This is a genomic window from Xanthomonas sp. fls2-241-TYG-148, assembly GCF_030208815.1.
GTDB lineage: Bacteria > Pseudomonadota > Gammaproteobacteria > Xanthomonadales > Xanthomonadaceae > Xanthomonas > Xanthomonas campestris.
The window spans coordinates 1-57486 of record NZ_JARVTE010000021.1 but is presented as its reverse complement, the minus strand read 5'-3'; the positions used below and the strand labels follow the sequence as shown (position 1 = coordinate 57486).

51 protein-coding genes and 1 other RNA gene (1 of these 52 only partly in view) are annotated in these 57486 nt (G+C 65.5%); 22 read left to right on the top strand and 30 right to left on the bottom strand.

The annotated features are described in order from the left end of the window. The 5 genes from QRM60_RS19125 to QRM60_RS19105 all read right to left on the bottom strand — a co-directional run. A protein-coding gene (locus QRM60_RS19125; RefSeq protein WP_285446850.1) for an NADP-dependent isocitrate dehydrogenase crosses the window boundary here: on the bottom strand, positions 1-1464 show its 5' portion. The gene continues 768 nt to the left of window position 1, outside the view; only the first 1464 of its 2232 coding nucleotides appear in the window; its start codon is at positions 1462-1464; its stop codon lies beyond the left edge, outside the window. 376 nt (positions 1465-1840) lie between these two features. Then, the gene (locus QRM60_RS19120) at positions 1841-2401 is read right to left on the bottom strand and encodes a hypothetical protein (RefSeq protein ID WP_042595340.1); all 561 of its coding nucleotides are present in this window, start codon (positions 2399-2401) and stop codon (positions 1841-1843) included. Positions 2402-2472: 71 nt separating this feature from the next. Continuing rightward, positions 2473-2769 (bottom strand): LysM peptidoglycan-binding domain-containing protein, encoded by a 297-nt coding sequence (locus QRM60_RS19115; RefSeq protein WP_040941941.1) that lies wholly within the window; start codon positions 2767-2769, stop codon positions 2473-2475. 104 nt (positions 2770-2873) lie between these two features. Continuing rightward, positions 2874-3689 (bottom strand): NADPH-dependent 7-cyano-7-deazaguanine reductase QueF, encoded by an 816-nt coding sequence (gene queF / locus QRM60_RS19110; protein WP_274514484.1) that lies wholly within the window; start codon positions 3687-3689, stop codon positions 2874-2876. Positions 3690-3870: 181 nt separating this feature from the next. Continuing rightward, positions 3871-5175, bottom strand: a complete 1305-nt coding sequence (locus QRM60_RS19105; protein WP_076036565.1) for a M20 family metallopeptidase — start codon at positions 5173-5175, stop codon at positions 3871-3873. Positions 5176-5434: 259 nt separating this feature from the next. Here QRM60_RS19105 and QRM60_RS19100 point away from each other — a divergent pair, with 259 nt between their 5' ends. From QRM60_RS19100 to QRM60_RS19090, 3 genes are all read left to right on the top strand, one after another. Next, positions 5435-6673, top strand: coding sequence for an efflux RND transporter periplasmic adaptor subunit (locus QRM60_RS19100; protein WP_011038868.1), 1239 nt, complete (start codon positions 5435-5437; stop codon positions 6671-6673). Between the two features lie 93 nt (positions 6674-6766). After that, entirely contained in the window at positions 6767-10015 is a 3249-nt protein-coding gene (locus QRM60_RS19095; RefSeq protein WP_285446849.1) for an efflux RND transporter permease subunit, read from the top strand. A 130-nt stretch (positions 10016-10145) separates the two neighbouring features. After that, a complete protein-coding gene (locus tag QRM60_RS19090; RefSeq protein ID WP_285446848.1) occupies positions 10146-13286 on the top strand; it encodes an efflux RND transporter permease subunit in 3141 nt (1046 codons plus the stop codon). Between the two features lie 4 nt (positions 13287-13290). On the opposite strand, the gene QRM60_RS19085 is transcribed toward QRM60_RS19090, so the two are convergent. After that, positions 13291-13365: non-coding RNA, sX9 sRNA (locus tag QRM60_RS19085), on the bottom strand. A gap of 252 nt (positions 13366-13617) precedes the next feature. Between QRM60_RS19085 and QRM60_RS19080 the strand changes: the two genes are divergently transcribed. The 3 genes from QRM60_RS19080 to QRM60_RS19070 all read left to right on the top strand — a co-directional run bounded on the left by QRM60_RS19080 (position 13618) and on the right by QRM60_RS19070 (position 16222). After that, the gene (locus tag QRM60_RS19080) at positions 13618-14037 is read left to right on the top strand and encodes a YciI family protein (RefSeq protein WP_285446847.1); all 420 of its coding nucleotides are present in this window, start codon (positions 13618-13620) and stop codon (positions 14035-14037) included. A gap of 24 nt (positions 14038-14061) precedes the next feature. After that, the gene (locus QRM60_RS19075) at positions 14062-14496 is read left to right on the top strand and encodes a VOC family protein (protein ID WP_285446846.1); all 435 of its coding nucleotides are present in this window, start codon (positions 14062-14064) and stop codon (positions 14494-14496) included. Positions 14497-14950: 454 nt separating this feature from the next. Continuing rightward, entirely contained in the window at positions 14951-16222 is a 1272-nt protein-coding gene (locus QRM60_RS19070) for a sigma-70 family RNA polymerase sigma factor (protein ID WP_115003750.1), read from the top strand. Positions 16223-16333: 111 nt separating this feature from the next. Here the strand turns inward: QRM60_RS19070 and QRM60_RS19065 are convergent, their stop codons facing one another. The 10 genes from QRM60_RS19065 to QRM60_RS19020 all read right to left on the bottom strand — a co-directional run bounded on the left by QRM60_RS19065 (position 16334) and on the right by QRM60_RS19020 (position 23909). Continuing rightward, positions 16334-17701 carry a VOC family protein gene (locus QRM60_RS19065; RefSeq protein WP_225043378.1) on the bottom strand — a complete coding sequence of 456 codons (1368 nt, stop codon included), beginning with the start codon at positions 17699-17701 and terminating at the stop codon, positions 16334-16336. A 255-nt stretch (positions 17702-17956) separates the two neighbouring features. Next, positions 17957-18622 carry a hypothetical protein gene (locus QRM60_RS19060; protein ID WP_115555195.1) on the bottom strand — a complete coding sequence of 222 codons (666 nt, stop codon included), beginning with the start codon at positions 18620-18622 and terminating at the stop codon, positions 17957-17959. Further along, complete coding sequence (locus QRM60_RS19055; protein WP_115555194.1) at positions 18622-19188, bottom strand: hypothetical protein; 567 nt, start codon at positions 19186-19188, stop codon at positions 18622-18624. Before QRM60_RS19055 ends, QRM60_RS19060 begins: the two co-directional genes overlap by 1 nt. A gap of 110 nt (positions 19189-19298) precedes the next feature. After that, complete coding sequence (locus QRM60_RS19050) at positions 19299-20051, bottom strand: HAD family hydrolase (protein WP_115555193.1); 753 nt, start codon at positions 20049-20051, stop codon at positions 19299-19301. Positions 20052-20217: 166 nt separating this feature from the next. Continuing rightward, positions 20218-20652 carry an EF-hand domain-containing protein gene (locus QRM60_RS19045; RefSeq protein WP_011270048.1) on the bottom strand — a complete coding sequence of 145 codons (435 nt, stop codon included), beginning with the start codon at positions 20650-20652 and terminating at the stop codon, positions 20218-20220. Positions 20653-20891: 239 nt separating this feature from the next. Continuing rightward, positions 20892-21239, bottom strand: coding sequence for an EF-hand domain-containing protein (locus tag QRM60_RS19040; RefSeq protein ID WP_115555192.1), 348 nt, complete (start codon positions 21237-21239; stop codon positions 20892-20894). A 225-nt stretch (positions 21240-21464) separates the two neighbouring features. Beyond that, the gene (locus tag QRM60_RS19035; protein WP_011038880.1) at positions 21465-21842 is read right to left on the bottom strand and encodes a hypothetical protein; all 378 of its coding nucleotides are present in this window, start codon (positions 21840-21842) and stop codon (positions 21465-21467) included. Positions 21843-22078: 236 nt separating this feature from the next. After that, entirely contained in the window at positions 22079-22276 is a 198-nt protein-coding gene (locus tag QRM60_RS19030) for a CPXCG motif-containing cysteine-rich protein (RefSeq protein ID WP_103700432.1), read from the bottom strand. A 10-nt stretch (positions 22277-22286) separates the two neighbouring features. After that, positions 22287-22976: a M15 family metallopeptidase gene (locus tag QRM60_RS19025; RefSeq protein WP_285446869.1), complete on the bottom strand. Its 690-nt coding sequence runs from the start codon at positions 22974-22976 to the stop codon at positions 22287-22289. A gap of 123 nt (positions 22977-23099) precedes the next feature. Then, positions 23100-23909, bottom strand: a complete 810-nt coding sequence (locus QRM60_RS19020; protein WP_285446845.1) for an N-acetylmuramoyl-L-alanine amidase — start codon at positions 23907-23909, stop codon at positions 23100-23102. Between the two features lie 153 nt (positions 23910-24062). On the opposite strand from QRM60_RS19020, the gene QRM60_RS19015 reads away from it, so the two are divergent. The 6 genes from QRM60_RS19015 (at position 24063) to QRM60_RS18990 (ending at position 29908) form a co-directional block, all read left to right on the top strand. Further along, positions 24063-25472: an SH3 domain-containing protein gene (locus tag QRM60_RS19015; protein WP_285446844.1), complete on the top strand. Its 1410-nt coding sequence runs from the start codon at positions 24063-24065 to the stop codon at positions 25470-25472. Beyond that, complete coding sequence (locus QRM60_RS19010) at positions 25469-26563, top strand: dipeptide epimerase (RefSeq protein WP_115555188.1); 1095 nt, start codon at positions 25469-25471, stop codon at positions 26561-26563. Before QRM60_RS19015 ends, QRM60_RS19010 begins: the two co-directional genes overlap by 4 nt. A gap of 163 nt (positions 26564-26726) precedes the next feature. Next, positions 26727-27503: a L,D-transpeptidase family protein gene (locus QRM60_RS19005; protein ID WP_115555187.1), complete on the top strand. Its 777-nt coding sequence runs from the start codon at positions 26727-26729 to the stop codon at positions 27501-27503. Next, positions 27500-28801, top strand: a complete 1302-nt coding sequence (locus QRM60_RS19000) for an APC family permease (protein WP_115003742.1) — start codon at positions 27500-27502, stop codon at positions 28799-28801. Before QRM60_RS19005 ends, QRM60_RS19000 begins: the two co-directional genes overlap by 4 nt. An 87-nt stretch (positions 28802-28888) precedes the next feature. Then, positions 28889-29386, top strand: a complete 498-nt coding sequence (locus tag QRM60_RS18995) for a hypothetical protein (RefSeq protein ID WP_285446843.1) — start codon at positions 28889-28891, stop codon at positions 29384-29386. Positions 29387-29560: 174 nt separating this feature from the next. Next, entirely contained in the window at positions 29561-29908 is a 348-nt protein-coding gene (locus QRM60_RS18990) for a hypothetical protein (protein WP_161962555.1), read from the top strand. Between the two features lie 39 nt (positions 29909-29947). On the opposite strand, the gene yiaA is transcribed toward QRM60_RS18990, so the two are convergent. Further along, the gene (gene yiaA, locus QRM60_RS18985) at positions 29948-30382 is read right to left on the bottom strand and encodes an inner membrane protein YiaA (protein WP_115003739.1); all 435 of its coding nucleotides are present in this window, start codon (positions 30380-30382) and stop codon (positions 29948-29950) included. A 170-nt stretch (positions 30383-30552) separates the two neighbouring features. Here yiaA and QRM60_RS18980 point away from each other — a divergent pair, with 170 nt between their 5' ends. After that, entirely contained in the window at positions 30553-31731 is a 1179-nt protein-coding gene (locus tag QRM60_RS18980) for a PQQ-dependent sugar dehydrogenase (protein ID WP_115555185.1), read from the top strand. A gap of 327 nt (positions 31732-32058) precedes the next feature. On the opposite strand, the gene QRM60_RS18975 is transcribed toward QRM60_RS18980, so the two are convergent. From QRM60_RS18975 to tsaD, 3 genes are all read right to left on the bottom strand, one after another. Further along, entirely contained in the window at positions 32059-34230 is a 2172-nt protein-coding gene (locus QRM60_RS18975; RefSeq protein WP_285446842.1) for a glycoside hydrolase family 3 N-terminal domain-containing protein, read from the bottom strand. A gap of 255 nt (positions 34231-34485) precedes the next feature. Then, entirely contained in the window at positions 34486-34839 is a 354-nt protein-coding gene (gene folB / locus QRM60_RS18970; RefSeq protein WP_040941956.1) for a dihydroneopterin aldolase, read from the bottom strand. An 87-nt stretch (positions 34840-34926) separates the two neighbouring features. After that, positions 34927-35991: a tRNA (adenosine(37)-N6)-threonylcarbamoyltransferase complex transferase subunit TsaD gene (gene tsaD, locus QRM60_RS18965; RefSeq protein WP_285446841.1), complete on the bottom strand. Its 1065-nt coding sequence runs from the start codon at positions 35989-35991 to the stop codon at positions 34927-34929. 280 nt (positions 35992-36271) lie between these two features. Here tsaD and rpsU point away from each other — a divergent pair, with 280 nt between their 5' ends. The 7 genes from rpsU to QRM60_RS18930 all read left to right on the top strand — a co-directional run bounded on the left by rpsU (position 36272) and on the right by QRM60_RS18930 (position 44136). Further along, complete coding sequence (gene rpsU, locus QRM60_RS18960) at positions 36272-36487, top strand: 30S ribosomal protein S21 (RefSeq protein ID WP_002808376.1); 216 nt, start codon at positions 36272-36274, stop codon at positions 36485-36487. Positions 36488-36712: 225 nt separating this feature from the next. Then, a complete protein-coding gene (locus QRM60_RS18955; RefSeq protein ID WP_011038898.1) occupies positions 36713-37159 on the top strand; it encodes a GatB/YqeY domain-containing protein in 447 nt (148 codons plus the stop codon). A gap of 834 nt (positions 37160-37993) precedes the next feature. Then, a complete protein-coding gene (locus QRM60_RS18950; protein WP_161960447.1) occupies positions 37994-38941 on the top strand; it encodes a YihY/virulence factor BrkB family protein in 948 nt (315 codons plus the stop codon). Between the two features lie 80 nt (positions 38942-39021). Next, positions 39022-40770, top strand: coding sequence for a DNA primase (dnaG, locus tag QRM60_RS18945; protein ID WP_115555183.1), 1749 nt, complete (start codon positions 39022-39024; stop codon positions 40768-40770). Then, positions 40767-41267: a sulfur transferase domain-containing protein gene (locus tag QRM60_RS18940; RefSeq protein ID WP_115555182.1), complete on the top strand. Its 501-nt coding sequence runs from the start codon at positions 40767-40769 to the stop codon at positions 41265-41267. The genes dnaG and QRM60_RS18940 overlap by 4 nt, the downstream gene beginning before the upstream one ends. Positions 41268-41313: 46 nt before the next feature. Next, on the top strand, positions 41314-42354 hold the full coding sequence (locus tag QRM60_RS18935; protein WP_193589133.1) for a bile acid:sodium symporter family protein: 1041 nt from the start codon (positions 41314-41316) through the stop codon (positions 42352-42354). A gap of 207 nt (positions 42355-42561) precedes the next feature. Continuing rightward, positions 42562-44136, top strand: coding sequence for a thioredoxin family protein (locus QRM60_RS18930; protein WP_285446840.1), 1575 nt, complete (start codon positions 42562-42564; stop codon positions 44134-44136). A 90-nt stretch (positions 44137-44226) separates the two neighbouring features. On the opposite strand, the gene cyoE is transcribed toward QRM60_RS18930, so the two are convergent. From cyoE to QRM60_RS18910, 4 genes are read right to left on the bottom strand one after another with little or no spacing between them, the layout of a single operon-like run. Beyond that, positions 44227-45123 carry a heme o synthase gene (gene cyoE / locus QRM60_RS18925; protein WP_285446839.1) on the bottom strand — a complete coding sequence of 299 codons (897 nt, stop codon included), beginning with the start codon at positions 45121-45123 and terminating at the stop codon, positions 44227-44229. A gap of 2 nt (positions 45124-45125) precedes the next feature. Further along, the gene (locus tag QRM60_RS18920) at positions 45126-46289 is read right to left on the bottom strand and encodes a COX15/CtaA family protein (protein ID WP_042595320.1); all 1164 of its coding nucleotides are present in this window, start codon (positions 46287-46289) and stop codon (positions 45126-45128) included. Between the two features lie 10 nt (positions 46290-46299). Next, positions 46300-46875, bottom strand: a complete 576-nt coding sequence (locus QRM60_RS18915) for a hypothetical protein (protein ID WP_285446838.1) — start codon at positions 46873-46875, stop codon at positions 46300-46302. Positions 46876-46902: 27 nt separating this feature from the next. Next, entirely contained in the window at positions 46903-47628 is a 726-nt protein-coding gene (locus QRM60_RS18910) for an SURF1 family protein (RefSeq protein ID WP_119958868.1), read from the bottom strand. 60 nt (positions 47629-47688) lie between these two features. On the opposite strand from QRM60_RS18910, the gene QRM60_RS18905 reads away from it, so the two are divergent. Further along, positions 47689-47907, top strand: coding sequence for a twin transmembrane helix small protein (locus QRM60_RS18905; RefSeq protein WP_011038908.1), 219 nt, complete (start codon positions 47689-47691; stop codon positions 47905-47907). Between the two features lie 96 nt (positions 47908-48003). Here QRM60_RS18905 and QRM60_RS18900 read toward each other — a convergent pair whose 3' ends face one another. Genes QRM60_RS18900 through QRM60_RS18875 form a run of 6 tightly spaced genes read right to left on the bottom strand, consistent with a single transcriptional unit; the run spans position 48004 to position 52774 of the window. Further along, the gene (locus QRM60_RS18900) at positions 48004-48879 is read right to left on the bottom strand and encodes a cytochrome c oxidase subunit 3 (RefSeq protein ID WP_042595322.1); all 876 of its coding nucleotides are present in this window, start codon (positions 48877-48879) and stop codon (positions 48004-48006) included. 36 nt (positions 48880-48915) lie between these two features. Beyond that, entirely contained in the window at positions 48916-49512 is a 597-nt protein-coding gene (locus tag QRM60_RS18895; protein ID WP_228417471.1) for a cytochrome c oxidase assembly protein, read from the bottom strand. Beyond that, complete coding sequence (locus QRM60_RS18890) at positions 49509-49634, bottom strand: hypothetical protein (protein ID WP_006449739.1); 126 nt, start codon at positions 49632-49634, stop codon at positions 49509-49511. Before QRM60_RS18890 ends, QRM60_RS18895 begins: the two co-directional genes overlap by 4 nt. 28 nt (positions 49635-49662) lie before the next feature. Continuing rightward, on the bottom strand, positions 49663-51267 hold the full coding sequence (ctaD, locus tag QRM60_RS18885; protein WP_114999697.1) for a cytochrome c oxidase subunit I: 1605 nt from the start codon (positions 51265-51267) through the stop codon (positions 49663-49665). 39 nt (positions 51268-51306) lie between these two features. Next, complete coding sequence (gene coxB, locus QRM60_RS18880; RefSeq protein ID WP_115531174.1) at positions 51307-52281, bottom strand: cytochrome c oxidase subunit II; 975 nt, start codon at positions 52279-52281, stop codon at positions 51307-51309. 16 nt (positions 52282-52297) lie between these two features. Continuing rightward, entirely contained in the window at positions 52298-52774 is a 477-nt protein-coding gene (locus QRM60_RS18875) for a DUF2244 domain-containing protein (RefSeq protein ID WP_285446837.1), read from the bottom strand. A gap of 278 nt (positions 52775-53052) precedes the next feature. Between QRM60_RS18875 and putA the strand changes: the two genes are divergently transcribed. After that, on the top strand, positions 53053-56253 hold the full coding sequence (gene putA / locus QRM60_RS18870; RefSeq protein ID WP_285446836.1) for a bifunctional proline dehydrogenase/L-glutamate gamma-semialdehyde dehydrogenase PutA: 3201 nt from the start codon (positions 53053-53055) through the stop codon (positions 56251-56253). Positions 56254-57486: the final 1233 nt, after the last annotated feature.

The following is a 57486-nucleotide window of genomic DNA, read 5'->3' as shown; positions in this document are numbered from 1 at the left end:
CCAGAACACGGCCGGGGTGTCGCTCAGGCGGGCGCGCTCGACCGCCAGCTTCACCCAATCCTGGATCGGCGCGTCCTTGACCTGGCACATGCGCCACAAATCACCGGCTTCCACAGCGTGCTCGAACACGGTGCTGCCGTTGCCATCGGTGACCTTGACGGTGCCAGCGGCGGCCATCTGGAAGGTCTTGTCGTGCGAGCCGTATTCTTCGGCCTTCTGCGCCATCAGGCCGACGTTGGGCACCGAGCCCATCGTGGCCGGGTCGAAGGCGCCATGCGTGCGGCAGTCGTCGATCACCGCTTGATACACGCCGGCATAGCAACGGTCCGGAATCACTGCCTTGGTATCCTGCAGCTTGCCGTCGGCATTCCACATCTGGCCGGAGTCGCGGATCATCGCCGGCATCGAGGCGTCGACGATCACGTCGCTGGGCACATGCAGGCTGGTGATGCCCTTGTCCGAATTGACCATCGCCAGGCCCGGACGCTGCGCATACTCGGCCTGGATATCGGCCTTGATCTGCGCCTGCTGCGCTTCCGGCAACGTGCCGATGCGGGCGTACAGGTCGCCGATCCCGTTGTTCGGGTCAAAGCCCACCGACTTCAATACCTCGGCGTGCTTGCTCAGCGTGTCCTTGTAGAACTCCCCAACCACCACGCCGAACAGCACCGGGTCGGAGACCTTCATCATGGTGGCTTTCAGATGCACCGAGAACAGCACGTCTTTGGCCTTCGCGTCGGCGATCTGCGCGTCGATGAAGCTGGCCAGTGCGCGCTTGCTCAGCACGGCGGCATCGACGATCTCGCCGGCCTTCACTGCAACGGCGTCCTTGAGCACCTTGCTGCTGCCGTCGGCACCGATGAATTCGATCTTCAGCGTGCCGGCCTGCGCCAGCGTGGTGGACTGTTCACTGCCGAAGAAGTCGCCGTTGTCCATGTGCGCCACATGCGACTTGGACTCGCTGCTCCACTTGCCCATGCGGTGCGGATGCTTGCGTGCATAGTTCTTCACCGACAGCGGTGCGCGGCGATCGGAATTGCCTTCGCGCAGCACCGGATTCACCGCACTGCCCTTGACTTTGTCGTAGCGCGTCTTGATGTCCTGCTCGGCGGCATCCTTGGGTTCATCCGGATACGCCGGCAACGCGTAGCCCTGGCTCTGCAGTTCGGCGATCGCGGCCTTGAGCTGCGGCACCGAGGCGCTGATGTTGGGCAACTTGATGATGTTGGCTTCCGGCGTTGTGGCCAGCGCGCCCAGTTCAGCCAGATCGTCGGCAATTTTCTGCGCGTCGGTCAGCTGCTCCGGGAACAGGGCCAGGATGCGTCCGGCCAGCGAAATGTCGCGGGTCTCGACCACGATCCCTGCGGTATCGGTGTAGGCATCGATGATCGGCAGCAGCGACTGCGTGGCCAGGAAGGGTGCTTCGTCGGTGAGCGTGTAGATGATCTTCGGTGTCTTCGACATGAGGTGCGATAGCTCTTGTGGTCGGGAGGAGCACCGGTCCGCACGGCGGTGGCCGTGGGCGTGCGCGACGGGGGTCGCTGGTGGCACGCCGAGCGGCCGACGCGCGTGGACGCGGCGATGAATCAGCACGGCATTGTCGCGTCTGGGCCTTGCCCGGGTAAAGCGACCACAGGCGGATGCTTCATCCCGCCACGCGTCCAATCGCTATGGATGCAGCTGTAACGAAATGCGAACGCTGCCGCGCAGACGCACACAGCCACAAAAAAAGGCGCGACCTTGCGATCGCGCCTCAGGTCCCAAGCTGCGGGAGAGCGTCGCAGCATGGGTGAGCTTGATTGACACCTGCGCGCGTACTGGCCGCGCAGCGCGCTGCGGCTTACTTCACGGTGAAGGTCTGCGGGCTGCCGGCCGGCTTGCCGTCGACCATGACCTGCGCGGTGTAACTACCCGCCGGCCAGCCATCGGGCTTGCTGAAGCTCAGGTTGGTGGTTTCCGCGCCGGTGGTGGTCAGTGTCGCGTTCTGCTCGCCCGCTACCTGCCCGTCCTGGAAGGTCAGCTTGGCCGAAACCGGCACGTTGCTGGCGCTGCCATCGGTCTTCACCGAAACGATGATGGTGTCCTTGCTGCCCAGTGTGGTGGCCGGCGTCACGCTCTTGTCGGCGCCCGCCTTGCTGCCCACCGCCACGCTGGACACCGTGACCGCCGCGCCACTGGCTGCGGCCGTATCGGTGCTGGCGGCGCCGGTGGCAGTGCCCTGCGCGGCTTGGTCACCGGCCGGCGGCGTGCTCGCGGGGCCTGGAATGTCGGAGGTAGCGGCGCCAGAGGTTGGATCCTGCGACACGCTGGAATCGTCATGGGCTTCCTTGCGACAGCCGGACAGGGCCAGAACGCCGGCAAGTGCGAGGACCAAGGTGCTGGATGCGGATTTGCTACGCATGGGATCGATCTCCAAGAATCACAGTAAGGGGGTGTGCAACAGGCCGCGGCAACGCGCGGGCAGCGTGGTGGTTACGCTTTCGGCGGTAAGCGCAACACCTGGCCCGGAAAAATCGTGTCGGGATCTTTCAGCGTGTCGCGGTTGGCTTCGAAGATGCGTGGCCACAAGTTGCCATCGCCGTAATGGCGCTTGGCAATCACCGACAGGCTGTCGCCTGCCTGCACGGTCACCGACTCGTCACCGATGATTTGCGCGGTGCTTTCCACGCTGGAACGTACGTTGGAAAAATCCGGCGATGGCACGACCTCCGCGGTGCTGTCGACCGTGGACGTGACATTGGAAAAATCTGCTTTCTTGTCGACATTCATTGCCGCGCTCCCTGTCCATCACGATGATGCGCAGGGTGCGCGGCGCGCCGTTAAGTGCTGATCGCGCCGCCGTGAAGCCGGCGCGAGTGCCTGCAATGTGCGCCTTACTGGCGCAGATCGCGAAAGATCGATAGCGGCGTTGGCACCTGCGGCGAGGTGCGCATCGGATTGATGTCGAGCCCGCCACGGCGGGTATAGCGTGCTTCCACCACCAACCACTCCGGCGCGCAACGCACCAGCAGGTCCTGAAAAATGCGCTCCACGCATTGTTCGTGGAAATCGGCGTGGTCGCGGAAGCTGACCAGATAACGTAGCAATCCTTCGCGCTCAATCGGCGCGCCGCGGTAGCGCAGCGTGACGCTGGCCCAATCCGGTTGCCCGGTGACCGGGCAGTTGGACTTGAGTAATGCAGAGGTCAGCACTTCCTCCACCACCTTGCCTGCGTGGGTGGACAGATAGTCGGCCTTGGGCGGGCCGTAATCGTCGATGGCGATATCCAGCGCATCGATCGATTCGCCCTCGCCCACCGCATCGATCGGCGGCAATCCGAATTCCACCGATACATCGGCGCCGGCGCGTGTGGACAGATCAGTGGCGATGCGTGCACGTACGGCTTCGGCGCTGTTGAAGCGCGTGGCGTTGAGCGAGTTGAGATACAGCTTGAGCGACTTGGATTCGATCAACGCCGGCGACTCGCACGGCACGTGCAAGGTGGCGGTGGCCACGCATGGTTTGCCGTGCGCATCCAGCCAGCTCAGTTCGTAGGCATGCCAGCGATCGCGGCCGACAAATGGCAGCGCTCCGCGCAGGCCGATGGCCGCGCGCCCGGCTGCACGCGGGATCGGAAACAGCAGTGACGGGTCGTAGCCGCTCGGGTAGGCGACTTCGCGACCGAGGGAGGAATCTTCTGGGGTATTCATGCCGCCATTTTAGGGCGGCCGGGCTGGCCGTGAGGTGTATGGCGACGCGGGCGCAATCACCTGGATCGACGCTAGGCGACGACCCGCGTCACGCGGCCCGTCGCCCGTCGCCTAGCGGCACGCCCCCTGAAACCGGGAATCGCCCAACCGCAGCCGATTCCCGATTCCCGCTTCTCCAGCCTCAGCCCTGTTGCAGATAATCCAGCGACACCTGCAACAGCGCACGCAGGCCGACATCCAGCGCCGATTCGTCCAGCAGGAACTGCGGCGAGTGGTTGCTGGGCGCGGTGGCCGGGTCGATGCCCTTGGCGGTGGAGCCGACGAAGAAGAACATCGATGGAACCTGCTGGGCGTAGAACGAGAAATCTTCCGCGCCCATCTGCAACGGCGGCTCGTAAACGTTGTCCGCGCCCACCACGGCCTGCAGGCTGGGCAGCATCTTGGCCGTCAGGGCCGGGTCGTTGACGGTGGCCGGGTTGCCGTCCTGGTCGGGCACCTGCGCCTCGACCTTGGCGCCGTGCGCGGCGGCGGTGTGTTCGGCCACGGTCTTGAGGTCGGCAAAGATCTGCTGGCGCATGCCTTCGTCGAAGGTGCGAATGGTGCCCACCATCTCCACGTCGTCGGGGATGATGTTGTAGCGGATACCGCCCTTGATCGCGCCGAAGCTGACCACCGCCGGCTGCTTGGACAAATTGGCGCGGCGGCTGATCACGGTCTGCGCGGTGCCGATCATGTCGGCGCTGGCCACGATCGGGTCAATGCCGTTCCACGGTGCCGAGCCGTGGGTCTGGCGGCCGATCATCTTGATCGCAAACCGGTCCGAGGCCGCCATCAGCGGGCCGCCGCGCACCGCGATCTTGCCGGCCTGCACGCTGGAGAACACGTGCAGGCCAAACACCGCCTGCGGCTTGAAGTCGGCAAACAGGCCTTCTTTGAGCATCAGCGAGGCGCCGCCTTCTTCATTGCCCGGCGCGCCTTCCTCGGAGGGTTGGAAGATCAGCATCACCTCGCCCGGCAACTGTTCGCGCATGCCCACCAGGGCCTCGGCCACGCCGAGCAGGATGGCGGTGTGGGCGTCGTGGCCGCAGGCGTGCATCACCCCCACGGTCTCGCCGCGGTATTGAGAGGTGGCCTTGGAGGCGAACGGCAGGCCGGTCTGTTCGGTCACCGGCAGCGCGTCCATGTCCGCGCGCAGGGCGATCTTCGGGCCGGGCTTGCCGCCCTTGATGATGGCCACCACGCCGTGATGGGCGATGCCGGTGCGCGGCTTCAGGCCCAGCTTGCGCAACTGCGCGGCCACGGTGGCGGCGGTGCGCTCCTCGCGGTTGGACAACTCCGGGTGCTGGTGGAAGTCGCGGCGCCACTGCACCACCTTGGCCTGCAAGGGCGCCGCAGCCGCCTGGACTTCGGGCCGGGGCGCGGCCTGGGCGGCGGCAAGCGTGGGCAGGGCAAGCAGCAGGGCGCTGCTAAGCAGGCGATGGCGCATTGAACATTCTCCAATCGGGATGCCTCACTGTAGTGCACCGGCGCCGCGCCCGCGCCACAGTGGGGTGCGATTCAGCCCCGCGGTCAACCGCAACGACCGTGGCGCGTTGCCGCAGCACCACGCCAATGAATCGGCCTGTCGCGCAGGGGGTGGCCCGTTACTTCAGTAACGTTCCAACCTGCGGGCGCGACGATATGCTTTGCTCAGCCGCCCCCCACGGACGCACCCACGCGCCCGGCCCGCCATCAGGAGTTGTCGAATGTCGCGTTTCTGGAAGATCTCACTGCTGGTCGTGGCGGTGCTCGTCGTTGTGTTCGTTGCAATGCGCATGATGGGCGGGGGCCAGCAGGGCAAGCGGCCAGGGGCGCCGGACGGCAATGGCACCGAAAACAGCGGCCCGGTGCCGGTCACGGTGGTGCCCGCCGCCACCCAGGACGTGCCGGTGTACGCCACCGCGCTGGGCACGGTGACCGCGCTCAACACGGTGACGGTGAACCCGCAGGTGTCAGGCCAGCTGATGAGCCTGAATTTCCAGGAAGGCCAGGAAGTGAAGAAGGGCGCGCTGCTGGCGCAGATCGACCCGCGCACGCTGCAGGCCAGCTACGACCAGGCGCTGGCCGCCAAGCGCCAGAACCAGGCGCTGCTGGCCACCGCCCGGGTGAACTACCAGCGCTCCAATGACCCGGCCTACAAGCAGTACGTGTCGCGCACCGACCTGGACACCCAGCGCAACCAGGTGGCGCAGTACGAGGCCGCCGTGGCCGCCAACGATGCACAGATGCGCTCGGCGCAGGTGCAGTTGCAGTTCACCCGGGTCACCGCGCCGATTGATGGCATTGCCGGTATCCGCGGCGTGGACGTGGGCAATATCGTCAGCACCACCTCCACCATCGTCACCCTGACCCAGATCCGCCCGATCTACGTGTCCTTCAGCCTGCCCGAGCGCGAGCTGCCGGCAGTGCGCAGCGGCCAGGCCGCCACCCCGTTGCCGGTGGCCGCGCTGGACCGTGGCGATGCGCATGTGATCAGTGCCGACGGCAAGCTTGATGTGATCGACAACCGCATCGCCGCCGATAGCGGCACCTTTGGTGCGCGCGCGATCTTCGGCAATGCCGACAACGCGCTGTGGCCGGGCCAGTTCGTCAACGTGCGGCTGCAGCTGCGCACCATCTCCGGCGGCACCGTGGTGCCGACCCAGGCCGTGCAGCGCGGCCCGGATGGCGACTACGTGTATGTGGTCGGCAGCGACAGCACTGCGCAGATGCGCACCGTGGTGCAGGGCGTGGAAGTGGACGACAGCCACGTGCAGATCACCAAGGGCCTCAAGCCCGGCGAACGCGTGGTGACCGAAGGCCAGTTCCGGCTCAAGCCGGGCAGCAAGGTCAGCGCGCTCAAGCCGGGCGAAACCCCGCCCGAGCCCACCGAAGCCGAACTCAAGGCGGCGCAGGACAAGAGCCGCGGCAGTGCCGGCGGCCGGCGTGGCGGCGGCCCGCGCTAACTCGCGACCACAGGCAACGGCAGCCCCGTTGCCTGTGTGCGTCGGCGCCCTCGGCGCCGGCTTCGATTGACGTCTTCAGCAAGGACACCCTCCGTGGGCTTTTCGACCATCTTCATCCGCCGTCCGATCGCCACCTCGCTGCTGATGGCGGGCATCCTGCTGCTGGGCATCCTGGGCTACCGGCAATTGCCGGTGTCCGCGTTGCCGGAAATCGATGCCCCCAGCCTGGTCGTCACCACCCAGTACCCCGGTGCCAACGCGACCACCATGGCCTCGCTGGTGACCACGCCGCTGGAGCGGCAGTTCGGGCAGATTTCCGGGCTGCAGATGATGACCTCCGATTCGTCGGCGGGGCTGTCCACGATCATTCTGCAGTTCTCGATGGACCGGAACATCGATATCGCCGCGCAGGACGTGCAGGCGGCGATCCGCCAGGCCACCCTGCCCTCGTCGTTGCCCTACCAGCCGGTCTACAACCGGGTGAACCCCGCAGACGCGGCGATCCTCACGCTCAAGCTCACCTCCGACACGCTGCCGCTGCGCGAGGTCAACCGCTATGCGGATGCGATCCTGGCCCAGCGCCTGTCGCAGGTGCCGGGCGTGGGGCTGGTGTCGATCGCCGGCAACGTGCGGCCTGCGGTGCGCATCCAGGTCAATCCGGCGCAGTTGTCGAACATGGGCCTGACCATGGAGTCGCTGCGCAGCGCACTGACCCAGACCAATGTCAGCGCGCCGAAGGGCTCGCTCAACGGCAAGACCCAGTCCTACAGCATCGGCACCAACGACCAGCTCACCGACGCGGCGCAGTACCGCGAAACCATCATCAGCTACAACAACGGCGCACCGGTGCGGCTGGCTGATGTGGCCAAGGTCGTCGATGGTGTAGAGAACGACCAGCTGGCCGCCTGGGCCGATGGCAAGCCGGCGGTGCTGCTGGAAATCCGCCGCCAGCCCGGTGCCAACATCGTGCAGACGGTGGAGCAGATCCGCAGCATCCTGCCGCAGCTGCAGGGCGTGCTGCCGGCCGACGTGCACCTGGATGTGTTCTCCGACCGCACCGAAACCATCCGCGCCTCGGTGCATGAAGTGAAGTTCACCCTGGTGCTGACCATCTTCCTGGTGGTGGCGGTGATCTTCGTGTTCCTGCGCCGGCTGTGGGCCACCATCATTCCCTCGGTGGCGGTGCCGTTGTCGCTGGCCGGCACCTTCGGGGTGATGGCGTTCGCGGGCATGTCGCTGGACAACCTGTCGCTGATGGCGCTGGTGGTGGCGACCGGATTCGTGGTCGACGATGCGATCGTGATGATCGAGAACATCGTGCGCTACATCGAACAGGGCAAGAGCGGGCGGGAAGCGGCCGAAATCGGCGCCAAGCAGATCGGCTTCACCGTGCTGTCGCTGACCGTCTCGCTGGTAGCGGTGTTCCTGCCGCTGCTGCTGATGCCGGGCGTGACCGGGCGCCTGTTCCATGAGTTTGCGTGGGTGCTGTCGATTGCGGTGGTGATCTCGATGCTGGTGTCGCTGACGCTGACGCCGATGATGTGCGCCTACCTGCTCAAGCCCGACGCCCTGCCCGAAGGCGAGGACGCGCACGAACGCGCCGCCGCCGCCGGCAGGACCAACCTGTGGACGCGCACCGTGGGCGCCTACGAGCGCAGCCTGGACTGGGTGCTGGCGCACCAGCCGCTGACCCTGGCGGTAGCGATCGGCGCAGTGGCGCTGACCGTGGTGCTGTACGTGGCGATCCCCAAGGGTTTGCTGCCCGAGCAGGACACCGGCCTGATCACCGGCGTGGTGCAGGCCGACCAGAACGTGGCGTTCCCGCAGATGGAGCAGCGCACCCAGGCGGTGGCCGCGGCGCTGCAGAAGGACCCGGCGGTGACCGGCGTGGCCGCCTTCATCGGCGCCGGCACCATGAACCCGACCATCAACCAGGGCCAGCTGGCAATCGTGCTGAAGACGCGCGGCGACCGCGAGGGCCTGGACGAGGTGCTGCCGCGCCTGCAGAAGGCGGTGGCCGGCATTCCGGGCGTGGCGCTGTTCCTCAAGCCGGTGCAGGACGTCACCCTGGACACCCGCGTGGCCGCCACCGAATACCAGTATTCGATATCGGACGTGGACAGCAGCGAGCTGGCCACCTGGGCCGGGCGCATGACCGAGGCGATGCGCAAGCTGCCCGAGCTGGCCGACGTGGACAACAACCTGGCCAACCAGGGCCGTGCGCTGGAACTGAGCATCGATCGCGACAAGGCCAGCATGCTCGGCGTGCCGATGCAGACCATCGACGACACGCTGTACGACGCCTTCGGCCAACGCCAGATCTCCACCATCTTCACCGAACTCAATCAGTACCGGGTGGTGCTGGAAGTGGCGCCAGAATTCCGCAGCAGCACTGCATTGATGAACCAGCTGGCGGTGGCCAGCAACGGCAGCGGCGCGCTGACCGGCACCAATGCCACCAGCTTCGGCCAGGTGACATCCTCCAACTCGTCCACCGCCACCGGCGTGGGCAACCAGAACACCGGCATCGTGGTCGGCGCCGGCAGCATCATTCCGCTGGCCGCGCTGGCCGAGGCCAAGGTCACCAACACGCCGCTGGTGGTCAGCCATCAGCAGCAGCTGCCGGCGGTGACCATCTCCTTCAACCTGGCACCCGGGCATTCGCTCTCGCAGGCCGTGGCGGCGATCGAACAGGCGCGCGCAGACCTCAAGATTCCTACCCAGGTGCATGCGGAATTCGTCGGCAAGGCCGCCGAGTTCACCGGCAGCCAGACCGACATTGTGTGGTTGCTGCTGGCGTCCATCGTGGTGATCTACATCGTGCTGGGCGTGCTCTACGAGAGCTACATCCACCCGCTGACGATCATCTCCACGCTGCCGCCGGCCGGTGTCGGTGCGTTGCTGGCGTTGATGGTGTGTGGGCTGAGCCTGTCGGTGGACGGCATCGTCGGCATCGTGCTGCTGATCGGCATCGTCAAGAAAAACGCGATCATGATGATCGACTTCGCGATCGAAGCCCGCCGTACCGGCGTCAACGCGCACGAAGCGATCCGGCGCGCCTGCCTGCTGCGGTTCCGCCCGATCATGATGACCACCGCCGCCGCGATGCTGGGCGCGCTGCCGCTGGCATTGGGCACCGGCATTGGTTCGGAATTGCGCCGCCCGCTGGGCATCGCCATTGTCGGCGGCCTGCTGCTCTCGCAGCTGGTCACGCTGTACACCACCCCGGTGATCTACCTGTACATGGAGCGCGCCGGCGAGCGCATGCGCGATTGGCGCGCGCGACGTGCCGCACGCCGCGATGGCGTGCCTCCGGCATCCACGACGGAGCGCCCGGCATGACGACTGGCGCAGTGATTGCTGATCGGGTTGCCGGCCGGCGGTTTCGTCTGCGCACGCAGGCACTGGGACGTGGCTTTGACCTTGTTCGCCGACTCCCGATTCCCAATTCCCAATTCCCGGCGCCACAGCCATGAACATCTCCGCGCCCTTCATCAAGCGCCCGATCGGCACCTCGTTGCTGGCGATCGGTTTGTTCGTGATCGGATTGATGTGCTACCTGCGGCTGGGCGTGGCGGCGTTGCCGAACATCCAGATCCCGGTGATCTTCGTGCACGCCACGCAGTCCGGCGCCGACGCCAGCACCATGGCCTCCACGGTCACCGCACCGCTGGAACGCCACCTGGGCCAGCTGCCCGGCATCGACCGCATGCGCTCCTCCAGTTCGGAGAGCAGCAGCATGGTGTTCATGATTTTCCAGAGTAATCGCGACATCGATTCGGCCGCGCAGGATGTGCAGACCGCGATCAACTCGGCGCAGTCCGATCTGCCCTCCGGACTCGGCACGCCGATGTACCAGAAGGCCAACCCGAACGACGACCCGGTCATCGCCATCGCGCTGACCTCCGACACCCAATCGGCCGATGAGCTCTACAACGTGGCCGACTCGCTGCTGGCGCAACGGCTGCGGCAGATCACCGGCATCAGCTCGGTGGATATCGCAGGTGCCTCCACACCAGCGGTGCGCGTGGATGTGGACCTGCGCGCGCTCAACGCATTGGGCTTGACCCCGGACGACCTGCGCAACGCGGTGCGCGCGGCCAACGTCACCTCGCCGACCGGCTTTTTGTCCGACGGCAACACCACCATGGCGATCATCGCCAACGATTCGGTGGCCAAGGCCGCCGACTTCGCGCAGCTGGCGATCTCCACCCAATCCAACGGGCGCATCGTGCGGCTGGGCGATGTGGCCACCGTCTACGACGGCCAGCAGGATGCCTACCAGGCCGCCTGGTTCAACGGCAAACCCGCGGTGGTGATGTATGCCTTCACCCGCGCCGGTGCCAACATCGTCGAAACCGTGGACCAGGTGAAAGCGCAGATTCCCGAGCTGCGCGCCTACCTGCAGCCCGGCACCACCCTCACACCGTATTTCGACCGCACGCCCACCATCCGCGCCTCGCTGCATGAAGTGCAGGCCACGCTGATGATCAGCCTGGCGATGGTGGTGCTGACCATGGCGCTGTTCCTGCGCCGCCTGGCGCCCACGCTGATCGCCGCGGTCACCGTACCGCTGTCGCTGGCCGGCTCGGCGTTGGTGATGTATGTGCTCGGCTTCACCTTGAACAACCTCAGCCTGCTGGCGCTGGTGATCGCGATTGGGTTCGTGGTCGACGATGCGATCGTGGTAATCGAAAACATCATGCGCCACCTCGACGAGGGCATGCCGCGCCTGCAGGCCGCACTCACCGGCGCGCGCGAGATCGGCTTCACCATCGTGTCGATCACCGCCTCGCTGGTGGCGGTGTTCATTCCGATGCTGTTTGCCAGCGGCATGGTCGGCGCGTTCTTCCGCGAGTTCACCGTGACCTTGGTGGCCGCCATCGTGGTCTCGATGTTAGTGTCGCTGACGCTGACGCCGGCGTTGTGCAGCCGCTTCCTCTCCGCCCATACCGCGCCGGAAACACCCAGCCGTTTCGGCGCCTGGCTGGATCGCATGCACGACCGCATGCTCGCGGTGTACACCGTGGCACTGGATTTTTCGTTGCGGCATGCCTTGCTGTTGTCGCTGACGCCGCTGGTGCTGATCGCCGCCACCATCTTCCTGGGTGGCGCGGTCAAGAAGGGCTCGTTCCCGCCACAGGACACCGGCCTGATCTGGGGCCGCGCCAATTCCAGCGCCACGGTGTCGTTTGCCGACATGGTCAGCCGCCAGCGCCGCATCACCGACATGTTGATGTCCGACCCGGCAGTGAGGACCGTGGGCGCGCGCCTGGGCTCCGGCCGCCAGGGGTCCAGCGCCTCGTTCAACATCGAATTGAAAAAACGCGACGAAGGCCGGCGCGAGACCACCGCGCAGGTGGTTGCGCGCCTGAGCGCCAAGGCCGACCGCTACCCGGATCTGGATTTGCGCCTGCGCGCAATCCAGGACCTGCCCAGCGACGGCGGTGGCGGCACCAGTCAGGGGGCGCAATACCGCGTGTCGCTGCAGGGCAACGACCTGGCGCAACTGCAGGAATGGCTGCCCAAGGTGCAGGCCGCACTGAAAAAGAATCCGCGCCTGCGCGATGTCGGTACCGACGTGGATACCTCGGGCCTGCGCCAGAACATCGTGATCGACCGCGCCAAGGCCGCGCGCCTGGGGATTTCAGTGGGTGCCATCGATGGCGCGCTGTATGGCGCGTTCGGCCAGCGCTCCATCTCCACCATCTATTCGGATCTCAACCAGTACAGCGTGGTGGTCAATGCGCTGCCATCGCAGACCGCCACGCCCAAGGCACTGGATGAAGTGTTCGTGCCCAATCGCGCCGGCCAGATGGTGCCGATCACCGCAGTGGCCACGCAGGTGCCGGGCCTGGCACCGCCGCAGATCACCCACGACAACCAGTATTCGACGATGGATCTGAGCTACAACCTCGCACCGGGCGTGAGCACCGGCGAGGCGGATCTGATCATCAAGAACACCGTGGAAGGGCTGCGCATGCCCGGCGACATTCGCATCAGCGATGGTGGCGGCTTCAACGTGCAACTCAACCCCAATTCGATGGGCGTGTTGCTGCTGGCTGCAGTGCTCACCGTGTACATCGTGCTGGGCATGCTCTACGAGAGCCTGATCCACCCGGTGACCATCCTGTCCACGCTGCCGGCCGCCGGCGTGGGCGCGCTGCTGGCGTTGTTCATCACCAACACCGAGCTTTCGGTGATTTCGATGATCGCGCTGGTGCTGCTGATCGGCATCGTCAAGAAGAACGCCATCATGATGATCGACTTCGCACTGGTGGCGCAGCGCGAGCATGGCAAGGATGCACGTGCGGCTGCACGCGAGGCATCGATCGTGCGCTTCCGCCCGATCATGATGACCACGATGGTGGCGATCCTGGCCGCGGTGCCGCTGGCGGTGGGCCTGGGCGAAGGCTCGGAACTGCGCCGGCCGCTGGGTATCGCGATGATTGGCGGGTTGGTGTTCTCGCAGGGCCTGACCCTGCTGAGCACCCCGGCGCTGTATGTGATCTTTTCCTGCCTGAGCGAGCGCTGGAAGGCGCGCCGCGCGCGCAAGCGTGCACAGCGAGCCGAACGCGCCGCCGCACGCCGCCCGGCAGCCTCCGCACACTAAGAGCGGCTAACAAAACGTAGCGAGCAGCCGTCAGGTGGGTGCGGACGGCGCGGAGGAACCGGAATGTACGTGGGTACATGAGGATTCCGAGCACCGGCCGCGCCCGCCCGGCGGCTGCGCAGTAGTTTTGATAGCTGCTCTAAGCTGCGGCGCTGTGACCACGTTAGCCCACGCGGGCCGACGTGGCGGGACGGGCGGGCCGCTCGCGCCCGCTTGAGCGGATGCAACTGAAAAATCTCCGCACGCGTGTCGATCTGCCGCGTGCTGGTTCGTCGTGTCTGCAATGGCCGCAGTGAGCGGTCATCCGCCCAACATTACGAAGGAGATCCGCATGCGCTGCATGGCCATCATCAAGGCAAGCCCCGAATCCGAAGCCGGCATTCTGCCCAGCGAGCGCCAGCTCACTGCGATGGGTGCGTTCAACCAGGAACTGTTCGACGCCGGCATCCTGCTCGGCGGTGAGGGGCTGCATCCCAGCGCGCGCGGGCTGCGCCTGCAGCTGGATGCGCACGGCAGCCGTGTCACCTCCGGCCCGTTTGCAGCCACCGGCGAATTGATCGCCGGCTTCTGGCTGCTGCAGGTGAACTCACTGGACGACGCCGTGGCGTGGTTGAAACGCATGCCCAATCCCGACAACGCGCCGATCGAGATCGAATTGCGCCCGGTCTTCGAGGCCGAGGACTTCGGCACTGCATTTACTGCCGAGGCACGCGCCCTGGAAGACGCGCTGCGCCAACAACTCGCCCACTGATCCCCGCACCAAGGAGACCGCCCCATGCACGTCACGCCCTATCTCAATTTCAACGGCCATTGCCGTGAGGCCTTCGCCCATTACCAACGCGTCCTCGGTGGCGAGTTGATGCTGATGACCTACGCACAGATGCCGGCAGACAGCCGCGATGACGGCTGCGCCGACGTGAGCGCCGCGGCACCGGACCAGGTCATGCACGTCACGCTCGCCGCAGGCGAAGCGCCACTGCTCATGGGCTCGGACATGCCGCCCGGCCAGCACGCGCCGGGCGGCTCCAACATCGCGGTCGCCCTGAACTTCGATGACAACGCCGAGGCAGAGCGCGTGTTCGCGGCGCTGGCCGAGGGCGGCCAGATCGGTATGCCTATGGAGGAAACCTTCTGGGCCGAGCGCTTTGGCATGTGCATTGACCGGTTCGGGATCCAGTGGCTGGTCAACGGGCGCTACCAGCAGAGTTGACCCCAGCCGTTACGCTCGCTCGCAGGAGCTGCCCATGCACCCACAGCGCGCGATGGATGCACATATCGTGTCACTGCCGCTCGCCATCGCGTTCTTCCACGCGATGGGGCTGCGCCTGCTGCCCTGTAACGTGTGCGAGGACTGTTTGATGTTGCGGGGTATGTGCGCAGTCGCCACGGTGCAGTGTCTTGCGCCGATGGCACGGATGACGCAGCAGCCGTGCACCGCGTGCAGCAGGGCGATCTGGAGCGCGCAGTGCACACCGTCACGTGTCGCCGTGCACACCACGCCGCCTGCAGAAACGCTGCTGCAGCATCGCTGGCAGACACAGCGCACGTTCGCACGCTGCGGCGATGCAGATGTCCTGCACAACCTCTGCGAACCGGGCTGAGCCATGCAGGCGCGCTGCGGCGCGTCTTGCTGGCGACACGCGGGAATGCTCTGATCGGTGCCCATGGCCGCGACCGACATTTCCGCACTGCTGGACACCCTGTGGCGCCGCGAGGCCTCACGCATCATCGGTGCGTTGGCACGCCAGCTCCGCGACGTCGGGCTGGCCGAAGAACTGGCGCAGGATGCGCTGGTCGCTGCACTGGAGCATTGGCCGCGCAACGGCATTCCCGACAACCCGGCCGCGTGGCTGATGACCACCGCCAAGCACCGCGCCATCGACCGCCTGCGCCACTATCAGTTGCAGCGGCGCAAGCACGATGCGCTGAGCTTCGAGATCGAACGCGAACAACAAGCCGCCAGTGCCGCGCAGGTCGTCGATCCCGATGATGACCTGGGCGATGACCAACTGCGTTTGATGTTCGTGGCCTGCCACCCGGCGCTGGGAACCGATGCGCGTGTCGCACTGACCTTGCGCCTGCTCGGCGGTTTGAGCACCGACGCGATCGCACGCGCGTTTTTGGTGCCGGAAGCCACCATCGCCCAGCGCATCGTGCGGGCCAAACGCACGCTCAGCGACAAGCAGGTGCCGTTCGAAGTGCCGCGCGGGAGCGAGCGGCATGCGCGGCTGGCCTCGGTGCTGGAGGTGCTGTACCTGATCTTCAACGAAGGCTACGCGGCCAGCGACGGCGACGATGCACAGCGGCCTGCGCTCTGCCACGAAGCGCTGAGCTTGATCGGCGTGCTTGCCGAGCAGATGCCCACTGCCGCCGAGGTGCATGCATTGCGCGCGTTGATGGCATTGCAGGCCTCACGTAGCGCTGCGCGCAGCGATGCCAGCGGCGCACCGGTGTTATTGCTGGAGCAGGACCGCAGCCGCTGGCATCAACCGCTGATCCAGCTCGGCCTGGCCGCGCTGGCCCGCGCGCAGCAGTTGGGAGGTGGCGAAAGCAGTTATGCCTTGCAGGCTGCCATCGCCGCCTGCCACGCCACCGCCGCGCAGGCGCAGGACACCGACTGGTCGCGCATCGCCGCGCTGTACACACGGCTGGCGCAGCGCGTTCCATCACCGGTGATTGCACTCAATCGCGCCGTGGCCATCGCCATGGCCGAGGGCCCGGCGGCAGGGTTGGTGCTGGTAGAGGCATTGCAGCAGGACAACACGCTGCGTCACTATCATCTGCTGCCCAGCGTTCGCGGCGACCTGCTCTACAAGCTCGGCCGGTTTGACGAAGCACGCGCTGACTTCCTGCACGCCGCCACGCTGGCCGGCAACGCACGCGACAAGACATTCCTGCTGGCCCGCGCGGATGCCTGCACCGGATTACCCGCGTAACGCACGCGTTGTCGTTTTACGTGCTTGCTTGCGCCGAACGATTAGATGGGTTCGCCGCACGTACCGCAGCCCCAATGCGGCGCGGCACGCGATACAAACGCCACCGCCTGGCTACACCAGCAACGCCCGCAACGAGTCGCGCTCCAGCTGCGCATACAGCGCAAACTCGTCATGCACCGGCGCGCCCAGTTCGCGTTCGAAGGTGCTCTTGCTGGCGTGCGCGGCATAGGCGCGCTGCTCGGCGCCGCCCAGATTGGATTGAAAGATGCCCGCCGCGCTCACCGGCAGGAAGTCTTCGTAGATGATCGGATCGGCGCGCACCAATCCCAGCGCGATCGCGGTTTCGGCCGGCATCGCGGCAACCTGCGCCGGGTCGGCGCGGCCGGCCTCGGTGAGCGCGTAACGGAAATACCCCAGGCCTTCCTGGCGCAGCACCGCTTCATCATCGGGGAACGCAACGAACGCGGTCTGCAGCACGGTGGCGTAATCGCTGCCGGTACTGCCGGCGCCCTCGGTCTCGCGCGCCTGCGCCAGCAACGCGTCGTACAGCGCGCGGCCCTTGGGTGTGAGTGCAAGCCCGCGCTGCTCGATCTCGCCGAAGCGCGCGGTATGCGTGCCCTGCTCGGCCTGGCCCGTTTCGCCCAGGAAGCGCACCGGCTCTTCCAGCGCCTTGAAGCTGGTCTGCCGCAGCAGGATCGGCACGCGCCGGCGTGGCGGGCCTTCGATGACCGCCTTGGCCTCGATGCCGGCGCGCTGCATCTGCGCCTGCGCCGCATCGATATCCAGCGTGCGCGGCGTGAGGTGATTGATATGCGGGCCGTGGAAACTCACCACGTCGGCAATCAGCTTGTGCGCCTGGCTCAACGCGCGGTAGGTCGGCAGCGCCACCGTTGCATCGCCGTGCCAACGGAAGGTTTCCAACGCCTGTGCCACGAACTGCTGCGCCTGTGTCGCATCCAGGCCTCCAGCACGCTCGTGCTGCTCGATCAGTGCCAGCGCCTCGGCGGTGAAGATCTGGCGTTGCGCCAGTATCTCCGCCGCCTGCGCGCGCAACGCCGGATCTTCGATCAGCTCCAGGCGCAGCAGCGAGGTGAACACGCGGAACGGATTGGCCGACAACGCTGCATCGTCGATCGGGCGGAAGGCGGTGGAGTGCACCGGCACGCCCGCAACAGAGAGGTCGTAATAGCCCACCGGGTGCATGCCCATCACCGCAAACAGCCGCCGCAACGTGGCCAGCTCCTGTGCCGTGCCGACCCGGATCGCACCATGCCGCTCCAGATCCAGCCGCGCGCGCTCGTCGTTGCGTTGCAGCCGCGCCGCCAGTGCCGGATCGGCCTGCAGGGTCTGCGCGTTGACGTCGGCCACCAGGGTCATCAGGTCGCCATACAGCGGCACCTCGGCGCGATACATGTCTGACATGGCCTGCGCAAACAGGCTGCGGATCTGGTCAGGGGAAACAAACACGGTCTCGCGCATGGGACAGTCTTGGCAGTGCCGGCCACTGCCGACGTTGCCCCATTCTCGCCGACCCTGCCAGCTGGCGGCCAGCTGCAAGGCAGCATCGGCATCGCGTGTTGGCGGGCAGACAGCAGCGCTGCCAGGCGCCGTTCGGCTTACTCGCGCGCCATGCTGCGCAGTGTCGCGTCATTGCGCCGTGCCGCGGTCATCGGCAAGTCCATCGCAGCGCCCGTTGCGCCTGCACCATCGCGCTGCCACGCGACAGCTACCGCGCTACAACCCGGCCTGCACTGCTGCTTCGGCCGCCTCGCTGGCCTCGCGCGCCGCTTCCAGGCGCTGGGTATGGTCACCCAGTTGGCGGCGCAGCAGCGCGTCCAGCGTGATCGGCCGCTCCCAGCGGTCGTAGCTGGCCACGATGGCGTGGCGCAACGCACGCAGGTGCGCCGTGTCCGGCGCCACCGACAGCCGCGTGATCACGCCCTGCCAGCCGTCGTGATGGTCGCGGCTGAAGGCGCGCACGGTGTCGCGGCAGGACAGCTGCACCGTCTGCGCCCAGAAACAGGCGAAATAGATGTCCCCCGCATGCCAGCCGTGCACCTGCAGCAGCGCCTGCACATAGCCGCGGCGTACACCGGCGTAGCGCGCCACCTCGTCCATGAAACTGTCCGGATAGCGCTGCGCGTAGCTGCCCATATCGGCCAGATGCTGGTCCACCCAGGCGTCGCCGGTGCCCGGCATCACTGCCGGCGCGGTTTCCTGTCCCGTCGCGGCAGCGGCCGACGCAGGCGCTGCTGGCGCTGGCGCACTCTGCGCCGCGGCCCATGCAGGCAACAGCAGCAGCGCCAGCAGCAGCGGCACGGTTCGAAGCGACAGGGCGTGCAACACAGGCATGCGCAGATGATGCCGCAAGCCTGTGCGGCTGTCAGGCCGGTGGCGCATCAGCGCAGATCGTACACGCCGTAGTAGTGCACTTCACGGCAGCCGCTGAGATCGCAGGATCCGATGTAACCCGGGCCGACATACCGCTGGCGCGCATCGCGGTTGTGCGGACTGCTGTACGGGTCCGGGCCGTACAGCCCGTTGCCGTAGTACACCTGCCCGTAGGGGCGGTTGCGGCTGGCACCGAGCCGGATCGCGCCGTAGCCGTAGCCATCGCCGTAGCCGGCGCGTGCCCAGGGACTCGCGCCGTCATCGCCAGCAGCGTGGCGCGCACCTGACCGTGGCTGTAAACGCGCCACGCTGTCGCCTTGCGCGTCCACATAGCCGTTTTCAGGATCGAACCGCACCTTGCGCACATACACCAGTTCGCCATCGATGCGGCGCGTCTGCAGCTGCACGAAGGTGCCGCCATCGTCGTAGTAAGGCTGGCCTTGCCGGAACACCACCTCGCTGGGGTTGACGCGCTCCTCCTCCAGCTCCGCTGCCAGCAGCGGCGCGGAACAGCACAACACCGCCAACACCAAGGCACGCGCGGTGGACGCTTGCAGCAACGAAAACACCTTCATCAGATTCCCTCCTCGCTCGGCGGCGCACCGCGCCGCTCCAAAAAAACGTCCTGTCCACTGCAGTGCGGTGGAACGCGCCGTGCCGTCCTGCCCGGCAGTGCCGGCTCAGCTTACTGCTGGCGCCCCGCCAGCGCATCCAGCGCACGCACGGCGGCCGGCCAACCGGATGGGTCCGGCACTTCGCGCAGGCGCGGCTCATCCGCTGCTACGCCATGGTCCTGCTCGTGTGCCCAGGTCACCGCATACGGTGTGTAGATGCCCCAGCCACCGATCGCCAGCACCGGCTCGACATCCGAACGCAGCGAATTGCCGATCATCACAAAGCGCTCCGGCGGCAGATCGAATTCGCCCAGCACGCGCGCATAGGTCTGCGGATCCTTCTCGGACACCACCTCGATGCGCGGAAACAGATCGCTCAAGCCCGACTGTTCGATCTTCTGCTCCTGATGGAACAGGTCGCCCTTGGTGATCAACACCACCGCGTAGTCGGCGGCGATTGCAGCCACCGCCTCGCGCACGCCGGCAATGACCTCCACCGGGTGTTGCAGCGTGGCGCGGCCAATCTCGACGATGCGCTGGATGTCGCGTGCCTCGATGCGCGCTTCGGTCAACTCGATGGCGGTTTCGATCATCGACAACGTCATGCCTTTGGCACCGTAGCCGAAGATCTTGAGATTGCGCCGCTCCACTGCCAGCAGATGCTGCTGCATGCGGCTGTCGCCCAGGTCCAGATAGCCGGACAGGATGGCCTCGAAGTCCGCTTCGGCCGTGCGGTAATAATCCTCGCTCTTCCAGAGGGTGTCGTCGCCGTCGAAGCCGACCAGTTGGATCGCCTGGCCGTCGCGCTGTGCAATGGGAGTCATCGGGCAAGTCTAGCAGCGCGCATGGCCGTGTTCAGCGTGGCTGGCGGCGTGTGACGAGCCGTCGCCAACGCAGGCTGCAACGACCGTCGCGCGCGGTTGGCAGATGCGGATTGCTGACCACGGCAGCGCGCCTGTTGGCGGCGGCACCGGCATCTCAATCGCGCCCTCAGTCCCCCGCCGCGTCGCCCGGACCGGGCTGGTAGCTGGCGAATTCGTCCCGCGACAGGCGGCCGTCGCCATTGCTGTCGAACCGGGCGAAATTCTCGCGCAGCACCGGGTCCGCGCCGGCTTCCGCAGCGGTCAGCGAGCCATCGGCATCGCTATCCAGGCTGCGGAAACTGCGCGGGCCCAAGGTCCCGGCCTGACTGGGCAGCGCCGCTTCTGCGCCGCCTTTTGCACCAGATGTGGCCGCGGGCGCCGCGGGCAACAACGGCGTGCTGGCCGGTGCCGGTGGATCAATCGGCAGCGGCGCCATGGTCTGCGTGCTCGATCCAGGCGCGGCCGGGGCCGGCGCAGGCGTGACAGGCGGCAGTTCCGGTGGGGCGGCCCACACCATGCCCGTTGCCGACAAGCCGATCAGTAGTGTGAGACGCACAGACATAGATGACCGCCGGGCACAGGAAAGCAGTGCACGTTAACCCGGTAGACGTAAAAAGAACGGGAGCGACCCTGGCAGACCGCTCCCGTGTGTTCCATCCTAACAATGTTCTCAGCGCACGCGGCGCTCATGCAGTGGTTGGCTGATTTCGCACCTCCATCGTCATGTCAGTGGGTAAACATCGCGTTGAGTTCTCCATGTTTCCGCCGGTTGGAAGAAACGCTCAAGCTGTGGGTTGCAGCTTACTGCCCCTGCGAACCGGTCGCGCCGCCGCTCTGCTTGGCGACGAAGGCCTTGTACTCATCCGGGGTCAGCTTGCCGTCGGTGTTGCCGTCCGCGCTATCAAAAATCTGCGCAAGACCTGCATTGACCTGCGCTTCCTGCTTGCTGATGGCGCCATCACTATCGGTGTCTACACTGGCCCAGGTCTGACCACCGCCAGACTGCGACTGTGCGCTGGTTGCCGAGCTACCGGTCTGCGCCGGCTGCGCAGCATCCTGGGAGGCGCTCTGCGCCATGGCCGGCAGCGCCAGAGCGGCAGCAAGGGCGGCGGTGGCAGCGATCAGCGAAGTGCGGTTACGGGTCTTCATTGGGTGGTCTCCTTTGTCTTGGGAATGCACGGTGTCGCCGCACATGGCACCACCCTACCCATCGCAAATGAACGTTCAACCTGCCCTGATTTGCCGCAAAACGTCCTCTTAACCACCCAACAATTCTTTGCGATTAGGCGGCTGTTAGGCATGCGTGAGCCAAACAGAAGCGCCCCATTCAATCACCGCGAATTTGAGACTTGAGGCTCGTTTTGATGGCCGCTTTTACGCAGCAGGCGCGTCATCGTCCCACGTCGCGGAACTGAACAATCGCCAACCCAGCACCACACCGGCGATCGCACCGGCCACTTCGAGCACCACGCGCGAGCCCAGTTCATTCGGGTCGTGGATCTTGGCCAATGCCACGCGCGCATACAGCGGTGATTCGAGCCGCACCACGCTGGTGTAAACCAGATGCCACATGTCGTAGCCAGCGCCGATGGCCACCGCCAGCAGGCAGGCGATGCCCAGGGTGTGCCCATGGGTGAACTGCAGACGCCGGCCCAGGTGCTCGACCCCGGCAAACAGCAATACCCCGATCACCAGGGCGATCAGGCCGGCTTCCAGCGATCCGAGTAGGCCAAAGTGCAGAGGCAGATTCATTAAAAGGCGTTCCAGCGCGAGAGACGCCCCAGTCTAGCGGCAGTGCGCGGGGCAACCACGCGCGGCACTGCGGTTGGCGCGCCACTGGATCGTGCAGCCAGCGGCCGCTGCCGCAGCCTCGGTGCGGCAAGCGAAGCGACGTGGGTAACGCCTCATTCCACTCATTCGTTCGGCGGCGCAACACCGTTACGCGGTGGGCTGTTCGTTCGCCAAGCCTGCGCAAAGCCGCCTAGCGCTCAGGCGTCGTCCTGCCCACGTGCGCTGACCTGCGCTTCGCCTTCCTCATCCCACTGCACGCTCACCGACATGGGCTTGCAACAGACCTGGCAATCTTCGATGTAATGCTGGTCGCCGCCGGACAGATCCAGCGCCAGGGTGATCCATTCCCCGCAATAGGGGCAGGCGATATCGACAAAGCGTTCCGGATCGGACATGGCAGGTTCCTCAGTTGACCGGCACGTCGTAGGCGGTGTCGGGCGTGGGTTCCGGACGAAAGGTGAAGTGCCACCATTCCATCGGGTAGTTGACGAAGCCCTGAGCCGCCATTGCGCGCAGCAGGCGCTGGCGGTGCGCGCGTTGGGTTGCGCTGATGTCGGGCGCGTCGGTATGTGCCCGGGCGTCGAAGAAGTCGAATGGCGTCCCCATGTCCACCGGCGCGCAGGTTCCGCGCTTGCAGGTCAGCAACCCCAGATCGAGCGTGGCCCCGCGGCTGTGCCCGGAGGTCTCGGCGATGTAATCGCCCAGCAGCGCGCGCTTGTTCACGCGCGGGTAGTACTGCGCCTTGGTCGACTGCGCCTGCAGATCACGCGCCCACGCGACGAACGCCTGCACCGCACGCACCGGGCGATAGCAATCGAAGACCTGCAGGCGATCGCCATCAGCCTTCACCGCACGTGCCACCCTTGCCAACGCCTCGGCGGCCGGTCGCAGCAGGTAGCAGGTCGGCGCCACGTAGCCCGGCACCACGCGGCCAGTGAAGTTGTCGCGCCCGGCGTACCGCATGTCGACATCGATGTTGGGCGCAAGGGTGCGCACATCGATCAGCCCCGCTTCTGCAGCCGTGGTGGCTGGCGAGATGCGTACATCAGCGGCAAGCGCGGTCAAGGGCAGCAGCAGGACCGCGGCCAGCGCCATACGCACCTGACGTACTGCACCGCAAAGGATGTGCCGCATGAAGACCTCTTAATAAAAACCGGTGGCGGATCCACGATGAATCGACACCCACAAACCGCAGCATAGGCCCGCACGCAGCAGTGTCTAGCGGCTGCTGTCAGCGTCGCTGCGGTCATCGGTCAGCGCGGGCTGCGAAGCCGGCAGCAACGGCCGCGTCAACGCAAACAGGATGCGCAGATCTTCCGCATCCAGCACCTTGGCATCATTGCCGCGGAAGTGGTGGTGGAAGGCCTGCAGGGTGGCGGCGGGGTCGTCCAGGCTGTAGCCGAGCAGGGCCAGTGCCTGCCAGGGGTCGAAGCCGGCGGGCGCGGTGGGGCTGTCGGCGGCCGGCCAGCGGCCGAAGCCGGCATCGGCCAGGCGCTTCCACGGGAACAGGGGGCCCGGGTCGTTCTTGCGTGTGGGCGCGACATCTTCATGCCCGACGATCTGGGTGCGCGGGATGCGCAGGCGCGTGCACAGGTCCTCCAGCAACACCAGCAGGCTGTCGATCTGCGCCGGGGCAAAGGACTCGTGGCCATCATTGTCCAACTCGATGCCGATCGAGGCCGAGTTGACATCGGTGATGGTGCCCCAGCGCCCGGCACCGCCATGCCAGGCGCGTGCGCTGTCGGGGACCAGTTGATAGCGCTGGCCATCCTCGCCGATCAGGTAGTGCGCACTGACCCGGCCGCCGCTGTTGCGGCCGCGCAAGGTGGTCAGGCTCTGTTGCACGGAGTGCTGGTCGGTGAAATGCAGCACGATCAGGATCGGGCGCCGCGCATCCTGGTTTGGCGACGGCACCCACTGGGCCAGCGGGTTGCGCTGCGGCGCATGCGCGCACGCGCCCAGCAGCAGCACCGCCGCGCACAGCGCGGCACGTGACCACAGGTGCAACGCGCGAGGACGAGGGGACATCCGGTTCTCCTTCAATGACGGCAAACGCAGGCAGGTGCGACGTGCACCGGCCTGGGCACACGTGCGGGTGAGCGCCGCGCGGGCACAGCGCAACGCGACTAGACTAAACGCTTCGCAGCATGCCGGCCGCGGCCATCGTCGAGAACTCCTGCCATGCCCGTGTCGCGCCCTCTGTGCTTGTGGTTGCTCTGTCTGGTCGTGATGCTCGCCAGCGGTATGGCGTGCGCGGACAGCTCGCCTTCCCTGCAGGCACCGTTCGCCGTGGACGACGCGCAGCTGCAGGCCGATTACTGGATCGCACGCAGCGACACGGCTAACGCGCCGCGCATGCCTGGCACGCAGATCGCCGCGTTCAATGCACGGCTGTTGCGTGACGATGCCTCCATGCACGACCTGGCGCGCCTGCCCGCCACGCTGACGGCCGCGCAGGTGCGCGCATGGATCCAGACGCTGTCGGCAACGCCAAGGCGCACGCTCTACAGTACCGATGGCCAGACGGTGAGTGCAGCGCAGCTGGATGCATTGCGGCAATCGCTGGCGCTGGATGCGTTACCCGCGCGAATCACGCCGGCCTATGCCCTGGTGGTGCAGCGCGCCGCCTTGCGCACCTTCCCGACCACGCAGCGGGTGTTCACCACTCCCGACGACCGCGATATCGACCGGTTTCAGGAGTCGGCGCTCTACCCCGGCACGCCGGTCGCCGTGCTGCACACCAGTGCCGATGGTGCGTGGCGCTTCGTGCTGGCCGAAAACTACGCCGCCTGGGTCGCCAATGATCAGCTGGCGGTGGGCACGCGCGCCCAGGTGCTCGACTACGCACAACGCGGCCCGCGCCTGGTGGTAACCGGCGCGCGCGTGCAGAGCGCCTACACGCCGGAATTGCCGGCGGTCTCCGCACTGACCCTGGATATGGGCACCAACCTGCCGCTGCTGCCGCGCTGGCCGCCACAGACGCCGGTCAACGGGCAATTGCCACTCGCCGCATACGTGGTGGAGCTGCCGCAGCGCGATGCGCGCGGTGCTCTGCAACTGGTGCCGGCGCTGGTGCCGCGTGGTGCGGATGTGCGTGTCGGTGCGTTGCCACTCAGCGAGGCAGCACTGCTGCGCCAGGCGTTCAAGTTCCTAGGTGAGCGCTACGGCTGGGGCAACGATTACGCCGCGCGCGATTGCAGCGGCTTCGTGCTGGATGTCTATCGCAGCCTCGGCATCGCGCTGCCACGTAACACCGGCGACCAGGCTCGCAGCCCGGTGCTGCACAGCGTGCCCTTCGATCAACGCGCTCCCTTGCCGCAACGGCAACAACAGCTGGCGCGGCTGCAGGTGGGCGACCTGATCTACATCCCCGGCCACGTGATGCTGGTGATCGGGCATGTGCAGGGTGCGCCGTGGGTGATCCACGACGTGGCCGGTGCGGGCTACCGCGATGCCGCCGGCGCCCTGCAGCGCGCGCGCTTGAACGGCGTCTCGGTCACGCCGCTGCTGCCGCTGCTCGCCGGCGACGGTACCCCCTTCATCGACCACATCACCCGCATCCAACGCGTCGCCGCCACGGCCTTGCCATGAAGATCACCGGTTTCCGCCTGGGCATGCTGCGCGTGCCGTTGAAAACCCCGTTCAAGACCGCGGTGCGCACCGTGCAGGCCATCGAGGATGTGGTGGTACTGCTCCAGACCGACGGCGGCCACATCGGCTATGGCGCCGCGCCCGCCACCGCGCTGATCACCGGCGAGACGCATGCCAGCATCATCGCTGCCATCACGCACTGCATCGGCCCGCGCCTGGTCGGTCAGGACGTGGCCGATCTCAACCGCTTATGCGGGCTGGTGCAGCAGGCGCTGGAGCGCAACAGCAGTGCCAAGGCCGCGGTGGAAATCGCGCTGTACGATCTGTGGGCGCAGGCGTTCGATGCGCCGCTGTATCAGCTGCTGGGTGGCGGCACTCCGCGCATCACCACCGATATCACCATCAGCGCCAATCCCATCGAGGTGATGGTGGCCGATACGCACGACGCGCTTGCGCGTGGCTACCGCGCGCTGAAGATCAAGGTCGGCAAGGACAGCGACTCGGACCTGGCCCGCGTGCAGGCGATCCACGCTGCCGTGCAGGGCCGCGCATCGCTGCGGCTGGATGCCAATCAGGGGTGGACGCCCAAGCAGGCGGTGCGCACCATGCGCACGCTGGAGCATGCAGGCATCGCTCCGGAGTTGCTGGAGCAGCCGGTCAAGGCTGCCGACCTCGATGGCCTGGCGTTCGTCACCGCACATATCGATACACCCGTGATGGCCGACGAAAGCGTGTTCGCGCCGGCGCAGGTGATCGACCTCATCCAGCGCCGCGCAGCCGACATCGTCAACATCAAGTTGATGAAGACCGGTGGGTTGTCGCAAGCCATCCGGATTGCCGATATCGCCGCGCTGTACGGCATGCCGTGCATGATCGGCTGCATGATCGAATCCAGCATCAGCGTGGCCGCCGCGGTGCATCTGGCGGTGGCCAAGGCCGACAGCATCACCCTGGCCGACCTGGACGCGCCGGCGCTGGGGCAGTTCGACCCCACCGAGGGCGGCGTGCATTTCAATGAAGCGCAGATTCATATCGACGACGCGCCCGGCCTGGGCATCCGGCGCATCCGCGGGCTGGAGCTGTTGCCCTGATCGGCGCACATGCCGCGCAGCGCTGCGTTGCATCCACCGATGCGCAGGCGCGCGCGTTGCTGGGTACAGTAGCGATCAGGCGTGCAGTGCCGAACGGCAATACGGTGCGCGCCGCCCCCTTTGCAGCGGTGTCTGCCGCTGGTCAGTGATCACTGGAGCCTGCATGCGCATCGCTGTGTTGTTTCGATCCTTCGTGGTGCTGGCGGTCCTGCTGAGCAGCAGTGCGCCAGGCAGTGCCGCCCCGGTGCCGGCACTGGAGGCGGCACGCGCCCTGATCGTGGTGACCACTGCGGACTGGGACAGCACCCAGGCACGCCTGCAGGCCTTCCACCGCGTGGATGGCCGCTGGCAACCGGCTGCACCGGCGTTTGCCGTTGCGCTGGGCCAGCATGGCAGCGCCTGGGGCGAGGGCCTGCACCCGGCCCAGACGCAAGGCCCGCAAAAACGGGAAGGCGACGGCCGCAGCCCGGCCGGCATCTTCGCCATCGGCCCCGCGTTCGGCTATGCGCCGCAGATCGATAGCGCCATGCCGTACCAGCCGATGCAGGCCAGCCACTACTGCATGGATGTACCCAGCTCGCCGCTGTACAACCGCATCGTCGATGCCGACCAGGTGGGCAAGGCCGCGGTGGCCGGCTCGACCGAACCGATGCGCCTGGATCTGCGCCAGCCCGGTGATGCGCGCTACCAGGAAGGGTTTGTGATTGCGCACAACCCACAGGCAATTCCCGGCCGCGGCAGCTGCATCTTCGCGCATCTGTGGCGCAGCCCGGGCCATGCCACCGCCGGCTGCACCGCGATGGCGCCGGCAGACATGCAACGCTTGCTCGCCTGGTTGAAGCCCGAGGACGCGCCGCTGTTCGTGCTGTTGCCACGTGCCGAATACGCGCGCCTGCAACGCAGCTGGCAGTTGCCGGCACTGGCGCAGGCCACGCCATGAGCAGCCAGGGCAATGAATCTCCCGCACTGGTGCGCGCGGTCAGCCGCTGGCAGATCGTGGGCTTGTCGATCAACGATGTGATCGGCAGCGGCATTTACCTGCTGCCCGCGGCCACGGCCGCGCTGCTGGGGCCGATGAGCCTGTGGGCGGTGATGCTGGCCGGCCTGGCAGTGGCGCTGCTGGTGCTGTGCTACGCCCAGGCGGCCAGTTATTTTGATACGCCCGGCGGCAGCTATCTGTATACGCGCGAAGCCTTCGGCCCGTTCACCGGCTTCCAGATCGGCTGGATGATCTGGTTGACACGCATCAGTTCGGCTGCTGCATTGAGCAACGGGCTGGCCGATGCAGTGGCGCGCTTCTGGCCGGCCGCCGGCAGCGACGGCTGGGAACGTCTGCTGGTGGTGGTGGGCTCGCTGGGCTTGCTCACCGCCATCAACGTGATCGGGGTGAAGTCAGCCGCACGCACCGGCGTGGCGCTGGTGATCGGCAAGCTGGTGCCGTTGCTGTTGTTCGTGGCCATCGGCCTGTTTTACGTGGATTGGTCGTGGGCCTTTGCCGGCAGCACGCCAGACCTGCGCGACCTCGGCAATCTGGGCGAAGCCGCGTTGCTGTTGCTGTTTGCGTATGCCGGCTTCGAGAACATCCCTGCCGCTGCAGGCGAGTACCGCAACCCGCGCCGCGACGTGCCGTTCGCCTTGATCACCATGATCGTCACCGTGACCCTGATCTATGCCGCCGTGCAGGTGGTGGCGCAGGGCACCCTGCCGAATCTCGCGGCATCGCCGACGCCACTGGCCGATGCCGCCAGCCGCTTCGGTGGCGAAGCCCTGGCGCTGATCCTCACCGTGGGCGCCACCATCTCCATCCTGGGCACCACCAGCAACACGGTGATGCTGGGCCCGCGGTTTTTGTTTGCGCTGGCCCAGGACGGCTACGGCCCGGCCTTTTTGGCGCGCGTCCACCCGCGCTTCCACACCCCAGCGGCAGCCGTGCTCACGCAAGGTGTGCTGTCGCTGGCGCTGGCTTTGTCGGGCTCGTTTACGCAGCTGGCACTGCTGTCGATGGTCACGCGGCTATTTGCCTATATCGGCACGGCGGCGGCGGTGATCGTGCTGGCACGGCGTTATCGCGCGCGCACCGATGCCTTGCGCCTACCCGGCGGCCCGCTCATTCCCATCGCCGCTCTGCTGTTGTCGCTTGGCCTGTTGGCGAGCGCCAGCTGGCAGAACCTGGCCGCCGCCGGGCTGGCCTTGCTGGTGGGCTGCGTGTTCTACCTGTTCCCGCGCAAGCCGGCCTGAGCGCTTCGCGCCGCGCTCGCGCAGCGCTCACGCACGACTAACTGCGTGCGCATGACGCTGCCACGCACAGTCCTGCGGGAGGTTGCGATGAAGCTGCGCCGTGTCTACAGCACACCGAATATCGACAGTGCCCAACGCGTCCTGCAGGCCGCGCGCGGCGCGGGGCTCGACAACGATGCGCTCTCACTGATCGCGCGTTCGGATATCGAAGTGGAAGGCGTTCCCGACGAACGCAAGGACGCCAAGACCGATTTCCTTCCCGCCGCCGCCCGCGGTGCTGTCACCGGCGGTGCCGCGGGCCTGGTCGCAGGATTGGTCGCCATCGCGGTGCCGCCAATTGGGCTCACTGTCGCTGGCGCCGGTGTCATGGCCCTTGCGGGCGCTTTGGTTGGCACGTGGTCGTCCGCGCTGGTGGGTGCCACCGTGCCGGATCCGGTGCGGCGCCAGTTCGAAGACGAGATCGAGGCCGGCCGCGTGCTGGTGGTGATCGATGCCGAAGAACAGGAACTCCGCAATGCGGAATCTGCGCTGGTGAGCGCAGGGGCAACGCCATTGCCGTATGAAGCCGCGTCAGCGGCGACCTGAAGCATCAGCGGAAATATCCGATGTGGGCGCAATTGCATACTCCGAGCAACCAACTTCAGCCTGGACAACGCACCCGACGAGCACCACAGTTTGATCTACCCATCACCCGGCGTGCCATGCAGTTAACAACCGCCGCCCTAGGGTATTTCGCACATTCGAATAATGGAGACGCGCATGAACGTGCCCTACCAGATTCCCGGCCGTGCCCCGGACGAAACCCGCAACCAGAACGTCTCGCAATACTGGCGCGAGCGTTTCACCGAGGAGCCGTATTACGCCGAAGGCGATCGCTACGAAGATTATGAAGCCGCGTATCTTGCCGGCCACGAAGCACGCGTGCGCGATATGGCACGCGCCTACGATCAGGTCGAAGCCGAGCTGCATCGTGACTGGGATGCCAATCGTGGGTCTTCGTCGTTGAGCTGGAGCAAGGCCCGCCATGCCGTGCGGCGCGCGTGGGAAAGCGCTGCAGAGTTTGTCAGTGGCGATGACCACGCCAAGAACGCAGAACGCCACCGTTGAGGTGGCGTTTCGCTTTAACACGTACCAGCTGGTGCAGTGTCAGTCCAAGGCAGGTGGGACGGCGCGGCTCACTGACCCCGCCGGGCCATCCATCGCATCACGCGTGTTTTTCTGCACCGCGACCGCGCCAAACAGGCTCAGTGCGTAGGCCATCGCATAGAAGCCCTTTTCGCTGAGCAACAGTGTTGCGTTGAACAAGCCGATGGTCAGCAACAACAGCGCGGCAATCAGCGAAAACCAGCAGATGGCGTAATACAACCCGGTGACCGGAATGCCATCGACACGGTCGCGCACACTTTTTTGCAGCGACACCGATGCGAACAGGCCGAACAACAGCAGAGTGAAGTAATAGCCCTTTTCGTTGAGCAGCATTTCGGCATTCCACAGGCCGACCAGATAGGCGCCGCCACCGAGCAGCAAGGCGGCCCACGATGCGGCAACAAAGGCAAACGAGGTTTTCTGCGTGACAGCCATGGAAACTCCTTTTCATGGTGAAGCATCGAGAGGGGACCCGGCGGTCTCGCAGATGGTGATCTACGACAAGGGCGGCCTGGACGGCGTCGTGTAAGGTACTTGAAAACCCGACGCGGGACACGTTGTGGGAGGGCTGCGACGTGACCGTGCCTCATCCCCTGGAGGACCTCATGTCAGTTCGACGTCTGCTTGCCCTGGCCTGCACGGCCAGCTTGTTTGCCACCGGCGCCGCACTTGCCGCACCTGCCACCGCGCCGGCAGCGTCCATTCCCAAGGCGCAATGGCCGTTTCAGGCCACCACCGTGGCCGATTTCGATGAGCCGTGGGCCATGACGTTCCTGCCCGACGGCAGCCTGCTGGTCAGCGAAAAGCGTGGCGCGTTGATGCGCCTGGACCTGAAAACCAAGCGCAAACGCGCCATCACCGGTATCCCCACCGTCGCCTACGGCGGCCAGGGTGGTTTCGGCGATGTGCTGGCGCATCCACGGTTCGCCCGCAACGGGCTGGTATACGTGAGTTACGCCGAACCTGGCGAAGGCGATGTGCGCGGCGCGGCGGTGGCGCGTGCCAAGCTGACGCTGGACGCAAACGGCGGTGGCAGCCTGTCGGACCTGAAGGTGATCTGGCGGCAGGACCCGAAGGTGACCGGCAACGGGCACTTCGGTCATCGCCTTGCCTTCGGCCCGGACGGCAAGCTGTGGATCAGCTCCAGCGAACGCCAGAAGTTCACGCCCGCGCAGGACATGCAGGCCAATCTGGGCAAGCTGATTCGTCTCAACGACGACGGCAGCGTGCCTGCCGACAACCCCTTCGCTGCGCAAGGTGGAGTTGCCGCGCAGGTGTGGTCGCTAGGTCACCGCAACATCCTGGGCATCGCGTTCGACAGCAAGGGCAAACTGTGGGAACACGAAATGGGCCCGCTCGGCGGTGATGAGCTCAACCTGATCCAGCGTGGCGCCAATTACGGCTACCCGGTGGTGTCCAACGGCGACAACTACGACGGCACGCCCATCCCGGACCACAACACGCGCCCGGAGTTCGCTGCGCCCAAGATCAGCTGGACGCCGGTGATTTCGCCAGCAGGTTTTGTGATTTACAGCGGCAAGCAATTCCCAGCATGGCGCGGCAATGGCTTCATCGGTGGCCTATCGTCGATGGCGTTGGTGCAGGTGTCGCTGGACGAACAACCGCGCGAACTGGCGCGCTACGACATGGGCGCGCGCATTCGCGAGGTGGAGCAAGGTCCAGATGGCGCGCTGTGGCTGCTGGAAGACGAGGCCAGCGGCAGCACTGGCCGTCTGCTCAAGCTGACACCCAAGCGCACCGGCGCTGTCGAGGAAGACGCGTGAACCAGCGAGTTTGAGTAGGGGAGTCATGCCATCGCCACGCACGCATCGCGTGCTGGCGATGGTCATGATGCGAGGTGAAGCGCCGAGCGATCGGCGCTTTTTTTCTGCGACACGCACTTTCTGCAGCATGCATGCCTTTCGGCAAAAAGTTGCGCGCAGCGGCAACCGCGTTGACCACTAACGCTGATTGGCCGCTACGCACTCGCATGCGAACGACGCGTGTGATGGTCACCTGACCTGAGTCACAGGTCGCCCATCCAGAGACCCGCGTTTCATCCTGATAACAAGGTGACCTGCACTGCGGCAGGCCACGCCCACGGCGATGCCTCAGCTTTCCAGCAACTCGAACGACACCGGCTCGCCACTCTTGGCCGACGCGCACACCCACACATCGAACAGCCCCGGCTCGGCGCCGAACACGCCCTTGTGGTTGGTAAACGCCAGCGCATCGCGCTGCAGGGTGAACACCACCTCCGCACTCTCGCCCGGCTGCAGCAGCACCTTGCGGAACCCCTTGAGCTCGCGCACCGGGCGCACGCGGCTGGCAACCCGGTCGTGCACATACAGCTGCACCACTTCTTCGCCGGCCACCGCGCCAGTGTTGGTGACGCGCGTGGTGATGGTCAGCGTCTGCTCCCACCCCAGCTGCGTGGTGCTCAGTTGCGGCGCCGCATACGCAAAGGTGGTGTAGCTCAAGCCGTGGCCGAACGGGTACAGCGGCTCGTTGGGCATCTCGCGCCAGCGCGCCTTGTACTCGGACAGCGTGGGCAATTCCGGGCGGCCGGTGCGCAGATGGTTGTAGAAATACGGCTGCTGGCCGGTCACCTGCGGGAAGCTGATCGGCAGGCGTGCCGAGGGGTTGTAATCACCAAACAGGACGTCGGCCACGCCGGTGCCGGTCTGGGTGCCCAGGTACCAGGTCACCGCAATCGCATCGGCATCGCGCACCGCACCGCTCAGCGCCAGCGCGCGGCCGTTGCGCAACAGGATCACCATCGGCGTGCCGGTGGCGGCCACCGCTTCGGCCAGTGCCTGCTGTGCCGGCGGCAGCGTGATCTCGGTCCGCGACTGCGCCTCACCGCTAAACCGCTGCGGCTCGCCCAGCGCCAGCACCACCACATCGGCAGCTTGCGCGGCATCGATTGCCGCGGAAATGCCGCCTGGCAACGGCTCTTCCAGCCCGCAGCCTGCGACCACGCTCAGGTTGTCGGCCGCCACCACTGCACGTACGCCCTGCTCGAGCGTGACGTACCGTTCCTTGTCGCCGAACAGGGTCCAGCAGCCTTCGATGTTTTCGCGGTCCTGCACGAACGGGCCGATCAGCGCGATGTTCTGCCCGCTCTTCTTCAGCGGCAGCAGGTCGCCTTCGTTCTTGAGCAGCACGATCGAACGCCGCGCCGCATCGCGCGACAACGCATCGTGCGCGGGCAGATGCGCGGTATCGGCTTCGCGTGCGGGATCCAGCGAGCGGTACGGATTGTCGAACAGGCCGATCGCCTCTTTCAGCTGCAGGATGCGGCGCACGCTGGCGTCCAGCGTAGCCATCGGCACCTCGCCGCTTTCCACCAGCGACGGCAGATGCGCGGCATAGAAACCGCTCTGCATGCTCAGGTCCAGACCCGCCAGGAACGCCTTCTTGGTGGCGTCGCGCTCATCGGCCGCGTAGCCGTGCGCAATCAATTCCATGTCGGCGGTGTAATCGGAAATCACCACGCCCGGGAACTGCCATTCACCGCGCAGGATCTCGGTAAGCAGTTCGTGGTTGGCGCTGGCCGGCACGCCGTTGATGTCGTTGAAGGACGACATCACCGTCAGCGCGCCCGCATCGAACGCCGCCTTGAACGGCGGCAGATGCACATCGCGCAGCGTCTGCGGTGCGATATCCACCGTGTTGTATTCCATGCCGGCCGCCACCGCGCCGTAGGCGGCGAAATGCTTGGGCGTAGCCAGCAGGCAATCGTCGGCTTTGAGATCGCTGCCCTGGAAGCCGCGCACGCGCGCGGCGGCAAACGCCATACCCAGCACCACGTCTTCGCCGGCGCCTTCCGCGCCACGGCCCCAGCGCTGGTCGCGCGCAATGTCCACCGCAGGTGCATAGGTCCAGTGCAGGCCGGCAGCGGTGGCCTCGATCGCGGTGGCCCGCGCGGTGCGCTCAGCCAGTTCTGGCTCGAAGCTTGCCGCTTCGCCCAACGGGATCGGGAACACCGTGCGCATGCCGTGGATGACATCGGCGGCCAGGATCACCGGAATGCCAAGGCGGCTTTCTTCAACCGCCACTTTCTGGATCTGCACGCCCAACGCAGCGCCCACACCATTGAACAGCGAGCCCACCCGGCCCTGGCGGACCTGTTGCAGCACTTCGTCGGCGTTGAGGACATTGGCCTCGGGATTCACGTCCGGCGCGAACGGCCGCACCATGTCGGCGAATACCCCGAGCTGGCCGACCTTCTCTTCGACGGTCATGCGGGCAATCAGGGAGTCGATGCGATCAGCAGCCATGAGATCCTTGAGAAAACGTTTACATGGTCGGCAATTCTAGCCTGATGCGACCATGATGGTGAAAGCCCCCACCCCGGTTCAGCCTCGGATTCAGCTGTTCGGTGCGGCAGTGCGACACAGTTCGCGCAGCCGGCGGCAGACGCTGTCCCCAGCAGCGCCAGTGATCCCGGCAGTTGGATGAGCCCGGTTGCCGGCGGATCGGCCACCTCCCGCACTCCGATACACCAACGTCTATTGCGCCAGTGGGAGCACAGATCAGCTGCGGCTGCGCTCGATGATGACGCCTACCGCCTGCGCGCCGCGCACCGCGCCCGGCTTGCTCAACTTCAGCCGCAGCCACTGCACCTGAAATTCCTCCAGCACGATCGCCGCACACCGCTCGGCCAGGGTCTCCACCAAGCCGAACTCCGACTGCTGCACGAACTCGATCAACCGCTTGCTCACCGCCTTGTAGTTGAGCGTGTCGGCGATGTCGTCGCTGGCGGCCGGAATGCGATTGTCGAACCCCATCTCCAGGTCAAACCGCAACGTCTGCCGGATCCGCCGCTCCCAGTCGTAGATGCCGATCAGCGCATCGATGTCGAGACCTTCGATAAAGACTTTGTCCATTGAATAGGGAATCGAGAGTTGGGAATAGGGAATGGTGAAAAGCAAGACCAGCAACAGCGCGGCACAGAATGGACCGGAGAACGGCGTTTACGATTCCCGATTCCCGATTCTCGATTCCCGCGCCGCCGCTAGCGGCGCAAGCGTCGCCATATCCCAACGCGGCGTCACCTGCACCGCGGCATCGGCGTGCTCGCCGGCTTCCAGGCGCAGCGCGCCGGCGAAGGCAATCATGGCGCCGTTGTCGGTGCACAGGGCCGGGCGCGGGAAGCAGACCCGGCCGCCGCGGCGTTGCGCGGCCTCCTGCAGGCGGGCCCGCAGGCGCTTGTTGGCGCCCACGCCGCCGGCCACCACCAGGGTGTTGCAATCGGCGGCGTCCAGCGCGCGCAGGCACTTGATCGCCAGCGTCTCCACTACCGCGTCCTCGAACCCGCGCGCGATGTCGGCGCGGGTGGTGTCGGACTGGTCGCTGCCGCGCCAGGCCAGCAGCACCTGGGTCTTGAGCCCGCTGAAACTGAAGTCCAGCCCGGGGCGGTCGGTCATCGGCCGCGCGAACTTGTAGCGCCCCGGCGTGCCGGTTTCGGCCAGCGCCGCCAGCTGCGGGCCGCCCGGATACGGCAGCCCCATCATCTTGGCAGTCTTGTCGAAGGCTTCGCCGGCGGCGTCGTCCAGCGTTTCGCCCAACACTTCATACGCGCCCAGCGCCTTCACCGAGACCAGCTGGGTATGGCCGCCAGATACCAGCAGTGCCACGAACGGCGGCTGCGGCGGGTCGTCTTCCATCAACGGGGCCAGCAAATGGCCTTCCATGTGGTGCACGCCGATCGCCGGCACTTCCAGCGCCCAGGCCAGCGCGCGCGCCACCCCCGCACCTACTAGTAAGGCACCGACCAGGCCGGGGCCGGCGGTATAGGCCACCCCGTCCAGCTCATCGATGCGCAACCCGGCCTCGTCCAGGGTCTGGCGGATCAGCGGCAGCAGCTTGCGCACATGGTCGCGGCTGGCCAGCTCCGGCACCACGCCGCCGTATTCGGCATGCAGCGCGATCTGGCTATAGACCGCATGGGCACGCAGCGCCGGCACGCCGGACAACGCGGTGTCGTACACCGCCACTCCGGTCTCATCGCAGGATGATTCGATCCCAAGCACTTTCATGACAGTTCGGCAGGCAGGTTCATGGGCGACATTTTCGCAGCTTTTGCCGCGCGCAAACCGGTCTCCGCAGGTATGCTGCGCAACCGCGGAATGGCCCGCCAACTGCGGCAGCACGCACGTTCCGGCGCCCTCGATCCATTCGATTGCGCCAGGGGCTTGCAGGCCGTTCCCAAGTCGTTATAATGCGCGGCTCGCCGGGGCAACCCGGAAATTCCGTCACGCGAGTCCGCTCGCACCCGCCCGGGGCTCCCGGACGGAAATCCCATTATCTGGAGAACCCATGCCCAGCGTTAAAGTCCGCGAGAACGAGCCCTTCGAATTTGCGCTCCGCCGTTTCAAGCGCACCTGCGAAAAGGCCGGCGTGCTGGCCGAGACCCGCAAGCGCGAGTTCTATGAAAAGCCGACCCAGGAGCGTAAGCGTAAGGCTGCCGCTGCTGTGAAGCGTCAGCTGCGTCGCTCGTCGCGCGACGTCACCAAGCGCCAGCGCTTGTACTGATCGATCGCGGTTCTTCGCCGGTGGGCAGGCGCTGTAGGCGCGGCCCCTCGGAGTAGAACCCAAGAGCCGGCACGCGTAAGCGTCGCCGGCTTTTTGTATTGGCCTGACGCGGCCGTGCGTGCCGAGGCAGTTGGCCCGGCCACCGCGTCGCTGCATTCACGCCGGTTACCCGCCATCTCGGCGGCGCCTGTCGGCGATCCCCCTTACGTCACCCAGGAGTACAGCATGTCCCTCAAGCAACAGCTCACCGAAGACATGAAGGCTGCGATGAAGTCCGGCGACAAGCACAGCCTGGGCGTGATCCGGCTGATCAATGCCGCGATCAAGCAGAAGGAAGTGGACGAGCGCGTCGAAATGGACGATGCCGCCGTCATTGCCGTGCTCGACAAGATGGTCAAGCAGCGCAAGGACTCGGTGACCCAGTACGAAGGCGCCGCCCGCGAGGATCTGGCACAGATCGAGCGCGAGGAAATCGTGGTGATCGAGCGCTACCTGCCGGCCAAGATGGGCGAAGCCGAGATCGTGGCCGCGATCCAGGCGGCCGTCGCCGAGACGGGCGCCAGCAGCCCTGCCGATATCGGCAAGCTGATGGGCGCACTCAAGCCCAAGCTGGCCGGTCAGGCCGACATGGGCCTGGTGTCCACGCTGGTGAAGAAGCAGCTGGCCGGCTGAGGCCGATCAACCGGCATGCCCTGCGCCGATGGCCGGGGCATGCAGGCGGCGGGCGCGCTGCTGCTGCCGCGCGCGTCGAGCCCGCGTGGTGCGATGACGACGCGCGCCGGTGATGGGCCTTCGCCTTCCGAGTGGATCGCAGCTAGGCGGTATGCGAGGCCCCGGTGCGTCGCACGGTTACATCAGTCGCAGCGGTTGAACCATCGCCTCGTTGCTACGAACGCGCACTGCGCGCTGCCGAGTCCGCGCATATCGGTACGCCGCCGCACGTCTTCTAAGCCGCACGACGTCATCGACGCCGCAGTGCTGCTGGTACATCGCTGATCACTGATCCGTACTGCTGTTGCCACTGCCTTTTCTGTTCCGAGAACAACGGCGCGCAAGCGACGATGTGGCTCCGGCTCCAGCAAATGGCCAATGCACATTGCATCTGCGCGCCTCATACCGTTGGTTCGCCGTAAGTCCGACACTGCGCTGCAGTGTGGCAAGGCTCGCACCGATTTTTCTGCACGCGTCTGCGACCTATCGCAGACAGGAATCAACGCTGCGCGCTGAGGTCAACCACGCATCGCACGGCAGGCGCCGCAAGTGATGTGCAGCACTCAACGATGCGCTGATATTGGCCCAGCCGGCAGCGCGCCACCGGCACATGCCCTTACCTGATCTCGCAGCCAACGCTGCACGACATCCTCCAGCATCGATTTTTTCACCATGCCTTCGATCCCGCCCTGCTAGAACGGTGATGCCAGCGCAGGCGCAGGCCAGGCACTCCGCATACCGGCCTGGCCCTTGAATCCTGCACACGCCACGGTATGCGCCAAGGATTCTCCGCCGGTGACGACATTCTCCACCGAACACCTGCAAAAGCACCTGACCCGCGTGCAGCGCAGCCTGCCCATGGCGCTGTTCAATCGCTTTCTCGAAATCGACGTGATGACCCAGGCCGCGTCGTTGTCGTTCTATGCGCTGCTGTCGCTGGCGCCCTTGCTGGTCTTGCTGCTGTGGCTGACGGCCTCGCTGTATCCACCCGCGCAGGAAGCGCTGGTGCAGCAGATCGCGCAACTGGCCGGCGGCAGCGCGGCAGAAGTCGCCGATACGGTGATCCGCAATGCCACCGACCAGCCCGGTGTGGGCTCGCTGGCCGGGCTGTGGAGCACGCTGCTGCTGTTCATCGGTGCCACTGCGGTCTTTGCGCAGCTGCAGAACGCACTCAACCTGATCTTCCGTACCGACAAGCAGCGCCTGGACGGCATCATGGCGTGGCTGAAGAAGCGTGTATTTTCCTTCGGCGTGATCCTGGCGCTGGGCTTCCTGCTGATCGTCTCGATGATCGCCACTACCGCCTTGCAGGTGGTCTTCGCGCGACTGCCCTCGGTGCTACCGGCCGTGGGCTATGTCACCACGCTGGCACTGTATTCGCTGGCGTTCGCGTTCCTGTACCGCTACCTGCCCGATCGCACCGTCAATTGGCGCCAGGCCTTCGTGGGCGGCGTCATTACCTCGCTGCTGTTTGCGCTGGGCCGCTACGCGATCGGCGTGTACATCGCCAAGGCTGCGCCCGGCAGTGCGTACGGCTCGATGGGCACGCTGGTGATCCTGCTGGTGTGGATGTACTACGCCTCAGTGGTGTTCTTCATCGGCGCGCTGCTCACCGCAGTGATCGATGAGCGCGTGCGCTCGCACCGCAAACTGCGCGATGCCGGCGTGGACCCGGAGCATCCGCCCGAGATCGCTGCTGTGCCGGCCACACCGGCTTCCACCGAGACGCCGTTGCGCAGCTGAGCCCAACCGTGGGCGCTCGGCTGCGGATGAAGACGCGCTGAGACAGGCCCGAGCCGGGCGCGAGGGATTATCCTAGCGGGATGGCCCGCATCCCAGACGCGTTCATCGACGAACTGCTCGCACGCACCGACATCGTCGAGGTGGTGGGCGGTCGCGTGCCGCTCAAGCGCCAGGGCAAGGAGTATTCGGCGCGCTGCCCGTTCCATGACGAGCGCTCGGCCTCGTTCACCGTGTCGCCGACCAAGCAGTTCTATCACTGCTTTGGCTGCGGCGCGCATGGCACCGCGATCAGCTTCCTGATGAATTACGACCGCCTGGAATTTCTCGACGCGGTGGATGAGCTGGCCAAGCGCGCCGGCATGGAGATTCCGCGCGAGACCCAGCAGCGCACCCCGCAACAGCAGGATGACAGCCGCGAGTTGTACTCGGCACTGGAGGCGGCGACCAAGTTCTTCCAGCGTCAGCTCGAAGGCAGCGACCGTGCCCGCGACTATCTGGATGGGCGCGGCGTGGATGCCGAAAACCGCGCGCGTTTCCAGATCGGCTACGCACCGGATGGCTACAGCGCCCTGAAGGACACGCTGGGCACCGATGCGCGCCGCATGAGCGTGCTCGAACGTGCCGGGCTGTTTTCCAAGAACGACCGCGGGCATGTCTACGACAAGTTCCGCGACCGGGTGATGTTCCCCATCTTCGACCGCCGCGGCCGCGTCATTGCCTTCGGCGGGCGCATCATGGGCGCGCCGGCCGATGGCCGCGACCCGGGGCCCAAATACCTCAATTCGCCGGAAACCGCGCTGTTCCACAAGGGCCGCGAGTTGTACGGCCTGTGGCAGGTGCGCCAGGCCAACCAGAAGATCGAACGGCTGATCGTGGTGGAGGGCTACATGGACGTGGTCTCGCTGTTTCAGTTCGGCGTGACCCAGGCGGTGGCCACGCTGGGCACGGCGACCACGCCGGAACACGCCGAGCTGTTGTTCCGCAATGCGCCGGACGTGTACTTCTGTTTCGATGGCGACAACGCCGGGCGCAAGGCCGGCTGGCGTGCGCTCGAGTCGGTGCTGCCGCGGATGAAGGACGGCCGGCAGGCGTTCTTCCTGTTCCTGCCCGACGGCGAGGACCCGGACACCATCGTGCGCAAGGAAGGCGCGCAGGCCTTCGATGCGCGCCTGAAACAGGCCACGCCGCTGTCGCAGTTCTTCTTCGACGAAATGTCGCGCGAGATCAACCTGCATACGCTGGATGGCAAGGCACGCCTGGCCGAGCGTGCCAAGCCGATGCTGGCGCAGATTCCCGAAGGCGCGTTCGGCGACCTGATGAAGCAGGAACTGGCGCGCATGACGGGCGTTGGGGCGAGCATGTCCGCGCAACACTCCCCGCCAAAAGCGCGGCCGCCCGCGCGCATGGGTGCGCCCACGCAGAAACGCAGCCTGGTGCGTGCGTCGATCGCCATCCTGCTGCAACAGCCGTCATTGGCGATGAGCCTGGAAGGCGACCACGATTTTTCCGGTCTGCGCCTGCCCGGCATCGAGTTGTTGATGGAGCTGCTGGCGCTGGTACGGCAACGGCCGGAAATCAGCACCGGCGCGCTGCTGGAACACTTCGCCGAGCGCGAGGAACTGGTCGCGCTGCAGAAGCTGGCCGCGCAGGAGCTTCCCGGCGACGAGCACAGCTGGGCGATCGAGTTGCACGACGTCGTCGCCCAGCTCGACAAGCAATTGCTGCGTCAGCGCGTGGAAGAACTGCAAGCCAAACAGCGCGCGCAGGGCCTGGACAACACCGACAAGTACGAAATGCGCGAGTTGCTCAAGGCGCTCGCAGCGTTGTGATGCCGCTACGCCTGCGCCACGCGGTCTGGATGCTCCTGCTGCTCGCTGGCAGCGCGCTGGCACAGTCCGCACCGCCCTACCGCCCGCGCGCGGTGCTGAGCGCCGGCCAGCCATCGCAGGCGCAATTGCGCGAGGCAGCCGCCAACGGCGTCACGACCGTGATCGACTTGCGTGGCCCGGACGAAGCGCGCGGCTACGACGAAACCGCAAGCGCGCACGCCCTGGGCCTGCGCTATGTGCGCCTGCCGATCCGCACTGCAGCCGGCCTCACGCCGGACAACGTGCGCGCATTGCAGCGCGTGCTCGACCAACAAGCCCAGGGCAAGGTGTTGCTGCATTGTGCAAGCGGCAATCGGGCCGGCGCGTTGTTGGCGCTGCTCGCCGCACGCGAGGGCGCCAGTGCCGAACAGGCCCTGCAGATCGGGCGCGATGCCGGCCTGCAACCATCACTGGAACCGGCGGTGCGCGAACGCCTGCAGCCACCGCCGCCGCAGTGACGCATCTGTTGCGCCGGCATCGGCCGGTGCAGCAGCACATCGTAGAATGGTCCGCGACAGGCGCTTGCGCGCCGCCCCTGGGACCTCGATGAAGAAGCTGCTGGCGCGGTTGCGCGTTGATCCATTCACCCTGGCGCTGCTGTGCACGGTCACGCTGGCCTCGCTGCTGCCGGTCACCGGCACCGCGGCCGCGATCATGGACGACGTCACCGACGTGGCGATCGCCGCGCTGTTCTTCCTGCACGGCGCGCGGCTCTCGCGCGAAGCGGTCAAGGCCGGCGCGCTGCATTGGCGGCTGCATCTGGTGATTCTAGCCTGCACCTTCGTGCTGTTCCCGCTGCTGGGCCTGTTGTTCAAGCCGCTCGCGCATCTGGCGCTGACGCCGGAGTTGTACATCGGCGTGCTGTTCCTGTGCGCCCTGCCCTCCACCGTGCAGTCCTCGATCGCGTTCACCTCGATGGCGCGTGGCAATGTGCCGGCAGCCGTCTGCGCGGCCTCACTTTCGAGTTTGCTGGGCGTGTTTTTCACCCCGCTACTGATGGGCGCAATGGTCGGCAGCCAGGGCGCAATGGCGCACCCGGCCGAGGCCATCGGCAAGATCCTGCTGCAGCTGCTGGTACCGTTTCTGGCCGGACATTTCATGCGCCCGTGGATCGGCGCGTGGGTAGAACGTCATCGCGCAGTGCTGCGTTACACCGACCAGGGCACCATCCTGCTGGTGGTGTATACCGCCTTCAGCGCCTCGGTCAACGAAGGCCTGTGGCAGAAGACACCGCTGCCAGCCTTGCTCGCCGTGCTGGGCGCTGCAGCGCTGTTGCTGGCGGTGGCCATGCTGTCAATCACCTTCATCGCACGCCGCCTGCGCTTCAACCGCGCCGATGAAATCGCCATCGTGTTCTGCGGCTCAAAGAAGAGCCTGGCCACCGGCGTACCGATGGCCAAGGTGATGTTCGCCGGCGGCGGCCTCGGCGCGATCGTGTTGCCGATCATGCTGTACCACCAGCTGCAGCTGATCGTGTGCGCGTTCGTGGCCGCGCGTTATGCGCGCACCGCACCGGACCCGCAGCCCGATAGCAGCCGCCACTAGGCGCATTCAGCGCATCGCGATTGTGACCGAATGATGACGCACTGCTGCATTCGCGCCGATCCAACGATGCGTACGGCGGGACGGCGGTTCGCATTGTCCGGCGTGTGACGCATCAAAGTCAGTGACAGTGGGAGGACGTACGCGGCGGAGCCTGCAAGGGCTGCTCGACGGCGCGTTCGGGCATCTCCTCCACGCAAAGGCTTTCCCATGGCACTGTCATTTCGTTCGCCGTCTCCCGCGCTGCTTGCGCTGTCTGCCGTCCTAGCGACGCTGACCGCCTGCGATAAGCCGACTCCATCAGCGGTCAACGCGCCGCCCGCGGCCGCCGCACGCCCGGCCGTGCCGTCCGGCATTCATTGGCAGGAAGGCAAGCTTGACGAAGCCCTCGCAGAAGCCAAGAAAACCGGCAAACCCTTGCTGCTGTACTGGGGCGCGGTTTGGTGCCCGCCGTGCAATCGGCTCAAGTCCACCACCTTCAAGGACCCGGCCTTCATCGCGCAGGCCCAGCAATTCATTGCGGTGCACCTGGATGGCGACCTGGAAGAAGCCCAGGCGGCGGGTGAACGCTTCGCGGTCAAGGGATATCCGACCATCATCATGCTGCGCCCGGATGGCACTGAAATCACACGGCTGATCGGCGACACCACGACGGCGCAACTAATCGACAGCCTGCACACGGCCACCCAGCTCAGCAGCGGCACCCAACAGCTGCTGCAGCTGGCGCTCAAGCAGCCCGCCTCCCTGAAGCATGAGGAATGGGCGCTACTCGCCAACTACGCTTGGCTTTATGACAATCACCTGGTCGACGCCAAGGAGGCGCCCCGCGTTCTGGCCGCGTTGGCAAAGGCAGCGCCACAGCCAGCACTGCAACGGCAATTCCAACTCCAGGCGGTGCTCATCGCCAAGCAGAAGCCGGTCGCAGATCCGGCCACCTACGCGTTACTGCAGGCGGTGCTCGCCGACCCGGCAGAGGTTCGCGACAATCTCCATGTCCTGCTGCCCAATGCCGCCACGCTGGTTGCCGCCTCCACCGCCGATCCAGGCAAGCGCGCCACCTTGTCGCAGGCATTCGAGCAGGTGCTGACGCGCGCCTATGCCGACCCCACGCTGCCGATCAGCGACCGCTTGCGCACCGCGTCTGCGACGATCGACCTCGCGCGCCTGGCTCAGGGGCAGACCGATGAGACGAACGAGAAAAAACCCAAGCCGCCCTTGCCGGCGGCTGTGGTCGAAACCGTGCATCAGCGCGTGCAGTGGGCCGTGACGGCCGCCAAAACTGCCGAGGAGCGTCAATCCACCATCGCCGATGCCATGCACCTGTTGGTCGATGTCGGCGACAACGACGCAGCAGAAAAATTGCTGACGGCGGAGTTGGGCCGCACCAAGACGCCGTCTTACTACATGCCGTACCTGGGTCATCTGGCCGAGGACCGCGGCGACAGCAAGACCGCACTGTCCTGGTTCAAGAAGGCCTACGAAACCCCCGGTAGCGAGGGAAATGTCCTGTATCGCGGCATGACCTATCTGGATGCGCTGATCCGGCTCAATCCGGACGATGCTGCAGGCATCGAGGCGCTGACGACTCAGGTGATCGGTGACCTGGCACACCAGACCGACGGCCACCTGCGCGAAAACCGCAGACACTTCGATCCGGTGGCCGAAGCGCTGAAAGCCTGGGGCAAACAGCACCCTGGGCAAGGCAAGGCCATGCTGGCACGGCTGCATCAGAAAGCGCAGACCCTCTGCGGCAACAAGACCGAATGCGTTGCCTGGCTAGGCTAGGACCTGGAAGCGACGTAGCACGGCGCGAGAGACATGATCGGGCACTGGCGAGCACGCGCATCCCGCGGCTCGCCAGAGTGACACCTGGTGCTAACGCACCCACGGCAGCACCAGGTGATCGACCATCAGGAACGCGAACAGCGCCATCAGATACACCACCGAGTAGCCGAACATCTTCATCGAGAACAGTTCGTCCGGCGGGTCGAGCATGCGCCACGCGTACCAGAGAAACACCGCGTTGAGCACCACCGCACCGCCCAGATAAAACGCCCCACTCATGCCCACGGCCACCGGCAGCAGCGTCACGATGGCCAGAAGCACGGTGTACACCAGGATCTGCTTGCGCGTATGCGGCACGCCATGGGTCACCGGCAACATCGGGATCGCCGCCTTGGCGTAATCGGCACGCCGGAAGATGGCCAGGGCCCAGAAATGCGGCGGGGTCCAGATGAAGATGATCAACACCAGCAGCGAGGCATTGATCCAGTCGGCGCTGGTGGGCAAACCGGTCACTGCCGCCCAGCCCAGCATCGGCGGCGTGGCACCGGCCAGCCCGCCGATCACGATGTTCTGTGAGGTCGCGCGCTTGAGATACACGGTGTAGATCACCGCATAGCCGATCAGCGAGGCAAAGGTGAGCACGGCGGTGATGACGTTCACCCAGACCACCAGGATGGTCATCGAGATCACGATCAACACGCTGGCGAAGGCCAGCACCTGCGCGGGCCGTACCTTGCCCACCACCAATGGGCGCCAGGAGGTGCGTGCCATCTGCGCGTCGATCTTGGCGTCGAGCAGCTGGTTGATGGCCGCCGCCGCCGATGCCGCCAGCCAGATACCCAAAAAGCCGAGCGCGCCGGTGCGTACCTGTAGCCAGGTCGGCATGCCGGGGATGGCCAGGAACATGCCGACCAGCGCGGTGAACACGATCAGTGCCACCACCTTCGGCTTGGTCAGGTCCCAGTAGTCGCGTGCGCTGACAGCCATCATCACTCCGGCGCGCGCAGCCGCGCCAACAGCGAGACCAGCACGAACAGCAACGCGACCGCGCCACCGTTGTGCAACACCGACACTTCCAGCGGCAGCGCCAGCTTCACGTTGAGCATGCCCAGCGTCACCTGCACCACCACCAGCAACGCCAGCGCGCCGGCCCACACACGCATGCCGGGCGAACGCGACAGACGCCATGCCAGCCACCACAGATACAGCGCGGTGGCGATCGCCCACAAGCGGTGTGCCATCTGGATAGCGATGCGCGCCGCGCCGTCCAGCACGCCGCCTTCGTAATCCACACCGATCCCGCGCCAGAGCGTGAAGCCCGCGCGGAAGTCATGCGGTGGCCACCACTGGCTCACGCACTTAGGGAAATTGTCGGCAGACCAACTGCCACCGCCACACGCCAGTGCCGCGTAGTTGGCGCTGACCCAGCCACCCAGCGCGATCTGCAGCCCCAGCACCGCCACGCCCAGACGCAGCAGCCATTTCAGGCGCGCGGCATCGGCCAGCGTGATCGGCAGGTGGGTCGCACGCCAGGCCATCCACACCAGCAGCGAGAACATCAGCATGCCGCCGAGCAGATGCCCCATCACCACGATGGGCTTGAGCAGCAGCGTCACCGTCCACATGCCCAGCAGGGCCTGGAAGATCACCACCGCCAGCGTCAGGACGGCAGCGCGGGCCAGATCGATATTGCTCCAGCGCAGCGCCGCCAGCAGCAGGATGGCTTCGCCAGCGGCCGCCACGCCCATCGCCAGCCCGTGCCAGCCGGACATGTACAGCGGGATCGACAGCGCGACCAGGGCCGCGGCGGACACCACCTGCGCAATGCCCGCACGCCGGCGACGCGCGGCCAGCAGCGTCAGTACCAGCACTTCAACGCCCAGCGCGCCAGCCAGGAAGCGGTGCACCTGCTCACGCCAGGCCTTGTGCGACTCTAGCGGGCGGATTTTGCTGGCCACGTGCGTGTTGGCTTCGTCGCTGGTCTGCGGCCAGGTGACGCGGCCATAGCAGGTGGGCCAGTCCGGGCAGCTCATGCCGGCATCGGACAGCCGCACGAACGACCCGAACAGGATCGTGCTGGCCGTGAACAGGGCAGCCAGCCAGGCCATGCGGTGGAAGTGCCGGAACAACGCCGGTGGCGCAAACAGATTCATCGAAACGGGCTCACATCAGTTTCAGCAGCTTGACCAGATCCGCACGCAGACCGGCCGGGTCGAAACCCGGGGCGTAGCGCAGGATCACGAAGCCGTTGGGGTCGATCACATACACCGGCACGCCGGCGGCATCATTGGCACGGGGCAACGCCTGGCGCAGGCGCGCATCGTCGCGAAGCACGCGTAACTCCGGCATCGCCGGCAGCCCGGCCGGTGGCGTGCCGATCCACAGCACCTCCACCTTGTCGGCGCGGTGCCCGAGCAATTGCCACACCTTGTCCAGTTCGGCCGCCAGCGCCAAGCACGGCTGCGTGCAGCCGGCAGGCGGCGCCAGGGCGATCCGCCACATGCGCTCACCCGGTGCCCATGCGTACGCGCTGCCGTCCGCACGCAGCGGCGTCAACGCGCGCAGGTCTGCGGGCGGAGCAAGCAGTTCGCCATGGTTACGCATCGCCGCCGGTTGCCAGCCAGAGAAGCGCAGCACGCCGGCCAGCAACATCGAGCCGAAGAACAGCACCGCCAGGGCGATCAGCATCCTGCGGCCGCGATTGACCGACTGCGGCGTGGCCGATGTGGATGGGGTCATGCCCGCGATTTTCTCATGCCGGGGGCGTCAGTGCCCGCGTCGATGACGGCGACGCGCACGCCACGACAACAGCGCCGCGGTGATCAGCACGGCCAGCGCCAGGCCGAACCATTGCACCGCGTAACCCAAGTGCCGCGCGGGTGGAAGCGTGTTGACCAGTAACTGCAGATCGCGCGCATAACCAACCGGAACGGCAGGATCCAGGCGCAATACCTGCGACGAAATGTCGCGCCTGTGCAAGGCCTGCTGCAACGCCTGCGGCTCCAGGCGAACCGCCAGCCAGGTCTGTGCCTGGGCGGTGCTGGCCAGTGCCGCACCAACCGCAAGCCCGGCCGACGGCGGCGCAGTCAACAACCCCTGCACTGCCTGGCTGCCGTGCAACGCGGTCACGGTCGGCAATTGCCGCGTGGCAGGCACCGGCAACCAGCCCAGATCCACCAGCACCGTTGCAGGGCTGCCTTCCGGCGCGGCCAGCTGGTAGACGCGCACACCGGCGCGCCCTCCCTGCAACTGGTTGTCCAACAACACCTGCTGCGGCAGAAAGCGCACGCGCCCGCTGACCCATGCCAGCGCGCGCGGCGCGGCCAGCGCCTGTACCAGGGTCATCGGCGTCTGCCGCACATGGGCGGCACGCTCCAGCAGCTGCTCCTTGGCCTGCATGCGCTGCAGCTGCCACTGCCCCAATGCGGCAAATCCAGCGCTCACCGCCAGTGCCAGACACCAGCCGAGCACGCCCGTGTGCTTGCGCATCATGACAATCGGCGCAAAAAGGCGTGCAATGCCGGCACCACGTCGACGACCACCGGGGCTGTTGTGAACGATTCGCTCAAGACGCTGCTGATTGTCGCCTTCCTGATCGTCATCCTATGGAACCTGGGCGCCGGGCTCTACTACCTGCTCACCGACCGCGGCCAGACCAAGCGCACGGTCAACGCATTGACCTGGCGCATCGGCTTGTCGGTGGCATTGATCGCGCTGGTGATCCTGGGCATTTACACCGGCTGGATCAAACCGCATGGCGTGGGGCGCTGAAGAGCCGGGAATCGAGAATCGGGAGTTGGGAATCGTGCATAGCAAATGCGCGACAGCTCGTGCGATTCCCCATTCCCGATTCTCTATTCCCTGCCCTCAAAGCACATACACAAACAGGAACAGCGCCAGCCACACCACGTCGACGAAGTGCCAGTACCACGCGGCGGCTTCGAAGGCGAAATGGTTGTCGCGGCTAAAGTGGCCCTTTGCCGCGCGCAGCCACATCACCGCCAGCATGATCGTGCCCAGCAGCACATGCATGCCGTGGAAGCCGGTGAGCATGAAGAAGGTCGAGCCGTAGATGCCCGAGCCCAGCGTGAGATTGAGTTCGGTGTAGGCGTGGATGTATTCCTCCGCCTGCAGGAACAGGAACACGCAACCCAACAGCACGGTCAGCCCCAGCCACAGCAATAGCGCGCCGCGTCGACCGCCTTTCAATGCGTGATGGGCAATGGTCAAGGTCACGCCGGAGCTGAGCAGGATCAGCGTGTTGATCAGCGGCAAGCCCCAGGCCGGAATGGTCTGGAACTGCCCGCCGATGGTGCCCGGGCCATTGGTCGGCCAGGCTGCGGAATACCCATTCCACAGCAGTTCGTTGGTCATCACGCCATCGCCCTCGCCGCCCAACCAGGGCAGTGTCAGCACGCGCGTATAGAACAGCGCACCGAAGAAGGCGCCGAAGAACATCACCTCGGAAAAAATAAACCACACCATGCCCATGCGGAACGAGCCGTCCACCTGGCGGTTGTAGTGGCCGGCGTTGGACTCGCGAATCACGTCGCCAAACCACATGAACAACGTCGCCAGCAACATGGCCACACCGGCGAAGAACGTCCAGCGCCCCCATCCGGCGTCGTTGAGCCAGCTTGCCACGCCGATCATCATCACGAACATCGCAATGGAGCCGACAAAGGGCCACTTGCTTTGGGTCGGGACGAAATACGCGTCGGCGTTGGGACTGTGGTCGGCCATGGCGTTGCTTCCGTGTCGGTATGAGTGGGCGATCGATTACGGCGCGGCACGCGGGGCGCTGGCTGCGCCGCCGCCTTGCAGTTCCGAGGTCAGCGTGTCATTGCGATAGAACGTGTAGGACAAGGTAATGGTGGTCACTTCCGGCGGCAGCGCCGGGTCCACGATGAAGCGCAGCGGCATGTCGCGTGTTTCGCCGGCCTGCAGCGTCTGCGCGGTAAAACAGAAACATTCGGTCTTGTTGAAGTAGCCCGACGCCCGCGACGGTGCCACCGAAGGCACTGCACTGCCCACCACTGCCCGTGCGCTGTCATTGCGCGCGAAATACTGCGCTTCGTTGAGCTCGCCGGGCACCACGTCCATGGTCATCTGCTCGGGATGGAAGGTCCACGGAAGTTTCGAATTGACACCGGCATCGAACTCCACCCGCACCGTGCGCTTGCCGGCCGCCACCGCGTTGGACGCGCCTTCGCGGGCACTGCCCGGCGCACGCTCCATGCGGATGCCGAATACTTTTTCACAGGCGATGCGATACAGCGGCACCAGCGAGAACGTCAGCACAAACACACCCAGCACCACGCCCAGCAGCTTGAACAAGCCGGCAGTGGGCGTGTGCGTGGGCAGACGCGTACTCACCGGCCAATGACCCCCGACGCGATGAAGCCGGCATAGATCAGCAGCGCAATGATGCCCACCGTGATGGCGGTACGGCGCACCGCGCGCCGCTGTTGCGCTTGCCGTTCGGCAGCGGAGAGCATGCGTGCCACCGCGGGTGCCGGCGTCGACTCAGTGGCCGATGTCTTCATGCGCAAGATCTCCAGGCTTGATCACCGGCGGCACGGTGAAGGTATGCGCCGGGGCGGGCGACGGCACCGTCCACTCCAATCCCTTGGCCCCTTCCCACGCGCGCGCATCGGCCTTGGCGCCACTGCGCAACGAGGCGAACAAGATGCCGGCCATCAGGAACGGGGTGGCGAACATGCCGAATGCACCGATCGAACTGATCAGATTCCAGTCGGCAAATACCACGTTGTAATCGGGAATACGCCGCGGCATGCCGGCCAGGCCCAGGAAGTGCTGCGGGAAGAACAACAGGTTGACAAAGATCATCGTCCACCAGAAATGGAACTTGGCCCAGGTCTCGTTGTACATGCGCCCGGTCCATTTCGGCCACCAGTAATACACCGCCGCGATCAGTGCGAACACCGCGCCAGTCACCAGTACGTAATGGAAATGCGCCACCACAAAGTAAGTGTCGTGGTACTGGAAGTCCGCCGGCACGATCGCTAGCATCAGGCCCGAGAAACCACCGATGCTGAAGAGGATCACGAACGCCACCGCCCAGAGCATCGGCGATTCGAAGGTGAGCGATCCCTTCCACATCGTGCTGACCCAGTTGAACACCTTCACCCCGGTCGGAATGGAGATCAGCATCGTGGCGAACATGAAATAGATTTCGCCACCGAGCGGCATGCCCACGGTGAACATGTGGTGCGCCCACACGATGAAACTCAGGAAGGCGATCGCCGCGATTGCGTAGACCATCGCCTGGTAACCGAACAACGGCTTGCGGCTGAAGGTGGGGATGATTTCGCTGACCACGCCGAACGCCGGCAGGATCATGATGTACACCTCCGGGTGCCCGAAAAACCAGAAGATGTGCTGGTACATCACCGGGTCGCCGCCGCCGGCCGCATTGAAGAAGCTGGTGCCGAAAAACTTGTCGGTGAGCAGCATGGTCACCGCGCCGGCCAATACCGGCATCACCGCGATCAGCAGGAAGGCGGTGATCAGCCACGCCCAGCAGAAGATCGGCATCTTCAGTAGGTCGATGCCGGGCGCGCGCATGTTGAGCACCGTGGCGATGATGTTGATTGCGCCCATGATCGAACTGACGCCGGCCACGTGAATCGCAAACACACTGAAGGCCACGTTGTAGCCGCCTTGCAACGACAACGGCGGGTACAGCGTCCAGCCACCGGCAGGCGCGCCGCCGGGCAGGAACAAGGTGAGCAGCAGCAGAGTGAAGGCCACCGGCAGCAGCCAGAACGACCAGTTGTTCATGCGGGGCAACGCCATGTCCGGCGCGCCGATCTGCAGCGGAATCATCCAGTTTGCCAGGCCGACGAAGGCCGGCATCACGCCACCGAAAATCATCACCAGTGCATGCACGGTGGTCATCTGGTTGAAGAATTCCGGCTTCACGAATTGCAGGCCTGGCTGCATCAATTCGGCGCGGATCACCACGCTCATCGCAGCGCCGATGATGAACATCACGAAGGAAAACAGCAGATACAGCGTGCCAATGTCCTTGTGATTGGTCGAGAAGAACCAGCGCTCGACGAAACCGGGCTGGTGGTGTCCGTGGTGATCGACTGCGGTGTGCGCCATGACGGAACGACCTCTGCGAAGCGATGCGGTTGCGAGCGATTAGAGAGCGGCGGACGGTGCGGCAGATGCTGTGCCGGCTGCCGGTGTAGCCTCTGCTGACGGTGCGGCGGCCCCCGGTGCGTCCGCTGGCATCGCCGGTGCTGTAGGCGCTGTCGGCGTTGCAGCGGGTGCTGCGGCCGGCGCGCCTGCCGCGCTACGACGCGATGCGAGCCAACGTTGGAATTCCGCCTTGGGCAGCGCTTCGACCACGATCGGCATGAAGCCATGGTCCTTGCCGCACAACTCGGCGCATTGCCCACGATAGACGCCGGGCTTTTCGATATTGGTCCAGGCTTCGTTGACGATGCCCGGAATGGCATCCTGCTTCCAGCCCAGCGCCGGCACCCACCAGGCGTGGATCACGTCATCGGCAGTGATCACGAAGCGGATCTTGGTATCGACCGGCAACACCAGCCGGTTGTCTACATCCAGCAGGTAGTGCGGCTGCGACGCGGCGGTGGGGCGCTCGCCACTTTGGCGGATCCGGTCGGATTCGCGCGCGAGACGGCTGGTGAACTCGACGCCCTGCCCCAGGTATTCGTACTTCCACATCCACTGATACCCGGTGACCTTGACGGTCATTTCCGACTCGCGGGTGTCGTACATCGCAATCAGTTTGGCGGTCGCCGGCCATGCCATGGCGATCAGCACCAGCACCGGAATCACCGTCCACAGCACCTCTGCCTTGGTGTTGTGACTGAATTGCGCAGCCACCGCGCCCTTGGATTTGCGGAACTTGAAGATCGCATAGCCCATTGCGCCGAACACCAACGCGCCGATGACCACGCACACCCACAGCGCCACCATGTGGGCTTCATAGGCCATGCGCGCGGTCTGGGTGACCCCGCGGCCCATGTTGAGCTGCCATTCCTTGGGATCGGCTGATTGCGCCCAGGCAGCCGGCGCACCTGCAAGCGCCAACACGGCCGAGCCACATTTCATGTACGTCGCGTTCCAGCTGCTGCGTTGCGTCATTGCCTAGACCCTTACGTCATCGGTGACGGCCATTGGCGGCCGCGAGCAAGCGTTTCAGCGTATCTGCCAGTTCCACACGTTCGGCCGGCCCGAGAAAGCTCCCGATCTCGATCTGCCTGCCGCTGCTCACCAGCAACACCCTGTCGTCGCGTTCCGTGCGCAACCGCACCCAGTGCGGATGTGCCTGAAACGCTGGTGGCGCACGCCCGGAAGGAAACACTTCAACTACCGTTTCCCTCACCCGGATCGCTTCTACACGCTCGCCGCTTCGCCACAACTGCCGCAGCGCCAGCGCCACCACACCACTGTGCAACAGGGCGAACACCGGCGCGAACGCATTGCCGGTCCACCACCCCAGGCCTGCAAACAACCACATCGTTCCCGCCAACACCGCAAACAACTGCACGAATTGCCTGGCACTCATTGCCCGCGGAGGCCGTAACCGCACCTGCGTCCCAACCCCTTCGGACATCAACGGCAGTACTTCGATCATGGCAACACGCAGCGGACTGCGGGAATGTCCCGATGGTAGTCCCGGGCGAACGCATGCGGCAAGCGTTTCGCGCGAATCACCGATGCTGCACTGCAGCTAAAAACTGCGCGAAAAATCAATCACTTCCCGCTAGCGGGGGTTTTATCGCGGCGCGCGCGTGGGCGATCACGGCGTTGCGCGACGGCATGCACAAAACGGCAGAAAAGCTGCCGCTTCCACACAAGTGCGCAGCCGTGCGGGCTCTCTAGAATGAGCGCGGATTCCCAGGCACCTTACGCATGAACGCCCAGCCAGACACGTTTGCCTCTTCCCACGCCGCGCGCCCACTGTTGGCGCCCGAACTGCCCGCCCCGCCCGGCGCCTTGCGTGCCGCTATCACCGCTGCCTGGCTCAAGGACGAAACCGAGCACGTCCGTGAATTGCTGGAGCAGGCGCGCTTGCCTGCCGCCGAGCAGGCCAAGGTGCAGGCGCTGGCCGCCGACCTGGTCACCCGGGTGCGCGCACGTGCACAGGATCAGGGCGCGATCGAAGCCTTCATGCGCCAATACGATCTGGGCAGCGAAGAAGGCGTGCTGCTGATGTGTGTGGCCGAAGCCTTGCTGCGCATTCCCGACCAGGACACCGCCGACAAGCTGATCCGCGACAAGCTGGGCGAGGCGGACTGGAAAAAACACGTGGGTGGCAGCGATTCGGTGCTGGTCAACGCATCCACCTGGGGCCTGATGCTCACCGGTAAGCTGGTGCAGCTCAACGACCTTACCCGCGCCGATGTGCCGGGCGCCTTCAAGCGGCTGATCGGCCGCGTCGGCGAGCCGGTGATCCGTTTGGCCGTGCGCCAGGCGATGAAGATCATGGGCCACCAGTTCGTCATGGGCCGCACCATCGGCGAGGCGCTGGCGCGTTCGCGCAAGGGTGACAACGCCAATTACCGGTATTCGTTCGACATGCTCGGCGAAGGCGCGCTGACCATGAAGGATGCGCAGCGCTATCTGCAGGCGTATCGCGATGCCATCCACGCCATCGGCCGCAGTGGCAGCTTCGTCGGTACCGACGTGTTCGCCGCGCCCAGCATTTCGATCAAATTGTCCGCGCTGTATCCGCGCTACGAACACGCCAAGCGCGCACGCGTGATGGCCGAGCTGGTTCCCGGCGTGCTGGAGCTGGCGCAACTGGCCAAGTCCTACGGCATCGGCTACACCGTCGATGCCGAAGAGGCCGACCGCCTGGAACTGTCGCTGGACATTATCGAAGCCACGTTCTCTGATCCATCGCTAGATGGTTGGGAGGGCTACGGGCTCGCAGTGCAGGCGTATCAGAAGCGCACGCTCTACACGATCGATTTCCTTGCCGATCTGGCGCGTCGCGTTGGCCGCCGCATTCCGGTGCGTCTGGTCAAGGGCGCGTATTGGGACGCAGAGATCAAGCGTGCGCAGATCGACGGCCACCCCGGGTATCCGGTATTTACCCGCAAGCAGAACACCGACGTGTCCTATCTGGCCTGCGCACGCCGCATGTTCGCGCACAGCGACACGCTGTACCCGATGTTCGCCACCCACAACGCCCAGACCATCGCTGCGGTGCGCGCGATCTCGGCAGGGAAAACCTACGAACACCAGAAACTGCACGGCATGGGCGATGACCTATATGCCGAGGTGATTCCGGCTGATCGGCTGGGATTGCCGTGCCGGGTGTATGCGCCGGTCGGCTCGCACGAAGACCTGTTGCCGTACCTGGTCCGTCGCTTATTGGAAAACGGCGCCAACTCCAGCTTCGTCAATCGCATCACCGATGAAGACGTCGCCATCGAAGACCTGATCCGCGATCCGGTCGAGGCGGTGTCCTCGTTTGCGTCCATCCCGCACCCCAAGATCCCGCTGCCGGCCGACCTGCTGCGCAGCCAGAACCAGAACAGGAAGAACTCCATGGGCGCCAACCTCGCCAACGATAACGATCTGCGGCAGCTGGCCGACCAACTCACCGCCGCAATCAAGCCGTGGAAGGCCGCGCCGCTGGTGCCGGGCGCCGTGATCACTACGCCAAGCGAAGCCGTGCTCAACCCGGCCGACCGCCGCGAGACAGTTGGCCACTGGCAACCTGCGGACCCGGCCACCGTGCAGAAGGCATTAGCGTCTGCAGCCGCCGCCCAGCCAGCCTGGAATCGCACGCCCGCCGCCAGCCGCGCCACCATCCTCGAACACGCCGCAGACCTGCTCGAGGCCCGCATGCCGGAGTTCATGGCGATCTGCGTCAAGGAAGCAGCCAAGACCCTGCCGGACGCCGTGGCCGAGGTACGCGAAGCCGTGGACTTCTTGCGCTATTACGCTGCACAGGCGCGTGCGCAGTTTGGTGCGCCTGAGCGCCTGCCGGGCCCCACCGGCGAATCCAACGAGCTGCAACTGCATGGTCGCGGCGTGTTCGTCTGCATCAGCCCCTGGAACTTCCCGCTGGCGATCTTCCTGGGCCAAGTGGCTGCGGCGCTGGCGGCAGGCAATACCGTCATCGCCAAGCCGGCCGAGCAGACCAACCTGGTGGGCTTTGCGGCGGTCAAACTCTTGCACGAAGCCGGCGTGCCGGAAGCCGCTGTGCAGTTCTTGCCCGGCGATGGCGCCACGGTCGGCGCCGCGTTGACCAACGATCCCCGCGTTGCCGGCGTCGCCTTCACCGGCTCCACCGATACCGCCCGCATCATCAATCGCACGCTCGCCGCGCGTGACGCCGCGATTGGTGTACTGATCGCCGAGACTGGCGGCCAGAATGCCTTCATCGCCGACTCGTCCTCGCTCCCGGAAGCCGTAGTCAAGGACGCCATCTCCAGCGCCTTCATCTCTGCTGGCCAACGCTGCTCGGCCGCCCGCGTGCTGTTCGTGCAGGACGACATCGCCGACAAGGTCATGACCATGCTCGCTGGCGCGATGGGCGAACTGAAAATCGGCGACCCGGCCCTGCTCTCCACCGACGTTGGCCCCGTAATCGACGCCGATGCCCTGAAGATCCTGGAAGAACACGCGAGCCGCATGGACAGCGAAGCACGCCTGATCGGCACGACCACGCTGGACAGCGCCACGGCACACGGCAGCTTCTTTGCTCCACGCGCTTACGAACTGAAGTCACTGGCGCAGCTGCAGCGTGAGATCTTCGGCCCCGTGCTGCACGTCATTCGCTGGAAAGCCGACCAGCTGGATGCGGTCATCGATCAGATCAACGCCACCGGCTATGGCCTCACCCTGGGCGTGCATTCGCGGATCGATGAGACCATCGAACGCATCACCTCGCGCGTGGCCGTAGGCAATGTTTACGTCAATCGCAACCAGATCGGCGCTGTGGTCGGGGTGCAGCCGTTCGGTGGTCAGGGACTGTCAGGCACCGGCCCGAAGGCCGGCGGCCCTCACTACCTGCTGCGCTTTGCCACCGAAAAGGTCGTCACCGTTAACACCACCGCAGCCGGCGGCAATGCTTCGCTGCTGACCTTGGGTGACTAAGGCCGGGAGTGCCGCACCTTGGTAGCTAGCTCTGCGATTAGTCCGTGGGCGTGGCAAGGCAACGCTCCCGAACGATCCTTGCAGGAAGCCTAGATGTAAAGAAGTACGTGTTCCATGACAGCCATAACTACTGGGAAAGCCCCAATTGTTATCGCATCACTAGAGTGCAGAAAGTTCGACTGCACATTTTCGCTCGTCGAATTTAGCGCTTGAAACAAGAAAACCCCTCAGAAGCGGGGTTTTCTTTTGGCGCAACGGATAGGCCTCGCCGAGCGCAAAACGGCTGTGGATCTACGCGCAGCCGATGCCTCAGCACATGATTCAAAACTAGTATGGCTTAGCAGTGCCAAACACCGCGATGCAACGCAATTGGCTACTACCCGCGCGATCTAAGCAGCTTTCGGGATAGCACTGCATTTCGCGAATCTGCACCATACCAACTAGCCAAGCAGCGTCAATTTGCGCTAACTCAACCATCTAGACCCCTGGCTATTGCATAGGCCAAGCGCGCATTCGGATGACTACATCCAGGCTAGCGCCTCGCTGATCACCAGTGCTGATGCTGGATAACGACTTCATTGATGGCTAGTAATACGACACCACTTCAATGGGGCTTGTAGGCTTGTCGGCAGTGGTGCTGGACGACTGACCAGCAAGTGGACGCGCCGACTAAACTTACAAACGGTGTCGTCTTTGAGCACTTACATGAGCCCCAACCTACTACCGGTGTATCGCCTCGCGCTGGCCTGAGCCTTTGCTCCACCGCTTACGACATCGCTCTTTAAGAAAGGCTAGAAGCTACCTCATAGCTATACGTTCCACGGCTCTTCCTTGAGGCAACGCAACAGAAGAGAGTCATATCAGGAATGTGCTCACACCTCGCATGCGACTAAGCACACCACTCATCTGTGCAGCAGAGTGCAGTAAATGCTATTACCCCGTGCCGAAGAGGCCAAGGTCTTTACGCATAGCGCCTACACATAACGCCAGGCTGAGCAGCTAAGCGGACTAAGAAACGGTCGATCCAGGCAGCCTCTCCGCTAGGGCAGTTAGTTGGAGACCCCGGTCGCCAACGACAACGCCAAAGCGAGCGTGTCCAAGCCGAGTCAGCATTAAAGCGCTAGGACCGCGCGTCCACGTACGGCCATCTTCTCGCCGATGGTCCTGTCTTTGTTCAGATTGCAGGCAAAAAGAAACCCCCAATCCTTTCGGACTGAGGGTTTCGGGTAAAGC

Coding starts and splice junctions, on each gene's coding strand:
- ctaD (WP_114999697.1), bottom strand. CDS start 51,267: ATGGCGCACACCGCAGTCGATCACCACGGACACCACCAGCCCGGTTTC.
- QRM60_RS19020 (WP_285446845.1), bottom strand. CDS start 23,909: ATGTCCCCTCGTCCTCGCGCGTTGCACCTGTGGTCACGTGCCGCGCTG.
- yiaA (WP_115003739.1), bottom strand. CDS start 30,382: ATGGCTGTCACGCAGAAAACCTCGTTTGCCTTTGTTGCCGCATCGTGG.
- QRM60_RS19040 (WP_115555192.1), bottom strand. CDS start 21,239: ATGAAGACCCGTAACCGCACTTCGCTGATCGCTGCCACCGCCGCCCTT.
- coxB (WP_115531174.1), bottom strand. CDS start 52,281: ATGACGCAACGCAGCAGCTGGAACGCGACGTACATGAAATGTGGCTCG.
- tsaD (WP_285446841.1), bottom strand. CDS start 35,991: ATGAAAGTGCTTGGGATCGAATCATCCTGCGATGAGACCGGAGTGGCG.
- QRM60_RS19000 (WP_115003742.1), top strand. CDS start 27,500: ATGAGCAGCCAGGGCAATGAATCTCCCGCACTGGTGCGCGCGGTCAGC.
- dnaG (WP_115555183.1), top strand. CDS start 39,022: ATGGCCCGCATCCCAGACGCGTTCATCGACGAACTGCTCGCACGCACC.
- QRM60_RS18955 (WP_011038898.1), top strand. CDS start 36,713: ATGTCCCTCAAGCAACAGCTCACCGAAGACATGAAGGCTGCGATGAAG.
- QRM60_RS19045 (WP_011270048.1), bottom strand. CDS start 20,652: ATGTCTGTGCGTCTCACACTACTGATCGGCTTGTCGGCAACGGGCATG.
- QRM60_RS19005 (WP_115555187.1), top strand. CDS start 26,727: ATGCGCATCGCTGTGTTGTTTCGATCCTTCGTGGTGCTGGCGGTCCTG.
- putA (WP_285446836.1), top strand. CDS start 53,053: ATGAACGCCCAGCCAGACACGTTTGCCTCTTCCCACGCCGCGCGCCCA.
- QRM60_RS18875 (WP_285446837.1), bottom strand. CDS start 52,774: ATGATCGAAGTACTGCCGTTGATGTCCGAAGGGGTTGGGACGCAGGTG.
- QRM60_RS19120 (WP_042595340.1), bottom strand. CDS start 2,401: ATGCGTAGCAAATCCGCATCCAGCACCTTGGTCCTCGCACTTGCCGGC.
- QRM60_RS19075 (WP_285446846.1), top strand. CDS start 14,062: ATGCACGTCACGCCCTATCTCAATTTCAACGGCCATTGCCGTGAGGCC.
- QRM60_RS19055 (WP_115555194.1), bottom strand. CDS start 19,188: ATGAAGGTGTTTTCGTTGCTGCAAGCGTCCACCGCGCGTGCCTTGGTG.
- QRM60_RS19035 (WP_011038880.1), bottom strand. CDS start 21,842: ATGAATCTGCCTCTGCACTTTGGCCTACTCGGATCGCTGGAAGCCGGC.
- QRM60_RS19100 (WP_011038868.1), top strand. CDS start 5,435: ATGTCGCGTTTCTGGAAGATCTCACTGCTGGTCGTGGCGGTGCTCGTC.
- QRM60_RS19025 (WP_285446869.1), bottom strand. CDS start 22,976: ATGGCGCTGGCCGCGGTCCTGCTGCTGCCCTTGACCGCGCTTGCCGCT.
- QRM60_RS19015 (WP_285446844.1), top strand. CDS start 24,063: ATGCCCGTGTCGCGCCCTCTGTGCTTGTGGTTGCTCTGTCTGGTCGTG.
- QRM60_RS19030 (WP_103700432.1), bottom strand. CDS start 22,276: ATGTCCGATCCGGAACGCTTTGTCGATATCGCCTGCCCCTATTGCGGG.
- QRM60_RS19010 (WP_115555188.1), top strand. CDS start 25,469: ATGAAGATCACCGGTTTCCGCCTGGGCATGCTGCGCGTGCCGTTGAAA.
- QRM60_RS19060 (WP_115555195.1), bottom strand. CDS start 18,622: ATGCGCCACCGGCCTGACAGCCGCACAGGCTTGCGGCATCATCTGCGC.
- cyoE (WP_285446839.1), bottom strand. CDS start 45,123: ATGGCTGTCAGCGCACGCGACTACTGGGACCTGACCAAGCCGAAGGTG.
- QRM60_RS18930 (WP_285446840.1), top strand. CDS start 42,562: ATGGCACTGTCATTTCGTTCGCCGTCTCCCGCGCTGCTTGCGCTGTCT.
- QRM60_RS18890 (WP_006449739.1), bottom strand. CDS start 49,634: ATGCTCTCCGCTGCCGAACGGCAAGCGCAACAGCGGCGCGCGGTGCGC.
- QRM60_RS18975 (WP_285446842.1), bottom strand. CDS start 34,230: ATGGCTGCTGATCGCATCGACTCCCTGATTGCCCGCATGACCGTCGAA.
- QRM60_RS18915 (WP_285446838.1), bottom strand. CDS start 46,875: ATGACCCCATCCACATCGGCCACGCCGCAGTCGGTCAATCGCGGCCGC.
- QRM60_RS18900 (WP_042595322.1), bottom strand. CDS start 48,879: ATGGCCGACCACAGTCCCAACGCCGACGCGTATTTCGTCCCGACCCAA.
- QRM60_RS19105 (WP_076036565.1), bottom strand. CDS start 5,175: ATGCGCCATCGCCTGCTTAGCAGCGCCCTGCTGCTTGCCCTGCCCACG.
- QRM60_RS18995 (WP_285446843.1), top strand. CDS start 28,889: ATGAAGCTGCGCCGTGTCTACAGCACACCGAATATCGACAGTGCCCAA.
- queF (WP_274514484.1), bottom strand. CDS start 3,689: ATGAATACCCCAGAAGATTCCTCCCTCGGTCGCGAAGTCGCCTACCCG.
- QRM60_RS18980 (WP_115555185.1), top strand. CDS start 30,553: ATGTCAGTTCGACGTCTGCTTGCCCTGGCCTGCACGGCCAGCTTGTTT.
- QRM60_RS18920 (WP_042595320.1), bottom strand. CDS start 46,289: ATGAATCTGTTTGCGCCACCGGCGTTGTTCCGGCACTTCCACCGCATG.
- folB (WP_040941956.1), bottom strand. CDS start 34,839: ATGGACAAAGTCTTTATCGAAGGTCTCGACATCGATGCGCTGATCGGC.
- QRM60_RS18910 (WP_119958868.1), bottom strand. CDS start 47,628: ATGATGCGCAAGCACACGGGCGTGCTCGGCTGGTGTCTGGCACTGGCG.
- QRM60_RS19080 (WP_285446847.1), top strand. CDS start 13,618: ATGCGCTGCATGGCCATCATCAAGGCAAGCCCCGAATCCGAAGCCGGC.
- QRM60_RS19070 (WP_115003750.1), top strand. CDS start 14,951: ATGGCCGCGACCGACATTTCCGCACTGCTGGACACCCTGTGGCGCCGC.
- rpsU (WP_002808376.1), top strand. CDS start 36,272: ATGCCCAGCGTTAAAGTCCGCGAGAACGAGCCCTTCGAATTTGCGCTC.
- QRM60_RS19115 (WP_040941941.1), bottom strand. CDS start 2,769: ATGAATGTCGACAAGAAAGCAGATTTTTCCAATGTCACGTCCACGGTC.
- QRM60_RS19065 (WP_225043378.1), bottom strand. CDS start 17,701: ATGCGCGAGACCGTGTTTGTTTCCCCTGACCAGATCCGCAGCCTGTTT.
- QRM60_RS18935 (WP_193589133.1), top strand. CDS start 41,314: ATGGTCCGCGACAGGCGCTTGCGCGCCGCCCCTGGGACCTCGATGAAG.
- QRM60_RS18990 (WP_161962555.1), top strand. CDS start 29,561: ATGAACGTGCCCTACCAGATTCCCGGCCGTGCCCCGGACGAAACCCGC.
- QRM60_RS19050 (WP_115555193.1), bottom strand. CDS start 20,051: ATGACTCCCATTGCACAGCGCGACGGCCAGGCGATCCAACTGGTCGGC.
- QRM60_RS19090 (WP_285446848.1), top strand. CDS start 10,146: ATGAACATCTCCGCGCCCTTCATCAAGCGCCCGATCGGCACCTCGTTG.